Genomic DNA, 57,671 nt, shown 5'->3' with positions numbered 1-57,671 from the left:
CTGGTTGACCTGCTGAACGAGGCCGAAGAGCGCGCCGCCGCCCTGCTGGAGAGCCGCAACAGCGACCTCTCTGCCGAAGAGAAGGCCAACGTGGTCAACGCCATCGCCATGGGCGCGGTCAAGTATGCGGATCTCTCCAAGAACCGTACTACCGACTACATCTTCGACTGGGATCTGATGCTGTCGTTTGAAGGCAACACTGCCCCTTACCTGCAGTACGCCTACACCCGTATCCAGTCCATCTTCCGCAAGGCCAACATCGATGCCGAGACGCTGACCGGCAACGTGACCCTGAACGAAGAGGCCGAAGAGGTGCTGGCCCAGAAGCTGATCCAGTTCTCCGACGCGGTCAACGGCGTGGCCGACAAAGGCATGCCGCACCTGCTCTGTACCTACCTGTACGAGTTGTCCGGCAACTTCATGACCTTCTACGAAGCCTGTCCGATCAACAAGGATGGCGTGGACGAAGCGACCCGTCAGAGCCGTCTGCTGCTGTGCGCCGCCACCGCCAAGGTGCTGAAACTGGGCCTCGGCGTACTGGGCATCCATACCCTGGAGCGCATGTAATAGATGGCAACCCGGGATTATGTCGGCAGCCGCCCGCGACGTCGGGCGGGTGGCCGCAATACCAAGAAAGCGGCCCCTCGCCGCTTTCCTGTTATTCCAGTGCTGCTGGTCGTGGCACTGCTGGCAGGCTTTGGTGGCTTCCTTTACATGATCAATGGCAAGGGCAACGATGCCCCCACCATTGAGGAGCAGGTAAAGGCCAACAAGCCAAAAGCGCAGAATAACGGGCTGCCTCAGGAGAAGTGGAGCTACATCGAACGGCTTGAGAACAAGCAGGTCGATATCATAGAGCCGCCGACCCAGCCGGGTGTGCTGCCGCCACCACCGGCAGATACCATGACCCTGCAACCGGAAAAACTGCCACAGCCGGTGCCGACCGACATTCCCCAACCGGGAACGCCCATCGGCCAGCCCAAGCCCTATCAGCCCAATCCGGCGACCACCCCTTCCACCTCGGGTGCACCGGTTGCCAGCGCGCAAGAGCAGGTGATCGACCGCAAGGCAGAACGGGAACGGATGGAGCGAGAGATCCGTGCCGAGCTGGAACGGGAGCGCGCCGAAGCGGCCAAGGCCAAAGCGGCGACCCCGCCAGCCCAGACCGCAGCCGCCGACAGCGGTCGCTACATGATGCAGTGCGCCGCCCTGCGCTCGCAGGATTCCGCAGAGTCGCTCAAGGCGCGTATCGCCTTCACCGCCGGCCTCTCTTCCAGCCTGCAGGTGATCAATGGCGCCAACGGCACCGTCTACAAGGTGATGGTGGGCCCCTTCAACGGCAAGGCGGCCGCCGACGCGGCCAACAGCAAGCTGCAGAGCTCCGGCATCAGCGGCTGCATTCCCAAGAAAGGGTAATCCGCTTACCGATGACGCAGGGCCGGGTGGCAACACCCGGCCCTGTTCTTTTGGTGTCACTCGCACCCACGCTCTTTACTACCCCGTTTATCCCGACCAAAGGCAGGGTTGAAAAGCCCGTTTGCCATCCCCATCTTTCTTGCCATGCACAGTCAGGCCGTCATTCGGCTCAAGCGAGGTAAGTAAAGTGACTACCATAGTTTCAGTTCGCCGCAACGGTCAGGTCGTCATCGGTGGCGATGGCCAGGTCTCTCTTGGCAACACCGTCATGAAGGGCAACGCCCGCAAGGTTCATCGTCTCTATAACGGCAAGGTGCTGGCCGGTTTCGCTGGCGGTACCGCCGACGCCTTCACCCTGCTCGAGCGTTTCGAAGCAAAACTGCAGGCCCATCAGGGTAATCTGGAGCGCGCCGCCGTGGCGCTGGCCAAAGATTGGCGCACCGATCGCGCCCTGCGCCGCCTTGAAGCGCTGCTGGCCGTGGCCGACGAACACAAATCCTTCATCATCACCGGCAACGGTGACGTGGTACAGCCGGAGCACGATCTCATCGCCATCGGCAGCGGTGGCAACTTCGCCCAGTCTGCCGCCATCGCGCTGCTGGAAAACACCGAGCTGGATGCCAGGACCATTGTCGAGAAGTCCCTCAAGATTGCGGGCGACATCTGCGTCTTCACCAACGGCAACCACACCATCGAAGTGCTGGACTACGCCGCCAAATAAGGCCGCCAGCCAAACCCAATTTCCCAAGGGGTGGCACTGCCCGCCCCGGATACAGGAACACCATCATGTCCGAGATGACCCCGAGAGAAATCGTCCACGAGCTGGATCGTCACATCATTGGTCAGGCCGATGCCAAGCGCGCCGTTGCCGTTGCCCTGCGCAACCGCTGGCGCCGGATGCAACTCAACGAAGAGATGCGCCATGAAGTGACCCCGAAAAACATCCTGATGATCGGCCCGACCGGTGTCGGCAAGACCGAGATTGCCCGTCGTCTGGCCAAGCTGGCCAACGCCCCCTTCATCAAGGTGGAAGCGACCAAGTTCACCGAAGTGGGCTATGTCGGCAAGGAAGTGGACAGTATCATCCGCGATCTGACCGATGCCGCCATCAAGCTGGTGCGCGAAACCGAGATGGAGAAGATGAAATATCGCGCCGAGGAAGCCGCCGAAGAGCGCATCCTCGACGCCCTGCTGCCTAACCCGCGCAACACCTGGGGTGAGGAAGAGAAAGCCGACAACTCCAACACCCGCCAGATCTTCCGCAAGAAACTGCGGGAAGGTCAGCTGGATGACAAGGAGATCGAGCTGGAACTCTCAGCCTCCCCGATGGGCGTCGAAATCATGACCCCGCCGGGCATGGAAGAGATGGCCAACCAGCTGCAGGGACTGTTCCAGAACCTGGGCCAGAACCAGAAGAAGAAGCGCAAGATCAAGGTCAAAGAGGCCATGAAGGCGCTGATCGAAGAGGAAGCGGCCCGTCTGGTCAATCCGGAAGAGCTGAAGCAGAAAGCGATCGCAGCGGTCGAGAACAACGGCATCGTCTTCCTCGACGAGATCGACAAGATCTGCAAGCGCGGCGAGAGCTCGGGCCCCGATGTCTCCCGTGAAGGGGTACAGCGCGACCTGCTGCCGCTGGTCGAGGGCTGCACCGTCAACACCAAGCACGGCATGGTCAAGACCGACCATATCCTGTTTGTCGCCTCCGGCGCCTTCCAGATCGCCAAGCCGTCCGACCTCATCCCCGAGCTGCAGGGCCGTCTGCCGATCCGGGTCGAGCTGACCGCACTGACCACCGATGACTTCGAGCGCATCCTGACCGAACCGAACGCCTCCCTGACCGATCAGTACAAGGCGCTGATGGCCACCGAAGGGGTCAACATCGAGTTCACCAAGGATGGCATCCGCCGTCTGGCCGAAGCGGCCTGGCAGGTCAACGAGCGTACCGAGAACATCGGTGCCCGTCGTCTGCACACCGTGATGGAGCGCCTGATGGAAGACATCTCCTACGACGCCTCCGAGAAGTCCGGCGAGACCTTTGTCATCGACACCGACTACGTCAACGCCCACCTCGGTGCGCTTGTCGAGGATGAAGATCTGAGCCGCTTTATTCTGTAAGCGCGATCGATGGACCTGAAAACGCCTCCCTTGTGGAGGCGTTTTTATTTCTCCACCGCCCATTTCATTCCGTCTCCGTCGCCCGGACTCTGGCCCTTATCTGCGGCAACCAATTCAATCAAAAGACGTTTTAAAACCATCTCTTTCGAACGCCCGCCGTTTTTCATCCCTGCTGAAATCTGCTCAAAAAAAGATCTATCAACTTCTGTGTGATTGATTTATACATACGTATAAATCAGATCGAAATCTGCGCAACAGGAACCCGACAGATGAATCCTACCCGGCAAAAACTGCTCGATACCGGCCTCGCCATCGCCACCGAGAAGGGGCTGCGCGGCCTGACGGTGCGCGAGCTGGCGGCTGCGGCCGAGGTGAACCTTGGCTCTTTCGTCTACCACTTCGGTAACCGCGACGCCTTTATCGACGAGCTGGTGGAGCTCTGGTACGCCCCCCTCTATGACGAGCTCAAATCGGTGGCAGCCAAAGGTTCCTACCCCTCTGCCATCGCCATGTTCGAGGCGACCATGGAGGCGCTGATCGGGCTGGTGGCGCGCCAGCGCGGCTTTATCAACCACCTGTTTGGCGATGCGCTGGCAGGCGAAGGGGCGGCCCAGCGTTTTCTGCTCAGCCTGCCGCGCCGCCACCCCCTGCTGTTGATCGAACAGGTACGGATGGCACAGGCGGAAGGTTCGTTGGTCGCGGGTCACCCGCTCCAGCTGATGATCTTCATCATGGGGTCGGTCGGCCTGCCGCTGGTGATCGCCGGCAGCGGTCGCCAACTCGGCTGGCTGCCCGAACAGGCCGCCCCCTTTCTCAGCCAGATAGACAACCCCGAGGCCGCCAGACAACGGCTGGTATGGGCCCTGCGCGGCCTGCGCCCCACCGATATGAAAGAAGGAAAAGCGGCATGAAACAACGCATTGCAATCCTGGCCCTGCTGCTAACCGTTATCGGTGGCTACCTCTGGTGGCAGGGGCGACCCGCCGACGGCTCCATCCTCTACGGCAACGTCGATATTCGCGACGTCAATCTGGCCTTTCGGGTCGGCGGCCGCGTCGAACAGGTGCTGGTCGATGAGGGGGATAGGGTAAAAGCCGGTCAACTGCTGGCCCGCCTCGATCCGGTTCCCCTCACCCATAGCCGCGACAGCGCCCGCGCCAATCTGGCTGCGCTCACGGCCGCCAACACCTTGATCCACAAAGGCTATCGCAGCGAAGAGACCGACCGCGCCCGGGCCGCACTGGCCGCCGCCGAAGCCGCTGCGCTGGAGGCCGACCAGCAGTGGCGCCGCCAGAGCGCATTGGCAGCCACCGGCGCCATCTCCCGCGGTCAGCTCGATACCGCCCGCTCCCAGCGGGATCAGACCCGGGCGCAGGTACGCTCCGCCCGCGAACAGCTCGCCCAGCTCGAAACCGGCTACCGCCCGGAGGAAATCGCCCAGTCCGATGCCCAGCTGGAAGGGGCCAAAGCGGCGCTCGCCAGTGCCGAACTGGCACTGGCGGATGCCAGCCTGACCGCCCCCAGCGACAGCATCATCATCAGCCGCGCCATCGAGAATGGCAGCATGGTGCAGAGCGGAGCGACCGCCTTCAACCTCTCCCTGACCACGCCAGTCTGGGTGCGCGCCTATGTGGAGGAGCCCTGGCTCGGCCACTTCCCGAGCGGCGCCAAAGTGACCCTCACCACCGACTCGCGGCCGGATCAGCCCTATCACGGGGTGGTGGGATTTGTCTCGCCGACCGCCGAGTTCACCCCGAAATCGGTGGAGACGCCTGACTTGCGCACTCACCTCGTCTACCGGCTGCGTATCGTGGTGCAGGACCCCGACCCGGCCCTGCGCCAAGGGATGCCGGTCACCGTCAGGCTGGCGCTATGAGCTGCGCCATCTCCCTTGAGGGACTCACCAAACGCTTTGGCGAGCGGGTCGCCCTCAACGCCATCTCGGCCACCATTCCGGCTGGCGGCATCACCGGGCTGGTCGGCCCCGACGGCGCCGGCAAGAGCACTTTGCTACGCCTGCTGGCCGGTCTGCTGATCCCGGAAGCGGGCACCATCCGGGTGCTGGGGCTGGATCCGGTAAGCGAGGGGGATCTGCTGCGCCAGCGCCTCGGCTACATGCCCCAGCAGTTCGGCCTCTACGAGGATCTCAGCGTGCTGGAGAACCTCACCCTCTACGCTGACTTGCGCGGCGTACTGGAGCCGGAGCGCACGCCCACCTTCGCGCGGCTGCTCGCCTTCACCGATCTTGCCCGCTTCACCGCACGACCGGCGGGCAAGCTCTCTGGCGGGATGAAGCAGAAACTCGGGCTGGCCTGCGCCCTGCTCGGCACCCCGGATGTGCTGCTGCTCGACGAACCGGGGGTCGGGGTCGATCCCATCTCCCGCCGCGCCCTCTGGCAGATGGTGCGCGAGCTGGCCAAGGGGGGGATGACGGTGCTCTGGAGTACCGCCTATCTCGATGAGGCGGAACTGTGCGACCACGTGCTGCTGATGGCAGATGGCGAGGTGCGTACCAGCGGCACGCCAGCCGATCTGATGGGGGCCGTGGCCAGCCGCTGCTGGCTGCTGGAGGCAGGGCAACTGGATGGCCGCGAGCGGCGCGCCCTGCTGCGCCGGGCGCTGGCTCACCCGGCAGTGATGGATGGCGCTGTGGCGGGGGAGCGGGTTCGCCTGCTGCTGTACCCGGGCATGATGCCCCCGCCGCTGGCGGAGCTGCAATTGACCAACGGCGCCTTTCAACCGGCCCAGCCTAGGCTGGAGGATGCCTTTATCGACCTGCTCGGCGGCGGCCCCGGCGGAGAGTCGAGTCTGGCGGCCGGGATGCGCGAAGCAGAACTGCCACAGGGGGTCTCCCCCGAGGCGGTGATCGAGGCGCGCCACCTCACCAAACGCTTCGGCGATTTTGCCGCCACCGATGATGTCAGCTTTGCGGTGCGCCGCGGCGAGATCTTCGGCCTGCTCGGCCCCAACGGGGCGGGCAAGTCCACCACCTTCAAGATGGAGTGCGGCCTGCTGCGCCCGAGCGAGGGGCAGGCGCTGGTGACCGGCATCGATCTGGCCCACAGCCCCTCGGCGGCGCGCCAGCGCCTCGGCTACATGGCGCAGAAGTTCTCCCTCTACAAGCAGCTCACCGTGGCCCAGAACCTCTCCTTCTTCGCCGGTATCTACGGCCTGTTCGGCCGCCACCAGCAGACGCGGATCGACGCCATGGTGACTGCCTTTGCCCTCACCCCCTGGCTCGATCAGAAGGCGGAATCCCTGCCGCTCGGCCTGCGCCAGCGTCTTTCACTCGCCTGCGCCCTGCTGCACGAACCGCCGCTGCTGTTTCTCGACGAGCCCACCTCCGGGGTCGATCCGGTAACCCGTCGCGAGTTCTGGTCGCACATCAACGCGCTGGCCGACCACGGCGTCACCGTGCTGGTCACCACCCACTTTATGGATGAGGCGGAGTATTGCGACCGCATTGCTCTCATCTATCGCGGCAAGCTGCTGGCCCTCGGCACCCCGGACGATCTCAAGGGGCTGGCGGCCAAAGAGGCGGCGACCTCTTTGCCAACCGGTTCCTTGCCGACCTGTTCTTTGCCAACAATGGAAGAGGCCTTTATCACCCTGGTCGAGCGGGCCAGCGAGGAGGACGCATGAGCATCAACCGTCGGCGACTGCTGGCCCTCTGCCGCAAGGAGACGCTGCAAATCGTCCGTGACCCGAGCAGCATCCTCATCGCCTTCATCATGCCGGTGGTGCTGCTGGTGGTGATGGGTTACGCCATCAATCTGGATGTGGACCATCTGCGCCTCGGCATCTGGCGCACCGACAGTGGCGCCCCGGCGGTGCGGCTGGAGCAGGCCCTGCGCGGCTCTACCGCACTGGAGATCCACAGCGGGCCGAGCAAGGCGTCCCTGCTCGCCAGTCTGGCCCGTGGCGAGATCCGCGGCCTGCTGGTGATCGATGACGGCTTCTCCCGCGCGCTGGCCGGTCAGGGCAATGGCACGCCGCAGGCGCTGCTGCTGACCGACGGCTCAGAGCCCAACACCGCCAACTTCGTCACCAACTATGTGCAGGGGATCTGGCAGGGATGGCTCGCTGGCGAGGGGGTCGCCATGCCGGTGTCGATAGAGAGCCGCGCCTGGTTCAATCCGGCGCTGGTGAGCCGCAACTTTCTGGTGCCGGGCTCCATTGCGGTGGTGATGACCATCATAGGCGCCCTGCTCACCTCGCTGGTGGTGGCGCGGGAGTGGGAGCGCGGCACCATGGAGGCGCTGCTCGCCACCCCGGTCACCAAGGGGGAGCTGCTGCTCTCCAAACTGTTGCCCTACTATGGCCTCGGCATCATCGGCATGCTGCTCTGCCTGCTCTTCTCGGTGGCGGTGATGGCGGTGCCGTGGCGCGGCTCCCTGCTGCTGCTCTTTCTGGTCACCAGCGTCTTTCTCGGCAGCGCCCTTGGACTCGGGCTGTTCCTCTCCACCGTGATGCGCAGCCAGTTCAATGCCGCGCAGGCGGCGCTGATCGCCGCCTTTCTGCCAGCCGTGATGCTGTCGGGTTTCGTGTTCGAGATCGCCAGCATGCCGCCGCTACTGCGGGCCATCACCCACCTCATTCCGGCCCGTTACTTCGCAAGCTCCTTGCAGACCCTCTATCAGGCGGGTAGCGTCTTCTCGATCCTGCTGGTCAACGGTTTCTGTCTGCTGCTGCTGGCCGGTTTCTGGCTGGCCCTGACCGCCCGCAAGACGCGGCGCACTCTGGAGTAACCCATGCTGATCCGACTCTGGTGGCTGATCCGAAAAGAGCTGCAGGCCCTGATGGGCAATACCCAGGGGCGCTTTCTGCTCATCATGCCGGTGCTGCTGCAAACCGCCCTATTCCCGTTCGCCGCCACTCTGGAGGTGACCGGCAACACGCTGGCCATCTACAACCAGGATGGCGGAGCCCAGAGCCGCGAGCTGCTGGAGCGCCTCACCCATATGCCCGCCTTCACCACCATCATCCCGGTGCAAGGCGAGGCGGGCATGACCGAGGCCATCACCGGGCAGCAGGCACTGCTCGGGCTGATTATTCCGGGCGATTTCTCGCGCCGGCTGGCGCGGGGCGAACCGGCCAAGGTGCAGCTGATTATCGATGGCCGCCGCTCCAACGGTGGTCAGGTGGCGGCGGGCTACATCAGTCAGGTGATCGCCCGCTGGCAAAGTGAGGGCAAGGGGCAACCCGAACTGGCGGTACGCAACCTCTACAACCCCAACGTCGAATTCCACTGGCATATCCTGCCGGCGCTGGTGGCCATCATCACCACCACCGGCTGTCTGATTGTCACCGCCCTCTCGGTCGCGCGGGAGCGGGAAGAGGGCACCTTCGATCAGCTGCTGGTCTCCCCCCTCACCGCAGGCTGGATCATGGCGGGCAAGGCGGTGCCCGGCATCATGGTGGCGGTGGGGCAAGGGTGCATAGTCGCGCTGGCCGCCCGTTTTGTCTTTCACCTCCCCTTTGCCGGCAGCCTCAGCCTGCTGATGGCGGGCATGGTCTGCTACGGGCTGGCACTGGCCGGGATCGGGCTCTTCATCTCGTCGTTCTGCTCGACCCAGCAGCAGGCCTTTCTCGGAGTCTTCTCCTTCACCGTACCGGCGGTGATCCTCTCGGGTTACATCTCGCCGGTGGAGAACATGCCGCAGGTGTTCCAGTGGCTGGCAGCCATCGACCCCCTCACCCACTTCATCGTGCTGCTCAAGGGGGTCTTCCTCAAGGGGTTTGACTGGTCGGCCGCCTGGCCCCTGCTCTGGCCGCTGCTCGCCATCGCCGGCGTCACCCTGTCGCTGGCGCTCGCCATGTTCCGCCGCCATATCGCCTGACGCGCAGCCTTGCTCGGCTGATGCCCATTGATGCCGGTCTCGCCAGTGCGAGGCCGGCCTTTTTCCGCCAGAAGTTTTCACTCCCCGGCTTTTGCTAAAGCGGGCTTGCTCTCCACCATCCCTCACCCCGAGCCAGCGCAGAAATCATCAACTGGTATACCTATTTTTGTATATCTTTGAATTTTATCGAATTACCCCTGACGAGATATATAAATAGACACTTGATTTGCATCAATTGCCCGCCCCGACTGACTGGGTAGCCTAGCCCCAGAATGATGTTTTATTACTCCAAACTAGAGGCAATCATGAGCAAAGTCAGACTGGTCGTTGTGGGCAACGGCATGGTGGGGCACCGCTTCATCGAAGAGTTGATCGAGCGGGCCGAGCCGGGCCGCTACGAGATCACCGTCTTCGGTGCAGAACCCCGCCCCGCCTACGATCGCGTCCATCTCTCCTCCTACTTCTCCCATCACACCAGCGAAGATCTCTCCCTCGTCAAACCCGGCTTCTACGACAAGCACGGCATCCGCCTGCTGCTCGGCGAAGCGGTGAAAAAAATCGACAGGGCCAACCGTGAAGTGCACTCCAACAAGGGCACAGTGGTCGGGTACGACAAGCTGGTGCTGGCCACCGGCTCCTACCCCTGGGTGCCGCCCATTGCGGGCAGCCAGCACCACGAGTGCTTCGTCTATCGCACCATCGAGGATCTGAAAGCCATCCGCAGCGCCGCCAAGAGCGGCAAGAGCGGGGTGGTGATCGGGGGCGGTCTGCTTGGCCTTGAAGCGGCAGGTGCCCTCAAGGCACTGGGTCTCGAGACCCACGTGGTTGAATTTGCCCCTGTGCTGATGGCCGAGCAGCTCGACGGTCAGGGCGGCCAGCTGCTGCGCCGCAAGATTGAATCCATGGGCGTGCAGGTACACACCAGCAAGAGCACCAGCGAGATCCTGATGCATGGCGGCGAGCAGGCGAAACACCGCCTCGCCTTTGCCGATGGCAGCCAGCTGGAAGTGGATGTGGTGGTCTTCTCCACCGGCATTCGCCCGCAAGATACGTTGGGCCGCTACGGTGATCTCGCCATCGCCGAGCGCGGCGGCATCGTCATCGACGATCACTGCCTCACCTCCGACCCCGACATCTACGCCATCGGCGAGTGCGCCGCCTGGCAGGGCCGCTTCTTCGGGCTGGTTGCGCCGGGCTACAAGATGGCCCAGATCACCGTCGACCACCTGCTCGGCGACGACAGCCGCTTCGAGGGGGCGGACATGAGCGCCAAGCTCAAGCTGCTCGGCGTCTCCGTCGGCTCCATCGGCGATGCCCATGGTCGCACCCCGGGCAGCCACAGCTATGTGTTTCAGGACGATCAGGCCGGCGTCTATAAGAAGATCGTGGTGAGCGAAGACAACAGCCGATTGCTCGGCGCCGTGCTGGTGGGTGATGTGGAAGATTACGGCAACCTGCTGCAGATGATGCTCAACGCCCTGCCGCTACCGAGCCACCCGGATACCCTGATCCTGCCCGCCTACGCCGGCGCCAAGCCGACCCTGGGAGTGGATGCCCTGCCGGAAAGCGCCCAGATCTGCTCCTGCTTCGACGTCTCCAAAGGCGACATCGCTCAGGCGGTGGCCGAAGGTCACACCACCCTTGCCGCCATCAAGCAGCACACCAAGGCCGGTACCGGCTGCGGCGGCTGCGTGCCGCTCATCAGTCAGGTGCTCAACGCCGAGCTGGTGAAGCAGGGGATCGAGGTCAACAACCACCTCTGCGCCCACTTCCCCCACTCCCGTCAGGAGCTGTTCCATCTGGTCAAGGTGGAGGGGATCAAGAGCTTCGACGAGCTGCTGGCCAAACACGGTCAGGGCTATGGCTGCGAAGTGTGCAAACCGACCGTCGGCTCCATCCTCGCCTCCTGCTGGAACGAGCATGTGCTGAGCCCGCGCAACATCCCGTTGCAGGACACCAACGATATCTTCCTCGGCAACATGCAGAAGGACGGCAGCTACTCCGTCATCCCGCGCATGGCCGGTGGCGAAGTGACTCCGGAGGGGCTGCTGGCGGTGGCCGAAGTGGCCCGCGACTACAAGCTCTACACCAAGATCACCGGCGCCCAGCGCATCGGCCTGTTCGGGGCCCAGAAGGATGATCTGCCTGCCATTTGGCGCAAGCTGCTGGCGGCGGGTTTCGAGACCGGTCAGGCCTACGCCAAGGCACTGCGCATGGCCAAAACCTGCGTCGGCAGCACCTGGTGCCGCTTCGGCGTGCAGGACAGCGTTGGCCTCGGGGTCTTCCTCGAGAACCGCTACAAGGGGATTCGCACCCCGCACAAGATGAAGTTCGGCGTCTCCGGCTGCACCCGCGAATGTGCGGAAGCCCAGGGCAAGGATGTCGGCATCATCGCCACCGATGCGGGTTGGAACCTCTATGTGGGCGGCAACGGCGGCATGAAGCCGCGCCACGCCGATCTGCTGGCGTCTGACCTCGACCGCGAGACCCTCATCAAGCTGATCGACCGCTTTATGATGTTCTACGTCACCAGCGCCGACAAACTGCAGCGCACCTCGGTCTGGCTCGGCAATCTGGAAGGGGGCGTCGACTACCTGCGCGAGGTGATCGTCGACGACAAGCTGGGACTGGCCGAGACGCTCGAGCGCGATATCCAGACCCTCATCGACAGCTACGAGTGCGAATGGTCGCGCACCCTCAATGAAGAGGAGGCGCTCAAGCGCTTCAGCCACTTCATCAACAGCGACAAACGCGATCCGGACGTCCAGTTTGTCGCCGAGCGTGACCAGCACCGACCGGCGACCCCGGCCGAGCGCATCCCCGTCTACCAGATCGAGGTGGAGACCAAATGATGAAACTTGCCTGCCAACTCAACGACATCCTGCCGGGAACCGGTGTCTGCGCACTCATTGAAGGTCGCCAGATCGCCCTGTTCCGCCCGAGCGCGGCCGCCGAGGTGTTCGCCATCGACAACCGGGATCCCTTCTTCGCCGCCAACGTGCTGTCGCGGGGCCTGATCTGCGAACACGACGGCGAGCTCTGGGTGGCCAGCCCGCTCAAGAAGCAGCGCTTTCGCCTGAGCGATGGCCACTGTTTCGACAACCCCGCTATGTCGGTGCAGAGCTACCCCGTTGAAGTGCGCGATCAGCAGGTCTGGGTCGCCGTCTAACGCCGATTTCACTCTCTTTCGGGCTGCCAGAGGGCAGCCCTTTCAAGGACTCACAAGATGTACACGGAAACCATTAACAAGTGCGCCGCCAACGCAGCCCGCATCAACCGCTTCGAGCGCAGCGACAAGCTCGGCTTCTGGCTCAGCTCCGCCATGGCGGGGGCCTATGTGGGCCTCGGCATCATCCTGATCTTCACCCTCGGCAATCTGGTGGATCCCGCCATCCGACCGCTGGTGATGGGAGCCACCTTCGGCATCGCCCTGACGCTGGTCATCATCGCTGGCTCCGAGCTGTTTACCGGCCACACCATGTTCCTCACCTTCGGGGTGAAGAGCGGCAAGATCACCATGGCCGACCTGCTGCGCATCCTGCCGCAGACCTGGGCCGGCAACCTGATTGGCTCCATCGTGGTGGCGCTCATCTACTCCTACGGCGGCAGCCTGCTACCGGATGCAGGCAGTCTGGCCCACAAGGTGGCGCTGGCCAAAACCCAGGCTCCGGCCCTGACCCTGTTTATGAAGGGGATCCTCTGCAACTGGCTGGTCTGCCTCGCCATCTGGATGGCGCTGCGCACCGAAGGGGCGGCCCGCTTCATCGCCATCTGGTGGTGCCTGCTGGCCTTTATCGCCTCCGGCTACGAGCACTCCATCGCCAACATGACCCTGTTCGCCCTCTCCTGGTTTGGCGCCCACTCCGAGGCCTACACCCTGGGCGGCATCGGCCACAACCTGCTGTGGGTGACCCTGGGCAACACCGTCTCCGGCGTCCTCTTTATGGGCCTCGGCTACTGGTATGCCACCCCGAAAGCTGAGCGCCCGGTCGCGGTGAGCGAAACCACCAGCACCGCCAACCAGACCCGAACCGCCTGATCCGGAGGCCCCATGGACTACTTGCCCATCTTTTGCCGACTCGACAACAAACCCGTGCTGCTGGTCGGCGGCGGCGAGGTAGCGGAGCGCAAGGCGCGCCTGCTGCTGGATGCCGGTGCCCACCTCACAGTGGTCGCGCCCGAGCTCGACCCCGAGCTGGCGGAACTGGCTGCCAACGGCAGCATCGAGTGGCTGGCCGGTGAATTTGTGCCGGAACAACTGGCGGGCAAGTGGTTGGTAGTGGCAGCAACCGATCGGCGCGAGGTGAATGCACTGGTTTACCAAAGCGCCAATCAGGCGCGGATCTTTGCCAACGTGGTGGATGACCCGAAGCGCTCCAGCTTCATCATGCCGTCGATCATCGACCGCTCGCCGCTGATGGTGGCCATCTCCTCCGGCGGCAAGGCGCCTGTGCTGGCCCGCTTGCTGCGGGAAAAACTGGAAGCCCTGCTGCCGCAACATCTGGGGGCCGTGGCGACCTTTGCCGGCAGCCTGCGGGAGCGGGTCAAGGCCCGCTTCGCCACCATGGGGGAGCGGCGCCGCTTCTGGGAGCGGCTGCTCGGAGCCGACCGGCTCGGTCAGGCGCTGGCGCGGGGCGATAGTGCCTCTGCCCACCAGCTGGCCGACAGCCTGTTTGCCGACGAAAGCCAGAGCGCTGGCGAGGTGGTTCTGGTGGGTGCCGGCCCCGGCGATCCGGGTCTGCTCACCCTGCACGCCCTGCGCCAGATGCAGCAAGCCGACGTGGTGGTCTATGACCGATTGGTCTCCGACGAGGTGATGGCGCTGGTGCGCCGCGATGCCAAGCGCATCTTCGTCGGCAAGCAGGCGGGCAACCACTGCGTGCCGCAGGAGGGGATCAACCAGCTCCTGCTGGAGGAGGCGAAGAAGGGGCAGCGGGTGGTACGGCTGAAGGGGGGCGACCCCTTCATCTTCGGCCGCGGCGGCGAGGAGCTGGAGACGCTCGTTGGTACTGGCATCGGCTTTCAGGTGGTGCCGGGGATCACTGCGGCCAGCGGCTGCGCCGCCTACGCCGGCATTCCGCTGACCCATCGCGACCACGCCCAGAGCGTGCGCTTCGTCACCGCCCACGGCAAGGGGGGCGCCCGGGATCTCGACTGGCCGCTGCTGGCCAAGGATAAGCAGACGCTGGTGTTCTATATGGGGCTCTCCTCCTGCGCCACCATCCGCGAGCAACTGCTGGCCCACGGCAAGGCGAGCAGCACCCCGGTGGCGCTGATCGAGCGCGGCACCCAGCCCTGCCAGCGGGTCATTCGCGGCACCCTCGATGAGCTGCCCACGCTGGCGGTGGGGGTCGAGAGCCCGGCCCTGATCATGGTGGGATCCGTGGTGACCCTTGCCGACCGGCTCGCCTGGTTTGGCGAGGCACCGCAGGTTCAGCAAGCCCTCGCCTGAGGGATCCTCGGCAACTCACCATGAGGCCACCAGCAGGTGGCCTCACTTTTACCTCTCTCTTCTCCCATCACGGTCATAACCTGTTGTTTTAAGTCTGGTATCCTATGGGCATTGAGCCCTTGGCTACCATCTCAGGAATTCATCCCATGTCTCTTCCCATCAAGAACAGCGCCCGGCAGCGCGCGGATGACAGATCCCGCATTCTCACCCTGCTGCTGCGCGATGATGCCCTCACCGACAGCCTGCTCGATCCGCAGGTGGTGCAGGATGCAGAGCAGCGCGATCAGACCAGCGAACTCACCACACTGGTCAACGGGCTGCCTGCCGCCGACGTCGCCGATGCGCTGGAGTCGCTGCCGCCCGATGAACGTCATGCCCTATGGGCACTGGTGGAGGAGGAGAAGCGCGGCCAGATTCTGGTCGAAGCGTCGGAGACGGTGTGGGACAGCCTCATCAGCGGGATGAGCGACAAGGAGCTGCTGCACGCCCTGCGCACCCTGGATATCGACGACCAGATCTATCTGGGCCAGTACCTGCCACGCAACCTGATGGGGCGGCTCCTCACCTATATGGCCCCCGCCGACCGGGATCGGGTGCGGGAGGTGATCCGCTACGGCAAGCACACCGTCGGCGCCATGATGGACTTCGAGATCATCACCATCCGCCCCGAGGTGAGTCTGGCCACGGTGCAGCGCTATCTGCGCCTGCGCGGCAAGATCCCCGCCAACACCGACAAGCTGTTCGTCATCGATCGGCGCAACCACCTGCTGGGGGAGCTGGCCCTCACCACAGTGCTGCTGCACAAACCCGCTACCCTGGTGAGCGACGTGATGGAGCGGGATCCGGTCACCTTCGATCCGGAAGATAACGACGAAGCGGCCGCCCGCACCTTCGAGCGGGATGACCTGCTCTCCGCCGCCGTGGTGGATGGCAAGGGCAAGCTGATGGGCCGCCTCACCGTCGAAGAGGTGGTGGATCTGGTCTATGAGGAGAGTGACACCGACCTGCGCCGGATGGGGGGTATCAGCGAGGATGAAGACGTGTTCGCCCCGGTCTCCAAGGCGGTCAAGACCCGCTGGGCCTGGCTTGCCATCAACCTCTGCACCGCCTTTGTCGCCTCGCGGGTGATCGGCCTGTTCGAGCACACCATCTCCCAACTGGTGGCGCTGGCGGCCCTGATGCCCATCGTCGCCGGGATCGGCGGCAACACCGGCAACCAGACCATCACCATGATAGTGCGGGCGCTGGCGCTGCAGCACATTCAGGCAGGCAACCTCTCCTTCCTGCTGCTGCGGGAACTTGGCGTCGCCTTTATCAACGGGCTGGTGTGGGGCGGCACCATGGGCATCGCCACCTATCTGCTCTATCAGGATGCGGCGCTCGGCGCCGTGATGACCCTGGCCATGATGCTCAACCTGCTGGTGGCCGCCCTGATGGGGGTCATTATCCCCATGACCATGACCCGCCTCGGCCGCGACCCGGCAGTGGGGGCCAGCGTGATGATCACCGCCATCACCGACACCGGAGGCTTCTTTATCTTCCTCGGGCTGGCGACCCTGTTCCTGCTGTAAACCGTGCGTTGAAAACAACAAGGGAGCCACTGGCTCCCTTGTTGTTTCAGGCGCGTTTGCCAACCCCTGCCGTTAGCTGCTTATCGCTTGTCAGCGGTGATCAGCAAGCCATTGGTGTCGGGGAAGCCGATGACCAGCGCCTCTTTTTTGGCATCCGTGGTATAGGTGGTGACATAAGCGACGCGGTTATCCATCGCCCGGGCCAGAGCAGCATTCCAGAGGTTTTCGATCGGCGTGGCGGCAGCGGATTGCTTGAAGTTGCACTTGCCAAACCCGGTCATGGTCAGCTTGCTCAACCCTGCAGCGGCACTCCCCTCGCCCACCAGCGTACAACCTGCCGCCGGGAACTCGATCGCTACCGTCAGCTTGCCGCCGTTGTTGGTGGTATCCACCTTGCCCACCATGTCGCTGCTGAAGCCATCGCTGTCCGTGGCACTCCAGCTGGCCGTGGTCACCGCTGTGGTGGTCAGGGCCGTCACCGCCACATGACCGCTGAAACCGGAATAGATGGGGGAATTGTCGGAGAACTTGGTGCCGGTCCGAGTGAAATCAAAAACCCAGCGCTTGATCTCCTTGCCCTGCAGATCGATGACCGGCTGATCCTGGAAGGTGATGAGGTTGTGGTCGTTGGTCACCGAGCTGAGCGCCGTGCTGGTGCCGAGCCGTTCGCTGTTGCGGATCAACTGCACCGGGTAGATCCCGTCTTTGTCGGCTTTCTGGTCAGCCTGACCCAGCCACTGGCTGTTGGTCTCGACCTTGCCTACCTGATGATCCACCCAGACACCCCAGTGCTGCACGGTTTCACCCTTCGGGTAGACCAGCGCCAGACCATCCAGATCCTTGATCATGCGCGGCGTCGCCTTGTCGCCGTCGCGGCTCATCAGATTCGCTTGGTAAAGACCCGCCTCCGGCAGAGCCAGCGGCACCCGCTTGGCAATGCTGTTGGCAGCTTTTTCGCTGTCACAGGCAGACAGGGCCGCAGCGCAGGCGATGGCCAGCAGCGCTTTGTTGTGCATTTTCATGAAGTTTTATTCCTTGCTGTCGCTTTGTAATTTTTAGATGCAATCAATCGCCGCTGAATTTAAGGGAAAGGTCATCTATCAGTCGAATGGAGATCTGTAACCAACCATTACAGCCTCGCAGGAACGGCAGGCCGCGCAGCTTGCCCCGACCGCACTGCGGTGACTACAGGGCGACTAACGGCGAAAAAGCAGCGAGGGTAGCGACCAGAAAAAACAGATGAAAATCAGAGTCATAACTCTATTAACAGGAGGGTAATTAGCCCGAATTGCCAGCCTGCTCACAATAGGATTCTTTTGCTGTCGATAGAATGCACCACGCTGGCATACCCATAACAAGAGAATCCAACAATGAAAACCACCCTCAAACTGAGCGCGGTGGCAGTTATCTTTTTGCTGTCCGGCTGTGATGACAACAACTCTCAGGCCCCCGGTGATCTCACCCTGCGGCTGATCGAAACCTCTGATATCCACTCCAACCTGCTGAGCTACGACTACTACCAGAACAAGCCGGATGCCTCGCTGGGCTTTGCCCGCACCGCAGTGCTGATCCGCAAGGCCCGCGAAGAGAACGCCAACAACTTGCTGATCGACAACGGCGACCTGATCCAGGGCACCCCGCTGGCCGACTATATCCACGACCAGCAGGTCAAACAGCAGTGGCTGAGCAAGCAGACCCACCCCGCCATCAAGGCGCTCAACACCATGAGCTATGATGTCGGCAACCTGGGCAACCACGAATTCAACTTCGGTCTCGACTTCCTCTCCGAGACCCTGAAAGGGGCCAACTACCCCTACATCAACGCCAACGTCTTCCAAGCCGATGCCTTCAGCCGTGATGGCAAGGGCACCATCGACTGGAGCAAGCAGAAGTTCAAACCCTATGTGGTGCTGGATCGTCAGGTGAAGGATGCCAACGGCAATACCCAGACCATCAAGGTCGGGGTGCTGGGCCTGACCCCGCCCCAGATCACCCAGTGGGACAAGCGCAATCTGGAAGGCAAGGTGGTGGTGGCCGATATGGTCGAGACCGCCGAGCACTATGTACCCGAAATCCGCGCCAAGGGCGCTGACATCGTCGTGGTCGTGGCCCACACCGGCATCATAGGTGACCCGCGCGAACCCATGATGGAGAACGCCGCCCTGCCGCTGGCCAAGGTGAAAGGGGTCGATGCCCTGCTGCTGGGCCACGCCCACCGCACCTTCCCGGGCGACTACCCCAACATGACCGACGTGGACAACGAGAAAGGCACCCTAGCGGGCGTACCGACCGTGATGCCGGGCGTCTGGGGTAACCACCTCGGCATCATCGACCTGCACATGACCTGGAAAGAGGGTCGCTGGGAAGTGGCCTCCAGCCAATCCCAGCTGCGCAAGATAGACAGTAGCGCCAGCAGCACCGAAGATCAGGCGGTGGTCGATCAGGTCATTGCCGAGCACGAGCAGGCCAACCAGTGGCTGGACGAGCCCCTCAGCAAGATCACCAAGCCGATCCACAGCTTCTTCGCGCTGGTGCAGGATGACCCCTCCATCCAGATCGTCAACGACGCCCAGCTGTGGCACGCCAAGAAACTGCAACAGGATGGTCAGCTCAAGGAGAAATGGCCCATCCTCTCCGCTGCCGCGCCATTCCGTGGCGGTCGCAACGGCCCGACCGACTTCACCTATGTACCGGCTGGCGATATCTCCCTGCGCAACGTGGCCGACCTCTATGTCTACCCCAACACTCTGCAGGTGGTCGCCATCAATGGCGCGACCGTACAGGAGTGGCTGGAGAAGAGTGCCGTCCAGTTCAACAAGATCGATGCCGCCAGCACCGCTACCCAGTGGCTGGTGAACGAGAAGTACCGTACCTACAACTTCGACGTGATCGACGGGGTGAACTATCAGGTCGATGTGACCAAACCTGCCCGTTACGATGTGGATGGCAACAAGGTGAGCGACAGCTATCGCATCACCAACCTCACCTATCAGGGCAAGGCGATCGACCCGGCCCAGATGTTCTACGTGGTGACCAACAACTACCGCGCCAGCGGTGGTGGCAACTTCCCGGGCATCAACGCCAAGGTGATCGTCCATGAAGATCAGTTCGAAACCCGCGAAGTGCTCTCCGAATACCTCAAGGATCTGGCAGAGAAGAATCCGGCCGGTTTCGAGCCCCCGGCAGACAACAACTGGCAGCTGGCACCCCTGCCCGCCAATCTGGATCTGCGCATCTACAGCTCGCCACGCAGCGAGGCGCAAGCCCTGACCGGTGGCAAGCTGAACTATGTGGAGACCCTGCCACCCACCGATGCCAAACACCCCGGCTTTGGCGTCTACAAGCTGGTGCTGGCTCCCTGAGCCTCAGGGTTCATCCGGCAATAACCTCTGCAACCCCCTCCTGATACGAGGGGGTTTTTGATGGTGCAGGCAGAGGGATCAGCTCTTGTACGCCAGCCGCTACCTGCGGCAACTCGCGCAACCCATTTATCCCTTCACGCCATCATCCCCCTCTATCACACCATCCAGATTCCGGCTGGTCTGCCCCATCCCGCCCATAAAAAAACAGGCCCACCGAAGTGGGCCTGCTGTTATTTGCGTGGGTGGGAGTATCGCGATAGAGGGCGCTACTCCCGCTCCTTCACATAGGGGGTGCCGAGCGCCTTCGGCGCCACCGCACGGCCGATAAAACCGGCCAGCAGGAACACGGTCAGAATGTAGGGCAGTGCCTCGATGGCCTGCACCGGAATGGCGAAGCCACCTATGCTGACCCCTTGCAGGCGGATGGCGACCGCATCGAGGAAGCCGAACAGCAGACAGGCGGCCATGGCATTCCAGGGACGCCACTTGCCGAACACCAGCGCCGCCAGTGCCATAAAGCCCTTGCCCGCACTCATGTTGGGGATGAACTGGGCCGTCTGGGCCACCGCCAGATAGGTGCCACCGATACCGGCCAGCAGGCCGCCGATGAGGAGCGCGGTGTAGCGCATCCGCACCACAGAGATACCGGCGGTATCGACCGCTGCGGGCGCCTCACCCACCGCCCGCAGACGCAGACCGAAGCGGGTACGGAACATCACCCACCAGGCCAGCGGTACGCAGGCAAACGCCACGTACTCCAGCAGGGAGTGGCCGCTCAACAGCTCGCTGTAGAGCTGGCCAATCACCGGCACATCCCACAACTCCTTGGCATAGGGCAGATCGATGGGGGCGAAACGGGCATCACCGGAGAGCGCCGGAGTCTGGCCCCCCTGATCGAACCAGTAACGGCCCAGGGTAACGGTCAGACCGGCCGCCAGAATGTTGATGGCCATGCCGCTCACCACCTGATCACCGCGATGGGTGATGGTGGCAAAGCCGTGCATCAGGGCAAACAGGATGGAGACACCCACCCCGGCACCCAGACCTACCCAGGCAGAACCGGAGACCGCCGCCGCCGCACCACTGGCGAACGCCGCCGCCAGCAGTTTGCCTTCCAGCGCGATGTTGACCACCCCGGAGCGCTCGCAGAACATGCCCGCCATGGCGGCCAGAATCAACGGCGGCGCAGTACGAATGGTCGCATCCAGCATCAGGATCAGAATTTCAAACATGATCAGACTCCTTTAGCTTGCGCGGCTGAGCGGTTGGCAAACGCCAGATAGAGCTGCTCGATGCGCGGACGCATCATGTGCTCAAGGGCGCCACAGAACAGGATCACCAGACCCTGCAACACCACCACGATGTTGCGGTCGACACCGAACTCGAAGCTGAGCTCGGCGCCCCCCTGATAGAGGAAACCGAACAGCAGGCTGGCGATGATGACGCCGACCGGATGGTTGCGCCCCATCAGCGCCACCGCGATACCGGTGAAGCCGAACCCTTCCACGAAGTTGAGCTTGATCTGGTGCAGCTCACCCTGCAGCACGTTGAGGGCAAAGAAGCCCGACAGCATGCCGGAGATCACCATCGCCAGGATCACCACCTTGGGATAGGAGATACCGGCATAGGCGGAGGCACTTTGGCTGGCGCCGACCGAGCGGATCTCGTAACCCCAGCGAGTGTGCCAGATAAAGACCCACACCAGCGCCGCACAGATCAGCGCCCAGAAGAAGCTGATATTGAGCGGGCTGTTGGGGATCTCCATCCCGAACAGGTTCGCCAGCCCGCTCATCTTGGGCAGCCAGCTTGCTTCGGCAAACACCTTGCTCTCGGTCGCCATCGAGCCGGGCGGCTTGAACACCTCCACCAGCAGATAGGCCATCAGGGAGGCGGCGATGAAGTTGAACATGATGGTGGTGATAACGATATGGCTGCCGCGCTTGGCTTGCAGCCAGGCCGGAATAAAGGCCCAGGCCGCACCGAACAGACCACCGGCAATGATGGAGAGCGGCAACAGCAGGGCAAACGGCAGCACATCGCCGAGCATCAGACAGACCAGACCCACGCCGAGCCCGCCGATATAGGCCTGACCCTCACCACCGATGTTGAACAGACCGGCATGGAAGGCGACCGCCACCGACAGACCGGTAAAGATAAAGCCGGTTGCGTAGTAGAGGGTGAAGCCGACCCCTTCACCGGTACCGAACGCGCCGTACCACATGATCTTGGCGGCATCGACCGGGTTGATGTCGAGGTAATAGAACAGAATGGCCGACACCAGGAAGGCCAGCAGGATGTTAACCGCAGACAAGACGCCTACGGAGACCCAGGCTGGAATACGTACTTGGCTCATCAGTGGGCCTCCTTGGCTACGCCAGACACGCCAGCAACTTCGTCCGGCACTATGTTTGCCATCATCAGACCAATGGTGCGCTCATCCGCCTTGGCACCATCCAGCTCGCCGACGATGCGACCGTCGGCAATGACCAGAATCCGGTCAGCGAGGCTCATGATCTCGTCCAGCTCCACCGAGACCAGCAGCACCGCCTTGCCCTTGTCGCGCATGGCGATGATCTGCTGGTGGATATATTCGATGGCGCCGATGTCGACCCCGCGGGTCGGCTGGCCGATCAACAGCACATCCGGGTCCTGCTCAACTTCACGGGCGATCACCAGCTTCTGCTGGTTGCCACCGGAGAAGTTGGCGGTCTTGTGATCGGGATGGGGCGGGCGCACGTCCCACTTCTCCATCTTGGCCTGACAATCCTGCTGGATCGCCTCCTTGTTCTGCAGCCAACCCTTGTTGTATTGCGGGCGGCGGTGATAACCGAGGATAAAGGCCTCTTTCGCCTCGAAGCGGTTGATCAGACCCATCTTGTGGCGATCTTCCGGCACATGGCCGAGGCCGTAGTTGCGCACCAGCTCGGGATCGGCCGGGTGCTCCGCGCTCACCTTGTGCACGCCACTGCGGCTGCTGATGGTGAAGCCGCCCTTGCTCGGCTTGAGAATGCCGCCAAGCAGGCTGAGCAGTTCTGACTGACCGTTGCCGGAGACCCCGGCGATGCCGACCACTTCACCGGCCCGCACCTCGAAGCTGACCGATTTGACCCGCTCCACCTTGCTGGCGTCGAAATAGCTGAGCCCTTCGATCTTCAGCTTGGCTTCACCGGGCTGGGTTGGCCCCTTGTCGACTTTGAGGCGCACCTTGCGGCCCACCATCAGTTCGGCCAGCTGCTCCTTATCGGTATCCTTGGTGGCGACGTGGGCCACCATCTCGCCACGGCGCATGATGGAGACCTGATCGGTAATGGCCAGGATCTCCCGCAGCTTGTGGGTGATGAGGATGATGGTTGCCCCCTGATCCCGCAGCTTTTTCAGCACCTCGAACAGGTGATCCGCCTCTTGCGGGGTCAGTACCCCGGTCGGCTCGTCGAGGATCAGGATGCGGGCGCCGCGATAGAGCGCCTTGAGAATTTCGACCCGCTGTTGCAAGCCAACCGGCAGATCTTCGACCTTTTCGTGCAACGGCACGTCGAGGCCATAATCCCGCGCCAGTTCGCCCAGCAGCTTTTCGGCTGACGCCACGCTCTGCTGAAGGTGCCAGCCATTCTCAGCGCCGAGGATGACGTTTTCCAATACGGTGAAGTTATTGACCAGCATGAAGTGCTGGTGAACCATGCCCACCCCTGCGGCAATCGCATCTTGTGAGCCATGGGGTTTGAAAGGATTCCCGTCGATCAGCATCTCGCCTTTGTCAGCATGGTAGAAACCATAAATGATGCTCATCAGGGTGGACTTGCCGGCGCCATTTTCGCCGACAATGCCGTGGATACTGCCTTTGCGAACCTTAAGGTCGATCAGCTTGTTGGCGTACACTTCGCCGAACCGCTTATCGATACCTCTTAATTCGATGGCATAGCGATCTGTCTGGTCCATGATGCAGCCCTGCGTTTCATGAAATAAGACTAAAAACCGGCCCGTGCGGGCCGGTGGTGCGTTGAGAGTCGTAGCAACTATCTAATTAGTATTTGCAGGTGTTATCGCTCATGTAGTCATGAACCTTGACCTTGCCAGCGATGATTTCAGCCTTGATGGCATCTACCTTGGCTTTCATTTCCGGGGTGATCAGCTTCTCGTTGTCCTTGTCGAGAGCCCAATCCACACCACCTTCGGCCAGACCCAGGTTCTTGATTCCCGGCTTCCACTCGCCTTTGGCAGCGTCATCCCAGGTCTGGTAAGCGGCCAGACCCACAGACTTGACCATGGAGGTCAGCATGGTGCCCGGTTGCAGGTGGTTCTGGTTGGAGTCCACACCAATGGCGAACTTGCCGCTGTCCTTGGCTGCCTGATAGACACCGATACCGGTACCGCCAGCTGCGGCGTAAACCACGTCAGCGCCCTTGGCGAACTGGGACTTGGCCAGCTCGGCACCTTTCGCCGGGTCAGCAAACGCGGCCGGGGTAGAGCCCGCCATGTTCTGGAACACTTCGATCTTCGGGTTGACGAACTTGGCACCCTGCTCGTAACCGCACTGGAATTTGCGGATCAGCGGGATATCCATGCCACCCACGAAGCCGACCTTGCCGCTCTTGGAAGCGATGGCAGCCAGTGCGCCCACCAGGAAGGAACCTTCATGCTCCTTGAAGATGACGGACTGGACGTTCGGCTTGTCGACCACCATGTCGATGATGGTGAACTGGGTTTTCGGAAATTCGGTCGCAACCTTCTCTACCGCAGAACCCATGTTGAAACCGACCGCCACGATCGGGCCGTTGCCACGGCTGGCCAGACGACGCAGACCCTGCTCGCGCTGGGCTTCGTTCTGGGGTTCAAACTCTTTGACCTTGACGCCCTTGTCCTTGTTGTAGAGCTCGACGCCGTTACGGAACACGGCTTCGTTGAATGATTTGTCATACTTGCCCGCGGTGTCATAAATGACGGCTGGCTCGGAAGCAGCCTGAGCAGAGAGAGCAGCGAGAGTGAGGGAGGCCACGGTGGCCAGCTTGAGCACTTTAGTCACGATCGTATCCTTGATTGTTATTAAGTGAGGGAACTTGCTTGCCTGTCAGAGCAGGCTATCTAGCACGCAGGCTTACTCTAAGTCAGCCCCGATGCGGGTCAAGCAAATGATAAGGGAAAAACGTTTGCGTTAACGGTTTGAATTCTAAGCAAATAACCTTATAAGCAGTTGTTTTTTAGCTACTTTTCAGTTTTTTATGCTAACAACCAAAAGACCCAAACGACATTTCTCTTATTGTTCAGCAAGTTACTGTAAACCGTTTTCCCCTCTTATTCATCCAGCCCCCCGGCAAGCCCGTGATCCGGCTCGCAAAATCCCCACAAACCGCACGAGCAAGGATTGGCTACAGCTGGAAACCTCCCCGTCCGCCTCTCTCTGCGCCAGCCAAAAATGGCCGCACCGGCGCCCCCGCAACCCCCCATCTCGCCGCTCCCCCCGAGTTTGGATTTGGTCTGGCAGGGGGATGGCCGTATAATCCCCGCCTGTATAAATAAACAGGAGTGGTGATGGACGTTTCAACCCTGCTCGACGGGCTCAACGACAAGCAAAGAGATGCCGTTGCGGCGCCCCGCAGCAACCTGCTGGTGCTGGCCGGTGCCGGTTCGGGCAAGACCCGGGTGCTGGTGCACCGTATCGCCTGGCTGATGCAGGTGGAACGCTGTTCACCCTTCTCCATCATCGCGGTCACCTTTACCAACAAGGCGGCGGCCGAGATGCGCGGCCGGGTCGAGAAGGTGATCGGCGACGGCGTGCGCGGCATGTGGATCGGCACCTTCCACGGTATCGCCCACCGCCTGCTGCGAGCCCACCATCTGGATGCAGGCTTGCCGCAGGATTTCCAGATCCTCGACTCCGACGACCAGTACCGCCTCATTCGCCGGGTGCTCAAGGCGCTCAACCTCGACGAGAAGCACTGGGCCCCGCGCGCCGTGATGGGCTACATCAACGGCAAGAAGGATGAGGGGCTGCGTCCCGGCGACATCGACCTCTATGGCGACCCCGTCACCCGCACCTATCAGCAGATCTACAAGACCTATCAGGAGACCTGCGATCGCTCCGGTCTGGTGGACTTCGCCGAGCTGCTGCTGCGTGCCCACGAGCTGTGGCTCAACAAGCCGCACATCCTCGAGCACTACCGCGACCGCTTCCAGAACATCCTGGTGGACGAATTTCAGGATACCAACGGCATCCAGTACGCCTGGCTGCGGATGCTGGCGGGCAACAGCGGCAAGGTGATGATCGTCGGTGACGATGACCAGTCCATCTACGGCTGGCGCGGTGCCAAGATCGAGAACATCCAGCGCTTCCTGACCGACTATCAGGGCGCCGAGACCATCCGCCTTGAACAGAACTACCGCTCCACCGCCAATATCCTGAAAGCCGCCAACAGCGTCATCGCCAATAACGCCGAGCGCCTTGGCAAGGAGCTGTGGACCGAAGGGGCCGAGGGCGACCCGATTTCGCTATATGCCGCCTTCAACGAGGTGGACGAAGCGCGCTTCGTGGTCGGCCGCCTCAAGGATTGGAAGGAAAAGGGCGGCCTGTTGGCCGACTGCGCCATTCTCTATCGCTCCAACGCCCAGTCACGGGTGCTGGAAGAGGCGCTGATGCAGGACGCCATGCCCTACCGCATCTACGGCGGCCTGCGCTTCTTCGAGCGCCAGGAAATCAAAGACGCCATGGCCTACCTGCGGCTTATCAACAACCGTGGCGACGACGCCAGCTTCGAGCGGGTGGTCAACACCCCGACCCGTGGCATCGGCGATCGCACCCTCGAGATCCTGCGCGGCAACGCCCGCGATCAGGGGCTCAACCTGTGGCAATCGGCCAAGGCGCTGCTCAACGACAAGGTGCTGACCGGTCGCGCCGGCAACGCGGTGCGCGGCTTTGTCGATCTGATCGACGCGCTGGAGGAGCAGGTCTCCCTGCTGCCGCTGCACCAGCAGGCGGATATCGCCATCCAGAACTCCGGCCTCAAGGCGATGTATCTGGCGGAAAAGGGCGAGAAATCCCAGGCACGGGTAGAGAACCTGGATGAACTGGTCACCGCCTGCCGCCAGTACCAGCGCCCGGACGAGCTGGAAGATATGAGCGATCTCTCCGCCTTCCTCGCCCACGCGGCGCTGGAATCCGGCGAGAATCAGGCGGATGAATATGCCGACGCGGTGCAGCTGATGACATTGCACAGTGCCAAGGGACTGGAGTTCCCGCTGGTTCTGCTGGTCGGTGTCGAGGAAGGGATGTTCCCCAGCCAGCAATCCACCGAGGAGTCGGGCCGGTTGGAAGAGGAGCGGCGCCTCTGTTACGTCGGCATGACCCGCGCCATGGAGAAGCTCTACATCTGTTATGCGGAGAGCCGCCGTATCTACGGCCGCGAGATGTTCCACAAACCGAGCCGCTTTATCCGCGAGATGCCCGCCGAGTGTCTGGAAGAGATCCGGCTGCGCACTCAGGTCAGCCGCCCCACCCAGTACGGCCGCTTTAGCCAGAACGAGGTGCAGCAGAGCTTCGACGCCAGCGGTATCAAGCTCGGCCAGCGGGTGCTCCATCCAAAATTCGGCGAAGGGGTAGTACTCAACTTCGAAGGGGTCGGCCAGCAGAGCCGGGTGCAGATCCAGTTCGACGACGTCGGCGCCAAGTGGCTGGTAACGGCGTATGCCAGACTGGAAGCGCTGTAGCTTTTCTCGCTTTTTAACTGCACCAACCCGGCTTAGGGCGGGTTGGTTATATATGCTATATCGCGACGACTTTAAATACGCGATCGTCCGAATACGCTTCGCTATTCGAACCTACGGAGTTTTTAAATTTCCATTTCCACGGAGTAGATAATGAATAGTGAATTACGTTTTGAACGCTGGCTTAAAGTATCAATTGGATTGATCAGGTTTGAGCCTTTTTTAATGAGCCTTGTGCAAAATCTTGGCGAAATGGATGCAAACCTATGCAAGATAGATTTTGAGTTGGTTCAAAAATACAAGAATGGTGGTGATGCCAATAACGATTATGACTTGATACAACGTCATCTTACACATTCTTATTTATGGATTTTGGGGGCGTATGAGGTTGTGCGAACGCTAACTCAGCTCCTTAAAGAACAAAAAAGTGATGACCCAGTAGTAGTATTGCATCGATTCCAGGCTGCAAGAACCCGATTCGCGCGTTTGCGAATACCACTGGCAAAACTGGAACCAGCTAGAGACTACAAGAAAACAGACTTCCAGATAGCGTATCCAGGCTTTGATTATGACGTCGGTATAGCTTGGCAAGTTAATGAAGATATGGTGATTTCTCGACAAGAACTTTCTGATTTATTTTTAGACACGTTGGAATTCATGCGTACCTTAAAGATAAATAGGTCTGTAGGTTCGATTAGCGAAGCGTAATCGGACGATCGCGTAATCGGACATTCACATTGACATAACCCTTGAGAGGTTTACTCCAATCCCTTCAACGCCCCATCCACCGACCCGCACCAATCCGTCGGATAGACGCCATTCGCCACGTAACGATGGAAGGTGGAATACGGCCAATCTGCCACCCGCGTGACATGACCATGCTTGAGCGGGTTGATATGGACGTAATCCATATGGCGGCGGTAATCCTGCTCATCCCGGATCAGATGTTCCCAATAATGGCGTTGCCAGATGCCCCGCTCCCCGTGACGTAACCGCGTCTGGCTGCGCCGCTCGTTCACCGGCAAGGCGCGGGAAAAGTGGCTTTTGATCAGCCGCCAACGCAGGGGGAAATCGGTATCCCCCTCCGGCAAAGAGAGAATGCAGTGGAGATGGTCGGGCAACACCACCCATGCATGAATGGCGAAGGGGTGAGCCTGTTGCACCTTGGCAACGCTTTGACGCAGCAGATCGATCTGCTCCACCAGCAACCGGTTGTTGCGTCGTTCCAGCAGGTTGACGGTGAAGAACCAGGTTCCTCCGGGCCACCATGCCCGCCGCCAATTGGCCATCCTTTTCCCCTCGTTGAGACCTAAAAGCCAAGCATAGTCTTGCCTCACGTCGATCTGCTTGCGGGCTGTGATGGTGCGGATGTTCGATTACGCGATCGTCCGATTACGCTTCGCTAATCGAACCTACATGGACAGGAAATCTGGAACACCCACTTTCGGGCAAAGGCGTAACTGGTGGAGCTACGCCTTGTTTTTGGTGAAAGCCTCTGGTCACTTGACCAACTTGCTCTCCATCACCCCTTGCTTGCCTTCCTCTTCGCTGACCTGACTCAGCTTGGAGCGGGCCATCAGCAGGCCCATCTTGACCTCCTGCCAGACGTAGTAGTTTTTACCCGCCTCGGTGCTGAGGGTCAGGGTGGCGTCGTTCTCCGACTTGGAGGTGATGGTGTGGCTGCCCGGTGTCACCTGCTTGAGGATGTAGGTGTGGGCCACGGTATCGCCGACCGCCATACCATCCACCAGCAGCGGCATTTTGACGGCCGCCCCGAAGGTCTCGTTGCGATAGATATAGAGGTTGGCCGCATCCTTGGGCGCCACAAACTGCTTGGCCTGAGCGTCTGCGGTGGCATCGGCCATGGGTACGGAAGCACAACCGGAAAGCAGCGCCGCCGACAGCAGGGCGGCACTCATCATCATTTGCCTGAACATAGTCGTTATTTTTTAGTGAGTTAACGGGATTTAAAGGTTCGCATGAGCCTGCTCTGGCTGACAATCGCTCAAATCGGTCGGGGTGTGACCCGGTTCAATTTTCCAGCATTTGGTGGGATGAAGGGGGGGAGATCAGAAACCCGGCCGCCAGATGGTCTCGGCGGTCGGGTGAATTGTAAAGAGTAGGGTGACAGGGAAAGGGATCAGCCTAGTCTAATCAACTCGATGGGGGCGTAACGCTCTCCGGAGTTTGCCAGCAGCACGCACTTCTCATGCTCAGCCTGATAGGGGGTCATATTGTCGGTGTGGGCCTCTTTCAGAAAATCGACTGCGCCAGTGGCGGCAATCATGACGCGCTGACCCAGGTTCAGCACATTGCGGTTACGGTCATAGATCTTCATCTCATTCTCCTTTTCTTGTGTCCTGGCGAATGCGCGGGCGCCTGTCCAGGACAACGGCATTCAGCCTACGCCCCTGAAAAAAGGTGATTTATGTCACAGATCAAAAAAGGGGCGATAAGGGACTCACAGGTTCAAAAAGCGAGCATGTCCCCTTGGCCAGCGGTTGTCGCGCGAAGTAGCGCTGCCCTGCCCTTTTCGTCGTGGCGGGCTCGAACCCGGCAGCGGTTGGGGTATATTGGTGGTCGATTAGCCAGTCTCATTCACCGTGGCCGCGCAAGCGGGCTGCTGTTTCAACAAGATGGAGAGTGCTCATGAATCGCGACATTACCGCCCAGTTCATCAAGATGCTGACCAACCTCGACCACTGTCTGGCCAAGGCCGAAGCCCACGCCGCGGCGAAGCAGTTCAACGTGGAGAACTTCTTCGGCGAGCGGCTGATCGTCGATATGCTGCCGCTGTCCAAGCAGGTGCTGATCTGCTGCGATTCGGCCCGCGCCGTGGTCGCCACCGCCAGCCACAGCGAGCTGCCGGCCATGGGCGATGATCCCAAAACCATGGCGGATCTGCGCGCCCATATCGGCAAGACCATCACCTATCTGCTGGGCAAGCTGGACGCGGACTACAGCCAGTATGCCAGCGGCCGTTACGTGCCCCACTGGGCGGGCGGCAAGGGGATGGATGGCCATACCTGCGTCCATGAGTACGGCATTCCCAACTTCTACTTCCACCTCACCATGGCCTATGCCCTGCTGCGCCGCGCCGGGGTCGATCTCGGCAAGCGCGACTATCTGGGCGGGCTCAACCTGCAATAAGCGCCGCTCGCCACAGGCGGCAAACAGATAGCAAAAGCCTGCCACGCGGCAGGCTTTTTTATATCGGGTGGTGCAGATCTGGTGCGCAGAAGAGCTGCGCCCTAGAAGGGGCCGTTGCGCTCGCGCAGCTTGTCGGGCAGGCCGTCGTGATCCCCTAGCTCGCGCTCGGGCACATCATCCCAGTGCAGCTTGCCGAGGGTGATATTACGCTCGGGATGCACGGCGTAGTGGATGCGGTTGTCCTCCCGATCGGTATCGCCGATGCAAAGCAGCCGGACACTCTCTTCGGTGTTGTTGATAAAGGAGTGGGCCAGCCCGTCACCGGCCTTGAAACCCACCGAGTCCCCCGGCTGCAGCCGATAGAGCACGCCGTCGAGCCAGACATCCGGCGTCCCTTCCAGCACGTGAACGAACTCATCTTCGGTCTTTTCGGCATGGGGCCAACTGGTACGGTGGCCGGGTTCGACGATCTCGTGGTGAATGCCGATGCGGCTAAAGCCGAAGTGTTTGCCGAGGGCGCAGCCGCGAGAAAGGGGCTCCTGACTGCCGGAGTAGTAGCGCGGCGTCTGCTCTTGCAGCTCGCGCCAGTGTTTGATGCAGGGGTGGCGATTCATAGCGGTTCCTTTTCTATGAGGATGCGGTCACGGGAGGGGCCATCCTAACTGCCAGAATGCGGGGGAGAAAAGCAGAAATCGGTCGGCCCGTTGCACAGCGGATGGTGTGGCGGCGGACTCGGCAACGGGTCGATTCCCCATTCGGCAAGGGCTGAACGGCCATGCCAGCGGCATGTGGTGCGGACAAAAATAGAGACAAAAAGAGGGAGCCGCTGGCTCCCTCTCTCGATCTGTCTGCCCCCGTTTTCTGAGGCTGATTTCCGCTCTTATTTCCCAAGATTGTCCGCCAGCTGTTTGGCGCGGCTGGCCGCCCACTGGTCGATCATCTTCTCCATCTCCTCGGCGGTGATGGGCTCATCCTTATGGGTGGTATCCGTGCTCTCACGGGCATCCATCACCCGCACCAGCAGCTTGCCGCTCCGGGAGTCGAGCAGCTGTGCCATGCTGCCCACCTTGAGCAGATAGGGCTCCTTGCCGATCACTTCGCGGGTGACGTTGATGGCGATCTTGGCCGGCAGCAGGTCACGCAGCTTGGGATCGGGGCGGGTCAGATCGAAGTTGGTGACGGCGGCCTGGATCCGCATGACTTTCGGGCCGGGGGCGGTGGCGATCTTGACGCCCTGCTTGATCAGCTCGCTCTGGAACTTGTCGTGGTAGTAGCGGCCAATCTGGTTCTGTTCATTGGCGGTCAGCAGATACCACTGACCATTCTCCTGCCGGATAAACTGCAGCGGATCGAGCAGCACCTCATTGTATTGGCGCAGGTCAACGCCCGGCTCCTTGTAGACGCGCTGATTGGGGTTGCTCTCGCTCTGCTGGAAGGCTGTCAGCGGGATCGCCTGCAAGCTGTGGGATACCTGATTCTTGACGGCACAGCCACCCAGCAGGGCCGCAGCCACGGCAACCATCACGACCTTTTTCATATTTGCTCCTGCATTTTACTGTTTGTTTTTGCTGTGGATTTCGCACCACATGGCTGGAGAACCCGTGCCGGATGCCGCCAATGTCACAGAGAAATAACCTATTCATCACCTTCCCACAAGGGACAGATCAGGATTGTTCAGCTCACATCCAAGTTGTCACAATTGAGGCACTTTTGTACAGGGTCAGCCAGGGTACGAACGGCAATCTGGCGAGGGTTCGGTTGTTTAATCCGGCTAAATGGGGCTGCGGAAAGCGCTCAGTTTTTTCAAACGATGCGAGCCCGCGAGCGGCGTGAGTTGAACGGGGGAATGCCCTGGAACGGGCGATGACCGATCATCAGCCATCTTGCGCAAACTTGCCTGCCGCCGAAGAAGCGGCAGGCTCATTCATCAGTTATCGAGATCCCAAGGGCACTGCTTGACCAGTCCCTCTTTGCCGCTGGCGACGATCGCCTGCTGCACCATCCGTTTGTAGCGATTCTTGATATGGGCGGGCAACGCGGGCACCAGCAGCCGCTCGTCAAACTCCGGCAGCGGGCGATCCGGCAGCACCGCCTGCTCCTGCGGGCTGAGGGGTGGCCGGGAGGCAATATTGCTGGCCGAGATGGTGGGCGTGCCCACCAGCATCTGGCGTTGCAGCGGCGCGCTCAGCAGAAAATCCACCAGCAGGTAGGCGGCCTTGAGCCGTGCGGGATCATCCCCGACATGGCGGGCGATGGAGATCGCATCGAGGGCATAGATGGCCCCCTCCTGCACCATGGCGATTCGCCACTGCTGCTCGTTCTGCTTGTTGCACTCCACCAGCTCCAGCCCCCAGGTGGTGGCAAAGGTCTGCTGGCGCAGATCCTCACAGCGGTTGGCCTGATTGAACCAAAAGCCGCGACTGGCTTGCAGCCGCTGCGAGAGCTGCTGCTCCACCTCTTGCTGCAAGGTCTTGTCGGCCAGCATCTCGCCGCTGGCAAACAGGGCGGGCGACTTGCCAAGGGAGAGCAGCACCGAAAAGAGCAGCGGCTCGAACTGGTCGCAGAACTCGGCAAACTGGCCCGGCGGCGAGCTGTTGGCGAGCACCTGCCAACTGGTGGGCGCTTGCGGCACCTGCTTGCTGTCATAGGCGAGGCTGAACATGGCGTAGGAGAAGGGCACCGAGTAGTTGCGCTCCCCCTGCTTGTCATACTCGGTGTTCTTGAGGGCGGGTTTCACCTCGGCGTAGTGCTGCAGGCGACGGAAATCGATGGGGAGCAGCAGCTTGAACAGCGGCTGGTGATGGGCCTTGTAGAAGTAGCTGGTCGGCAGCACCACATCGGCGCTGCGGGTGCGCAGGGCGCGGTAGACGCTGTCGAAATCGGTCAGCAGCGGCTCGATCCGGCTGACCGTCGCCTCCACCCCATGGGCTTTAGCGTAGTCGGCAAACTGTTGTTCATAACCCGCTGGCAGATAGCCCCACTCCAGCAATTTGAGCTGAACCGGGGCCGCCAGCGCCGGGGTCATCCCCAACAACCAGCAAAGAGGCAGTAGACGCATGGCCGGGTACTCCTGACAGGTAAACCTTGTTGGAGTATAGGCCCATGCGCCCACTCGTCAGGCCACCAGCTCGGCTCCCATGCTCGCCAGAATGGAGAGGCTGACCACCGCAAACAGCACGCCGGTCACCAGATTGAGCGGTCGCTGCCCCCGCAGCAGCAGGCGCTGGGCACGATCGGTGGAGAGGCTCCACGCCAGCAGCCCGAACCAGCAGAGGGAGATGATGAAGAGCTCGCCCACCAGCAGGCTGCGGGTCATTCCATCCACCTCTGGCGTCACCATGGCGGCCAGCAGACCGATAAAGAACACCAGCGCCTTGGGGTTGAGCAGGTTGGTGGCAAGGCCAGTGCGCACGCCCCTGCCCCAGCCGCGCAGCTCGTTGGCGGCACTGGCCATCAGGGTGCTGCTCTGCTGGCGAGCCGCCATCAGGGCGCCCCAACCCAACCAGCCCAGATAGAGGGCGCCGCAGCACTTGATCACCATAAACAGCAGCGGATGGCTGGCAATCAGCATGCTGATCCCGGTCAGGCTCAGGGTGGCGTGCACCATGATCGCCAGCGAGATGCCCAGCGCCGCGCCAAGAGCGGTCGGCCGGTGCAGGCTGGTGCGCAGGATCAGGGCGAAATCGGGGCCGGGGCTGGCCAGTGCAATCAGGTGCATCAGGCCGAGGGTAACGAACAGACTGGTCAGCATAACAACTCTCGCTTTAACGACGGAGAGTCAGCATGGCGGATCAGCGGGGGGCGCGGCTTGTAAAAGATTGCATCTGGGCACGAAATTCGGCGGGTGTCAGACCGAATGCCTGGCGAAAACCGTGGTGGAAGTGACTCTGATCGAAGAAGCCGACCGCCAGCGCCACCTCGCTCACCGCCATGCCGCTCGCCAGCAGCCGCTTGCCCTGCTCCAGCCGCAGCCGTTTCAGCCAGGCGTAGGGGGTCATGCCGCTGCGCTTCTTGAACTGGCGCAGGAAGGCGAAACGGTCGAGCCCGAGCAGCCCCGCCAGCTCTTCCAGCGAGTGGGGCTCGTCGAGGGCGGCCATCAGGTAGTCGCGCAGGAATCGCAACTGGGGATCCGCCAACTGGTGTACCTCGGGGGCCAGATGCAGCAGTTCCCCCAGCAGGGCGAGCAGCTGGCTCTCGATCAGCAAGCCATCGGCCTTGGGGTTGTCGAGATAGCCGTGTAGCTGGGCAAAGCCCTGATAGAGGTCGGGTCGGCTCTGCAATCCCTTGTCGAAGAAGGGTTCCGGCTGCTCCGGCAGCCAGAGCGTCAGCTGCTGCGGATCGATGGCGAAGACCCGCACCTCGTACCCTTCCGGCAGCAGGCTGAGGCCGTCGTGCACCTCGTCCGGGTTAACGGTAGAGAGCACCCCGCGCACCAGATGGTGACTGTTCCCCTTGTGGATAAACTTCTGGCCACCCCGCTGCACCAGCCCGATATGGTAGTCGAGATGGACATGGCGACCGTAGCTGAACGCCCTGTGGTGGGAGTGTGATAGCTCGACCCCCGGCAGGTGCGGGGATTGCCAGTAGCGGATAAGGGAATCGGTGGTATTCATGGGTTATAGATACACCAGAAGCGGGCCTTGGACTTGTAGATTATTGCACGCAACCCCCTCTCAACGCCCCCACAGCCGCGGGGTTGGCTCCACCAGTGAGGCGAGCGGCACCCGCTCCACCATCTGACGCATCTGTTGCACCAGCTCGGGATTGCCATCTCCCAACGACTTGTTCAGCACGATATGCACCTGCAGCGGGGTGACCGGCAGGTAGATGAGGCGGGTCGCCGCAGGGAGCTTGGCACGAAAATGGTTGGCGGAAATATCGTTGGAGAAGAGCGCGGCATCGATGCGCCCACGCAGCAACTTCTGCATGTTGCCATGCTCCCAGCTGAGCTGGGAGAGGGTGTCGATGTGGATCTGCGGATGCTGCAACAGCGGCGGCACGATCGCCTGACTCGACCAGCCGATGGTGGTGCCGAAGAGATCTTCCTGCCGTTCGACCGAGTGAAGTCGCGATGGCACCAGTACCACCAGCACTGGCCGCAGCAGCAACAGGTGGGGGTCGATATAGCGAAAGTGACGAGCACGCTCGGGACTGTAACTCAGCAGCGGGGTCAGATCGCACTCGCCGCTCTCGAGGTTGCTGAGCAGCCGTGCCACATTGAGCCCCTGCCACTCGATGGTACGCCCGATCGCGGGTTCGATATGACGGCGAAAGTAGTCGATCACCGGCCCGGAGACCTCGCCCTGCTGATCGATGGTGACCAGCGGTGCCAGCTGAAAGACGCATCCCCGCAGTGGTGCGTTGATCGCCACGGCCTGGCTGATGGTCATAAGAGGGAGAAGAAGTGCCGATAGCAGTAATACCAAACGCGTGCCCGAACGAGAGATGCCCATAGGTGCCGACCCGATGCCCTGATAGCCATCAGCATGGCACAAGGCAAATGAGCGGGCTATCCGCTCCCGCCGCGCTTCGACCTCTTGCGCCTCCTGCTTTCATGACCATCGACCACCCATTTTATTGCGGTGAAAATCAATACTTCCGCGGCTTTGATGGATTTTGGTCTCTTGAGATATAGTGCGACCCCATTCATTAAACCGGCGGATGAGCACCCCGCCGGACAGGTAGATTCATGAGACTGTTTTTGCTGTTGTTGTCGTTGTTTGCTGCGACTGTAAGTTCTGATGAAAAGCCGCGCCTGCCCTATTACGACTGGGGTCGCTGCCCGTTTGAAGGTTGCACCTATAAGACATGGACCACCAAGCAAGAGGTGATCGTCAGAGCCGAGCCATCCCTGACGGCCAAAGCGCTGTTCTGGCTACCCCGCGGCCAGCAGGTGGAAGGGCTAACCGGGGTTGTCATTACCGAACAACCGGGGATCGTCGAAATACTCAGATCGGTCAAGCTGGGCTATAGCAAGGAGGGAAAAGGGCCACTGTTGAATATGAAAGCAGGGGAAACGCTTTATATCCTCGGCGGACTGGGCGAAGGCAATAGCCTGTTCTGGTACAAGGGCAAAACCTACATCCTCGATTATGACTATGCGCGCAAAGAGATCAGATACGGCCGGTCACCGCAAAACCAGTGGTGGGTAAAAATTCGGGACAAGCAGGGGCGTGAGGGTTGGGTTGCCGAAGCCAAAAACTTTGCCCATATGGACCGTTTCGAATAGTGACAACCAGCCCACCGAGATCGGGGAGCTGGCCGTGGATGACTCACTGCTTGGGTTGCAGCTTCATCTCTTGCAGATATTCCAGCACCTGGGCTTTGTAGTCCGCCTGATAGGAGAACTTGGTGCTGTCGCACGCCGCGATCAGGTTCACAGCGGTGCAGAACAGGGTGGCCACCAGCAGCCCCTTGCCAACCCACTGCGGATAACGACGGCTCCAGCGCACCAGCAACAGCAGGATCGGGAACAGGGCGTAGGGGAAGATCAGCATCAGGTGCCAATAGTTGAAGATGATGGGCGAGAGCGCCGCACTCACCAGCACCGCCAGCACCGCTGCCAGCGCATAGAGACCGAGCCAGCTTTCACCATCCACTGGAGCGCGGTCGCTACGCAACAGACGCGGCTTGAGTTCCTGCCACAGCTGCCAGTTGGCCTTGGCCGCCAGCAATACGGTCGCCGAGCCGACCCCGTAGATCACCACCCGCCACAGCCAGACTGCCGCCATCTGCAGGTATTCGTGCCCCGCCAACCAGATGAACTGGGTATCGTTGACCAGCTTGCTGGCAAACAGCCAAGAGCCGTAACGCAGCCAGTAGAGCACTGATTTCAACACCGGATAGACATGCACCAGCCCCCAGCCGATATAGCGCTGACGCGCCTCGGGATCGACGTTTTGGGTGATGTGGCTGTTGCTCATCACTTCCATCGCGTAGGGGATCAGGGAGGCACCGATCAGCAGGATCGCCACCACCACCCCGCTCCAGCTCACCTTGAGAATGCGGCGCCAAAACAGATAGGTGGACATCACCGCCAGCAGCGGCCAGGAGTAGTGCAGTTGCATCGCCATACCGATGGCCAGCAGGTGAACGATCATGTGCCAAAAGGAGGCCCGCTCGCGCATATGCCAGGCAGACCAGCAGTGCATGGCCGAGAAGAGGAACAGATAAGAGGGGTTGTAGAGCAGACTCTCGTACTGGAACCAGGGGTTGAGCCAGCAGAGCACCAGAAACAGCAGACGTACCCTGTCATCAAACACCTGACGGATCACTGCATCAAACAGCAGAAACCCGACCAACCGCATCGCCAGCAGCAACACCATGGGGGCATAGGGAGAATCCCACAGTAGCAGCGGCCCGCCAATCAGCCAGGCCGACAAGCTCCCCGGCACATTGCCCACCGCACTCGCCGCATTGCCATAGCTGAGCCAGACCCCCTCATAAGCCCCAAGGTAACCCTTGTAAAGCATCTGGGTCTGGTCGCCGGTTAGGAGTTGGTGATCGGAAAACAGCCAGGAAAGCAGCAGCCCGGCAAATATACAGGCCGCGAATAATGCGTTATGGTAGCGCCCACTAAGACCAATCATTGATCCACACCTATTGAAAAAATTGCTAACGACTTTAACAGTTACCACCTGATTTTGCTCGTTTACGATTCACTTTTTTAGTAGATTTACCAGTCAGTTATGAGACCCGCGGAGCAGTTATGACCCCACCAGTTAAAAAGTTTTTATTCATTGTTGAAGACTTGTATGGTGGTGGTGCGGAAAAGGTTTTGCTCAATACCGCATCATTGCTAAAAGATGCCGGTGCAGATGTAACCTTGTTTACCTTGCGGGAAAAAATAGACCATACGCTACCTGACAACATTCACCCGATTAATCTTGGCATTGTCACAAAGCTGACTAAAACCATATCCAATGTTGCGGTTGAAAAAATACAAGCGTCGCTGATCCTGAAAAGAATCAAAGAGATTTCACCTGACGTCATCATCTCATGCTCATGTGATAAAATTACCAGGCACCTGCCTGATACACTGAATATCTATTACTGGATCCACGGTAATGTCACCGGTTTTGCCAAAGACAATGCCAAAGGATATGAAAAATTCAAGCGCTTCTATAATGGCAAGAAACTGATCTGCGTATCTCGTGGTATCGCGGACGACATTTTGCAAAATGTAAAAGCTACACCCAAATCGTGTCAGGTTATCTACAATCCGTTTGATATCGAGAAAACTCATGCGTTGGCCAATGAGCCTTTCAGCAAGCCATTCGACAAGTATTTTATCCATGTTGGCACCTTCGAAGAACGAAAACGCCACGATCGTCTCTTGCAGGCATATCAGCTAAGTGGCGTTGATACGCCACTCGTCCTGATGGGCAAAGGGGAGCGACGCCCTCACATTGAAGCCATGATCGAGGAGATGAACCTTGCCAACAAGGTGATAATTATCGATTTTCAGAAGAATCCCTATCCCTATATCAAAGCGGCCCAAGCACTTATCCTGACATCAGATGCTGAAGGATTGCCAACAGTGCTTATTGAAGCACTTATCTGCCATACCCCGGTGATCAGCGTGGATTGTCCGTCTGGACCGGCAGAGATTCTTACTGGCAGTCTATTTGAATATCTATGCCCAATAAATAACGGTCAAGCACTTTCAACCGCAATATCATCTATTGATAAAATGCCACCTTTCATAAGCAATACTTTATACGAGTCATTCTCTAGCAGCCAAACCATTAAAAAATTCCTTGCTTTATAATTGAAAGGCGAATCATATGATTCGCCTTGTATTACTCCAACTCCTGACGAGCACGATAAAGTGCAGAACTAATTACTTGATGCATGTCATAGTATTTATACTCAGCAAGTCGGCCTCCAAAAATCACGTCAGACTCATTTTTTGCCAACTTTCTATATTTATTATAGCGTTCCATATTTGCGTCATTATTCACAGGATAATACCTTTCCTTACCAAGCACCCATGAATCTGGGTATTCCTTTGTTAACACCGAGAATGGTGATGAACAATAGCGAGAGAAGTGACGATGCTCAATAATTCTAGTATAGGGGATGGATGCGTCAGAATAGTTTATAACTGCATTACCCTGTACATTCTCACTCTCAAAAACTTCATGTTCAAATCTAAGAGAGCGATATTCTAGTGCGCCAAAACAGTATGAGAAGTACTCATCTATAGCCCCCGTGAACACGATCTTTTTCGCCAACTTACGATATTTTTCCTGATTATCAAAAAAATCCACCCCTAATTTCACATCGACACCATCAATCAATGACTTTATTAATGTGTTATAACCACCAAATGGAATCCCTTGGTACTTATCACTGAAATAATTGTTATCATATGTAAATCTAACAGGAATACGCTTGATTATAAACGCCGGTAATTCAGTTGCTTTCTTTCCCCACTGTTTCTCTGTATAACCTTTAATAAGCTTTTCGTATATGTCTCGCCCGACTAATGAGAGGGCTTGCTCCTCCAAATTTGAAGGGTGAGTTACATTATTATATTCAGCCCTCTGTTTTTCTATCATAGCCATAGCCTCTTCCGGATTTTTTACACCCCATAGACCATGAAATGTATTCATATTAAACGGTAAATTATATTGTTCATCCTTATATCTTACCAATGGACTATTTATATATGGTTCCATATCAACGTGAGCACAAACAAAGTCCCATATTTCTTTATCGTTGGTATGAAATATATGGGCGCCATACATATGTACAATCACACCATGTTGTTGCTCGCAGTAAACGTTGCCACCAATATGCTCTCGCTTATCAATTATCAAGCAACGTTTCCCATTATCCTTCATCTGGTTTGCGAATGTCGCACCATACAATCCGCACCCTACGATAAGATAATCATATTCTGTCATATTGATTCCTTAATAAACTTGCTAAATAATTTTTTAACTCGGCTCTTTGACTCTAGATTTATCACCCCAGATTCATAAATGCGCAAATTTAGCTCTTGTGCAGCATATAAGATCCAAACATTAAAAAGCCTCTCTGATATAAAACCAAATACTCTGCGCTGATAACTATCATAGGAACTAATATCAATAGATAGCTCTAACTCAAATAGCACAGAAAAAATCCACTCCCAACATTCTCTAAATAATTGTTGGGGCATGACAAACATATTGCAAGTATGGATACTTCTTTGGCATGAAAAGTCATCAAAATACTTTAAATATTTTGGATACTTATCCTTTATAATACTTCTAGTAATCTCATAATCAGCATGAACATGATTTATTTTATAATCCTGTTCAATATGAGCATGAAACTTAATTCTCTTGGGTATTACTATGTCATAACATTTAAATAACTTATCAAGTTCACATGCAGTTACACAAGAATTAACCCCCCAACGCCCTATAAACTTTTCCTCATTTCTAGCACCCAATTTAAAATGACGCCGATAATGAACTAATCCTACATGAGTTGAGTTATCATTTCTCAACATCCAATATATTGCAGACAGCTCACAAAAGTTTCCATTTTTCAATGAAATATTATCATTACCGATATCATCTCTTACCAAACAGAAATGCGGCTCCCTTAATGCGGCTCCTACCTCTATAGGCACATAAATATTTGTATCACTTGGATAACTATATGGCTTATGTGTTGCAACATATATTTTTATTGTCATAAAAACAAAGACCTTTACATTTTGAAAGCCATTTTAAAAAAGATTATTAATAAGTGTTTTTCTACTGATACAAAGAGAACTCCACATTATAAACATAGCTCTAAACTTATCAATATTAATATAATTAACACTCTGAATCATATTTGTTTCAACATATAACACTTTCGAATTATGGCAATTTGGTAGCCACTCTTTGTTTTCAGGCATGCCAAAGTTATCGTTATATATTCCCAAGATAGGCTTACCTAGCCCTGCACTAATGTGAACAGTAGCAGTATCTACGGAAACCATACCAACACTCGCTCTTACCTGGGCAAACAAAGCCCCAAGTGATGGCGGCTGGTTATAGATAAAAACTCTTTCTTTAGACGCAACAGACATCATTGACATAATGCGGTCAATTTCTTCCAGCTGATTAGGTGGATATAATAGACAGATATTGAAATCCGATTCAGCCAGCATTATATCTATCAGATTCAATACATTCTCTTTATTGAATACTCTTGAGCTCCCACTTCCATATGGATTAAAGCATATAGTCGGAACCTTAGGCCAATGTTCCCTGACCTTCATTTCATCTTCAGTGAAATATGGGATTATATATTTACTGTCAAACTCACCAACCCCCATAGATTTCAGCGCTTCAGAAAACTTTATCGAAAAATGAACATTTTCTGTTTTTTTACCCAGTTTAATATCAACACATTGCAAATCATCATCGATCCCAATAACATGCTTCGGGTTTGTTTTTTTTATAAAATACATGTCTTTCATCTTCATACTTTTTGAAAAATGTACAAGATAATCGACATTTCCTAGCGAAGAGGCCAAACTCGCTAGTTGATTATATGATGGTCTTTTGGGTATACAAAAAACCTCATCAAATTTAAAATATTTTCTGAATAAGTGAGCTATATCGGGTGATGTGATAGCGATTACCTTCTGCATTGGGTATTTTTTTTTGATCTCTCTAGCAACCCACGATGAAACTATCGCATCACCCAGCTTTGCGTCCCAACGGACGAATACTGTGGCTCCTCGTTGTTCATATAATGAGTTTGTAACAGGGCGGTCAAAAATCATAATTCCTATTTTACGACGAATGATATCGCGCCATGATTGCAATTTCTTAATCATTTTCTTCCCTCCAGAGGCGATACCTTTATTGTGGTAATTAAAGCCGAAAATAAAAACATGAAGAATATCATCCCGGAGTTATGACTTATAAATGCTTGACTCAAGCTATAATCAACAAGAGTTAATGATGAAACCGCCAACATACTACTAACCAACAAGTTATCTCTATTTTTACTCGCAACCCAAAGTGGATAAAAGTACAGCAGAGCTAACATCAAGAAGCCAATAATACCGCGTTTAGCCATTTCATCTAAAAATTGATTATGTGCATGTGAGTTAAAATTATAAATAAACTCGGATATAGAACCATTATTATATTGGTTTAATTGTGATAAGCGAATACCGTTATTTCCCCAACCAAAAATTGGTTTTTCCAGAAAAGAGTTATATGCACTTTTCCACAACTGTAATCGAATGCCTAGAGATGTATCCGGGTTCACACCATCAAAATAATGAACAACATCTGCTTTCGCATTATATATCCTGTCCATTACGCCACTTTGCGGAAGCATAGCCAAGAAAAACAATAAGGCACATACTGTACTTGCATATAGACCATCTTTGAGGGATAGCTGTTTTCTAAAATAAAAAACTATTGTAAACAATACGATTGGAAGTAAAACCCAGCCACCTCTGGTCCCGGAGAGAAAACTGCCTATACCCCCCATTAAAAATGAAAGAAGCATAAAGGCAGCAATGCTTTTCTTCCCTAAATGGCGGAACCAAAAAAAAGCACACAGACATAACAATGCCAATGTCATGCTGATGTTTCCTGACTGAATTGGCATGCTTTCATCAAAAGCTCGTGGCATTCCTAAATAAACTTTCTCATATATCGCAATTAGACCTGAACTAATTGCTCCTATAGAAAGCCCCGCAATAAACACGTTAATATTTACAGGAAATAAACTCAATAAAGGCAATGTCATTGCAGCCATTAATAGGCGACTTGGTCGGTCTAACTCTTTGAGAGCACCACCATCAATCCAGATTGACACGGCTTGGATGATAAAAAAAGAGATGAATATATATGATAATATTTTCACCTCAGAACTCATTGCCAAATAATACCTTTTACGCCAAAAGACAAAAGCACTTGCCAAAACTAAAATGCTGGGCCCATATCCATAACCACTGGGAACAGTTAAAACTATTGCACCAAATAAAAAAGCTGCAAATTGCACAATAATATTTAGTCGTAGGCAATTTTTATCTAAATTCACAAGTTATTTCCTGAACACATAATTCCCGCGAATTTTGCGCCACAATCCGAACACATCGGTTCGGGGGAAGATAGCAATCCGGCGGATCTGGTAGGGGTCCTGGTGCATCGCTTTGGGACCGCTATTGGTAGCGACGGCAAAACGATACCCGGCAGCGATAGCCTGTTCCTTGGCACTCTCGTTCACATCTCCGTAAGGATAGGCGAACGAGAGCAGCGGATGGCCAAGCAAGGCCTCCAGTTGGCGTTTATTCTCCTGAATTTCACGGGCTTGCTGTTCGGGTGTGAGCTTGCTCAAGCGGGGGTGAGTCAGAGTATGACCACCAATTTCCACATGACCGCTGGCGGCCAACGCCTTGACCTGCTCGCCACTCATCAATGAAACCTGGGTATCCGGATTGGTCGGATGCTCCACATCCCAGCGGTTATAACCTTCGCCGGTGACTACGTACACCACGGCTTTATAACCATATTTTTCCAGCAGCGGCAGCATGCGGGTCAGGTTGTCCTGATAGCCGTCATCGGCGGTGATCATCAGGTACTTCTTGCCGTATTGCAGACGGTGGATAAAGCCTTTGTCCGCCAAATCGCGGAAAGTCAGGGTTTCGTAGCCGAGCCACTTCATCAGTCGCAGATGCTTCTCGAACATGGTGATCGGCATCCAGGTGCCATGCACCCCTTTCTCGCTATCCTGTTCGATAAAACGGTGGTACATGATGACGGGCATCTCGCGGCGCAGGGTTTCGACTACGGCATCCTGATAGATGGTTTCGAGGCCAGATACTACCCCCTGCAAGCCATACTCATCCTGAATGCGTTGGCGAATGGCTTCCGGCACCACCTTGCTTGTGAGGGCCGATTCGATTTCGCCCTTCAGCGCGGCAAAATCGATGGCCAGATCCTTGGGGCCGATATCGCCAAAATTACTCGCCAGAGCATCATCCAGATTCTGTTCGGTCACCAGGCCAATGGCCCTGGCTTCACCAATGGCAAAGGCGGGCCGACCGCAGAGCAGTGCTTCCATCGCCACCCGACCGGCACCTATCACCAAATCGCTGCCAGCCAGCAGAGCGGGGACATCATCGACATAGCCAACAAACTCGGCGCGTCCTTCGAAACGGGCAAAGCGCTCCGGTACCTTGGTACCGCTGACAATCCGCACCTTGCAGGCATCCAGATCGAGTACCTCGTCGAGCAGACGGTAACAGAGCTCCCCTTTGGGGCCGCTCAGGCGCCCGATGATGGCAATCACCGGCTTGGGATTGTCCGGCGCTGGCACAGGTTGGAATTTGTCAGTTTCGATACCGTTGCGCAGCACCTGCACGATCGCGGGATCGACCCCCAGATTGTCGACTATCTGATGGGCAATATCTTCACAAACGGCAACCGCCCGATAGCCGAGAGCATGGAAGGCTTTGCGCGAAGCGTGCACCGGCTGGCGACCATGCACCGTTGTGATCATCGGGGTGCCAGTCAGTTTGCAAGCGACATAGCTGCTCCAGCCGGAGGCGCGGGAGTGAGCATGCACCAACTGAATATGGTGCTTTTTGATGAGATAGATGAGGTAAAAGACGTGCCAGAAGCGGCGCAGAATGCTGCGCTTGTTGAATCTCAGCTTGAAGACGGGGCCAAGAGTCGGCTTGGTCAGGGTATCTGACACATAAAAGACGTTATGACCACGCCGGGTCAGTTCGTTACCGACCGTGGTAGCATAGACCTCAGCTCCCGTTACCTCGAGCTGGGAGAGTGCCATCAATATATTCATCGCGCGGTTACCCGGTAGAGAAGAGAGGAACGGCAAGCAGCCACAGAGACCAGAAACCGGAAGCAGGCGAGTGCCCACTTCCGGTTTTGCGCTCAAACTGCCGCGTTGTGCTCACCCGTTAGCGGTTGAGCCAGGCCATGTAATCCGCTACCCCTTCGGCAACGGTTTTGAACTCGGCGTCATAACCCACGCTGCGCAGCTTGGTCATGTCAGCCTGGGTAAAGCTCTGGTAGCGACCCTTGAGGTGATCCGGGAAGGGGATGTATTCGATAGAACCCTTCTGATGATGCTTGATCACCGCTTCGGCCACGTTCTGGAATGGCTCGGCACGGCCGGTACCGCAGTTGAAGATGCCGGAATGCTGCGGGTTCTGCCAGAACCAGAGGTTTACCTTGCAGACGTCGTCAATATAGATGAAGTCACGCATCTGACCACCGTTCGGGAAGCCATCGCAACCTTCGAACAGCTTGGGATTCTCGCCCTTCTTCACCTGGGTATTGAGGTGGAAGGCGACGGAAGCCATGGAGCCTTTGTGCTGCTCGCGCGGGCCGTAGACGTTGAAGTACTTGAGGCCAACGACCTGAGAGTTGATCTCCGGTATCCAGCGGCGCACGTACTGGTCAAACAACTGCTTGGAGTAGCCGTAGACGTTGAGCGGCTGTTCGAACTTGGGATCTTCGATGAAGTTGTCGTTGCGGCCACCGTAGGTCGCGGCAGAAGAGGCGTAAATGAACGGAATTTCACGCTCGATGCAGTAGTGGAACAGATCCTTGGAGTACTCGTAGTTGACCTCCATGATGAACTTGCCGTTCCATTCGGTGGTGGCAGAGCAGGCACCTTCGTGGAAGATCACCTCGATGCCGTTATCCCACTCTTCAAACTCGTCACCGGAGACGACGCGAGCCTGAAACTCGTCTTTGTCCATGTAGTCAGCGATGGTCAGATCGACCAGGTTGACGAACTTGGTGCCGTCGGTCAGGTCATCAATGACCACGATATCGGTCCGTCCTTGAGCGTTCAGCTGCTTGACCAGATTGCTGCCGATAAAGCCAGCACCGCCAGTTACTACGATCATGGAGTTTGCCTCTCGTACGTTGATGGCTACATGTGACTGCTTGTTAAAGCTGTGTATAGTGAGCCAATTTGAAATTGCCGAAAAGTTTATCACGGGCCGTCCGGGGATTCGACCTTGTTCAAAACTGCCCCGAGCGGAACCTGTTGGAGGAATGAGTGATGAAAACCAGAGACAGGATCATTCACAGCGCGACCGAGCTGTTCAACGATCAGGGTGAACGCAACATCACCACCAACCATATTGCGGCGCACATGGGCATCAGCCCGGGCAACCTCTACTACCACTTCCGCAATAAAGAAGACATCATCCACTCCATCTTCGACCAGTATGCCCGTCACCTGAGCGAGAGCTTCATCCCGACCCGCAACCGTGAAATCACCCTGCAGGATCTGATGGGCTATCTCGATGCCATCTTCTATCTGATGTGGCAGTTCCGCTTCTTCTACGCCAATCTGCCGGACATCCTGAGCCGTGACGAACCGCTGCAACAGAAGTACCTCAAGGCCCAAGAGCAGATGCGCTCCTCCGTGGTCGCCCTGCTCAGAAGCCTGCGCGAAGGGGGCATTATCGATGTCAGCGATGAAGACCTGCCGGATCTGGGCCAGACCATCAAGATGGTGGTGACCTGCTGGATCCCGTTCCAGATTGCCCAGGCCCCCAACACCCGCATCACCAAACCGCTGCTCTATCAAGGCGTGTTGAAGGTGCTATTCCTGCTGCGCCCCTATGTGCAGCCCCAGGTAGCCGGACAGATCCAGCAGCTGGAGCAGCACTACCGCCAGCTGGCCCAACCAGCTGGGTGAGATCTGTTTCACATTTGTTGAATATCAGCACAATCATTTGAATTTACCGCAACAGATTGCAGTAAAATGTCGCCCTCTGTTGATACGCAGCTGAAATAGCCACTAAGGATCGAGGATGTCTAACGGATTCTATCGTCACCTGACCGAGCAACTGAACCAGGTGCAAGCTGAAGGGTTGTACAAGCAGGAGCGCATCATCACCTCCGCCCAGCAGGCCAGCATCGCCGTCGGCGGTGAGCAGGTACTGAACTTCTGTGCCAACAACTATCTGGGACTGGCCAACCACCCGGATCTGATCGCTGCCGCCCATCAGGGACTCGACAGCCACGGCTTCGGCATGGCCTCGGTGCGCTTCATCTGTGGCACCCAGGATCAGCACAAAGCGCTGGAGCAGAAGATGTCTGCCTTCCTCGGCACCGAAGATACCATCCTCTACTCCTCCTGTTTCGATGCCAACGGCGGTCTTTTTGAGACCCTGTTCGGCGCCGAAGATGCCATCATCTCCGATGCCCTCAACCACGCCTCCATCATCGACGGCGTGCGGCTGTGCAAGGCCAAGCGTTATCGCTACGCCAACAACGACATGGCCGAACTGGAAGCCCAGCTCAAACAGGCTGACGCCGATGGCGCCCGCTTCAAGCTGATCGCCACCGACGGTGTCTTCTCCATGGATGGGGTCATCGCTGACCTCAAATCCATCTGCGATCTGGCGGACAAATACGATGCGCTGGTGATGGTGGATGACTCCCACGCCGTCGGCTTTATCGGCGAAAATGGTCGTGGCACCCACGAATATTGCGGCGTGATGGATCGGGTCGACATCATCACCGGCACCCTGGGCAAGGCGCTCGGCGGCGCATCCGGCGGCTATACCTCCGGCAAGAAAGAGGTGATCGACTGGCTGCGTCAGCGCTCCCGCCCTTACCTCTTCTCCAACTCGCTGGCCCCCTCCATCGTTGCCGCCACCATCAAGGTGATCGACATGCTGGCCGAAGGTCACGACCTGCGCGCACGTCTGAAAGAGAACAGCCGTTACTTCCGCGAGCGGATGAGCGCCGCCGGCTTCACTCTGGCAGGCGCCGACCACGCCATCATTCCGGTGATGCTGGGGGATGCCAAACTCGCCTCCGAAATGGCGAGCCGCATGCTGGCAGCCGGCATCTATGTGGTGGGCTTCTCCTTCCCGGTCGTGCCCAAGGGTCAGGCGCGCATTCGCACCCAGATGTCTGCCGCCCATACCCGCGAGCAGCTGGACAAGGCGATCGACGCCTTTATCCGCATCGGCCGTGAACTCGGCGTTATCTGATTTGAATCAAGGGGCTGCAGCCCCTTTTTTCTGCATTCATATTGAAGGAACAGCCATGAAAGCACTCTCCAAACTGCACAAAGAGGTCGGCATCTGGATGACGGATGTGCCGGCTCCCGAGCTCGGCCACAACGACCTGCTGATCAAGATCCGCAAAACCGCCATCTGCGGCACCGATATCCACATCTACAACTGGGACGAGTGGTCCCAGAAGACCATTCCGGTACCCATGGTGGTCGGCCACGAATATGTCGGGGAAGTGGTCGCCATCGGTCAGGAGGTGCGCGGCTTCGCCATCGGCGATCGGGTCTCCGGCGAAGGGCACATCACCTGCGGTCACTGCCGCAACTGCCGCGCCGGGCGCACTCATCTGTGCCGCAACACCATTGGTGTTGGCGTCAACCGCCCGGGTGCCTTTGCCGAGTATCTGGTGATCCCCGCATTCAACGCCTTCAAGCTGCCGGACAACATCCCGGACGAGCTGGCCGCCATCTTCGACCCGTTCGGCAATGCGGTGCACACCGCCCTCTCCTTCGATCTGGTGGGTGAAGATGTGCTCATCACCGGGGCAGGCCCCATCGGCATCATGGCTGCCGCCGTCTGCCGCCATGTGGGTGCGCGCCACGTGGTGATCACCGATGTCAACGAATACCGGCTGGAGCTGGCCCGCAAGATGGGCGCCACCCGCGCGGTCAACGTGGCCAAGGAGAAGCTGGCCGACGTGATGAGCGAGCTGGGCATGACCGAAGGCTTCGACGTGGGGCTGGAGATGTCCGGCGTCCCGAGCGCCTTCCAGGAGATGCTCGACAAGATGAACCACGGCGGCAAGATCGCCATGCTTGGCATCCCCCCCTCCACCATGGCCATCGACTGGAACAAGGTGATCTTCAAGGGGCTGTTTATCAAAGGGATCTATGGCCGCGAGATGTTCGAGACCTGGTACAAGATGGCCAGCCTGATCCAGTCCGGGCTGGATCTCTCCCCCATCATCACCCACAGATTCCATATCGACGAATTCCAGCAGGGGTTCGATGCGATGCGCTCCGGCCACTCCGGCAAGGTGATCCTGAGCTGGGATAAATAGGCCGTTTCACCCCTTGGTTAACCGAAACCCGGCGAATGCCGGGTTTCTTTTTATCTCCACCACCCGAATTGCCGTGATATCGACCAAAACTTTGTACGCAGAGTGTTTAACACTTCACACACAAGCGTTTAAATGGCTGTAACTATTCGGTTATAATCCCGTCGTTTACATGGATAATAAAAGACTGCTGGGAGTATATGAGCGTGTTGAAAAAACTGAGCTATTTGCTGGCTGTCGGGATGACGGCCGCCAGCTTGTCTGGGGCAGTGCTTGCTGCCGATGAGATGTCACCGGAAGCCATTGCCGAGCGGATCAAACCAATCGGTCAGGTCTATACCGCCAAGGATCTGGAAGGTATTGCCGGCGCGAGTGCTGCTCCGGCGGCGGCCGCCTCTTCCGGTCCCCGCGATGGCGAAACGGTATACAAGGGCGCCTGCTTTGCCTGTCACGACACCGGTGCCGCCGGTGCCCCCAAACGGGGTGACAAGGCCGCCTGGGATCCTCGCATCGCCCAGGGCATTGATACTCTCAAGAAACATGCCATCGAAGGCTTTACCGGCAAGTCCGGCATGATGCCTCCACGCGGCACCTGTGCGAACTGTAGTGATGAAGAGATTGAAAACGCCATCCACTACATGATCGACAAGCTGTAAGTATTTGAAAGGGCCGCAATTGCGGCCCTTTCAATCTATCGGCTTCCGACTACTCTTGTAAGGTAGACATATCGGGAGTTGCACATGTCGGCCCAATCCATCGAACCCCACTACTCAACTCCTCTGTTGGCGTTGGTCTCTGCCATTATGGACTTCCCGGCGCCACAAACCGCCACGTCTGACGATTACGATGCCCTAATCCAGCAGATTGACCAACTCTGCCCGCTGCAACATTTCGGCATGCTGGGCCTCTCCGATACCGGTCTGAACTGGCTTTACGCCTACAAGGTCAGCGACATCTTCAAGCAACAGCTGGGCCGGGAGCAGTCCCGCATCACCGATCAACTCACCCAGCTGGATGAGGCCGAAGGGTGGTGCGTCTTCCCCATCGAGCATGGCCAGATACAGTGGTTGCTGGCGCGTGGGACCCCAGCCGACCTGCCGACCCTGCGCCTGCTGCTGGAGTGTCTGGCCAAACGGCTGACCGAAACCCAGGCGGGATCCCATCTCACCGAGCTCCCTTCGCCGCTGATTCGCAAAGACCCGAACTGGAAAAAGAAAATCGAGAGCATCAGCCGCATCATGCGGCTCGCCAATACCCTGCCGGCTCAGGCGCTCTTCTCCCAGCTGGAAGCGGTACTGCGCCAGATGCTCACCATCGAGGACATGCTGCTGGTCAGGCTAACCAGTCAGAAGCTGGAAAAGATCTACCCTGCCCATCCCCATCAGGGAGACGAGTTCATCAGCGGCTTGTGCCACAGCACCAGCAATATCGAGGTGAGCAGGGAGTCACGCTACTGGCACAGCATGCCGCTACGGCTGCAACAACAGTACTTCGCTCACTTCATCATCAGCACGGCTCAACCGCTGGAGACCGACGACAAGCTGTTTCTCGACTTCCTGCGTGGCCAGCTCACCCTGCTGCTGGAGCTGAGACGGATCCGCCAGCAGCTCAACGACATCAATACCGAAGACTCCATCAACCAGCGGCTGCAACAGCTGCGTCAGACCAACCTCAGGCTGCAAAAGCAACTCAAGCAGCATCAGGAGCTGGAACGGCGGCTGCAATTCGATGCGCTTCACGACCCGCTGACCCAGCTGCCCAACCGCGCGCTGTTGATGAACCACCTCAACCACGCCATGACCCACTACAACCGCTACAAATCGCCGGGATTTGCGGTGATTTTTATCGATGTGGATCACTTCAAGCAGATCAATGACACCTTGGGCCACAGCGCTGGCGATCAGCTGCTCAAGGAGGTCAGTCGCCGCCTGCAAACCTGCATCCGGCAAAACGATCTGGTGGCCAGACTGGGGGGCGACGAGTTTGTCATCTATCTGGACAGCAGCAAGAGCGACGATGACATCAGCCCGGTGCTCAACCGCATTATCAGCCGCCTCTCCTACCCGTTCCGGCTACTCGGCAACGAGTTGAGCATTACCGTCAGCCTTGGGGTATCGAGCGTCTCCGAGCAAACCTCAGATATCAGCCAGCTGCTCCATCAGGCCGATCTGGCCATGTATCAGGCCAAGCGCAATGGTCGCAGTCGCATCGTCAGCTACTCGGATGATTGCATCAACCAGAATTGGAATTCGCCGGAAGAGATGCTGGCCAGAGCCCTGCGGGAGGGGCGTATCGTCCCCTACTTCCAGCCTGTGATCCGGCTGCAGGATAGCCGCCTGACCGGACTGGAGGTGATGGCGCGCTGGCTGACCGAGGAGGGGATTCTGAAGGATGCGTTCGACTTTATTCCGCTGGCAGAGCAGTGCGGTCTGATTCTGGAGCTGGATTACCAGATCCTGCGCCACACCTGTCAGCAACTGAAGAACTGGCTGCCAATCTCCGGGCAGGGCAAGTTCAAGATCGCCATCAATCTGTCGGGCAAGCATCTGGTCAACCATGACCACATCATGCGGCTGATGGGAATTATCGAAGAGGAAGGGGTCGCCCCCGGCTATCTGATTTTTGAATTCAACGAGCGGGAGCTGTCGCGACAAGATTCCGATGCACTGGCGTCGCTGCACGAGCTGCGCGCCAAGGGTATCCAGATCAGCCTCGATGATTTCGGTACCGGCTTCTCCTCCCTCAACGCCCTGTTCCACTTCCCGGTGGACTACATCAAGGTGGATGACAGCTTTACTCAGCGCATGTTGCAGTCCCCCAAAGACCTCGCACTAATCCGCGCCATGCGGGATATCTGTCAGGATCTCGATTACACCCTGGTAGTCGAGGGGATCGAGAACCAGCAGCAATTGCAGAAGCTGATTGATATCGGCTGCCGGATGGGGCAAGGGCGCTATATCTCACCGCCCATGCCGGGAGCAGACATAGTACCGCTACTGACCCCGGCCAATCCTTAGGGTTAATCCTTCTTGAACAACGCCCGCAGGTTGGCAACACCGACCTGCCCCTTCTGCTGGCGCTCCTCGGCAGTCACCTTCTTCTGGTTTTCCCACTCCAGATCATCCTGCGGTAGCTCCAGCAGGAAGCGGCTCGGCTCTGGCCGTACCGACTCGCCAAACTGACGCCGCTCCTTGCAGAGGGTAAAGGTCAGCTCGGTCTGGGCCCGGGTGATCCCCACATAGGCGAGACGCCGCTCCTCCTCCACGTTGTCCTCGTCGATGCTGGTCTGGTGGGGCAGCAAGCCCTCCTCCATCCCCACCATATAGACATAGGGGAACTCCAACCCCTTTGAGGCATGCAGCGTCATCAACTGCACCTGATCCGCATCATCCTCTCCTTCGTTGCGCTCCATCATGTCGCGCAGGGTGAGGCGAGTGACCACCTGAGCCAGCGTCATCGACTCCTCCAGCTCATCCCCTTCCAGCATCTCGGTGATCCAGCGATAGAGGGTGGAGACGTTCTGCATCCGCATCTCGGCCGCTTTCGGGCTGGGGGAGGTCTCGTAGAGCCACTCTTCGTAGTGGATCTCCTTGATCATGTCCCGCACCGCCTCCACCGGATTGCCACGCAGCGCCTGATCGCCAAGGCGTACCAGCCAGTTGGTGAAGGCCTGTAATGCAGTGAGGCCACGGCCGGATAGGTGCTGCTCCAGCCCCAGCTCGAAGCTGGCGGCAAACAGACTCTTGCCGCGCTGGTTGGCATACTGACCCAGTTTTTCGAGGGTGGTGGGGCCAATCTCGCGGCGCGGCAGGTTGACCACCCGCAGGAAGGCAGTGTCCTCATCCGGATTCACCAGCAGCTTGAGGTAGGCCATGATGTCCTTGATCTCGGTGCGGGAGAAAAACGAGGTACCGCCGGAGATGCGGTAAGGAATCCGGTTGGTCATCAGCGCCTTCTCGAAGATGCGCGACTGATGGTTGCCCCGATAGAGGATGGCGTAATCCTTGAACCGGGTGCGGTTCATAAACTTGTGGCCCATCATCTCGGCAGCGATCCGCTCCGCTTCGTGCTCCTCGTTCTTGGCGAACAGCACCTTGAGCTTCACCCCCTCATCAAGCTCGGAGAAGAGCGCCTTGTCATAGACGTGCGGGTTGTTGGCGATCAGGATGTTGGCGCACTTGAGGATCCGCCGCTTGGAGCGGTAGTTCTGCTCCAGCTTGATCAGCTTGAGGCTGGGGAAATCCTCGCTCAGCAGCACCAGATTCTGCGGCTTGGCACCACGCCAGGAGTAGATGGACTGGTCATCATCCCCTACCACGGTAAAACGTGCCCGCTCGCCGACGATCTGCTTCACCAGCTCGTATTGGCTGGTGTTGGTGTCTTGGTACTCATCGACCAGCAGATAGCGGATCTTGTTCTGCCAGCGCTCACGCACCTCCTGATTGCTCTTGAGCAACAGGGTCGGCATCACGATGAGGTCATCAAAATCCAGCGCGTTGTAGGCCACCATCTGGCGGTGATAACGCTCGTAGAGCTGGGCCATCAACACCTCGTCCGGCCCGCGGGCGATACGCATGGCGCGGGCGGGCAGGATAAGATCGTTCTTCCAGTTGGAGATTTGGCTTATAAGGGCCGAGAGCTTGTCCTTGTCGTTGTCGAGCTCGTCTTCAGTCAACTCTTTCAGCAGCGCCAGCTGGTCGGTGTCATCGAACAGGGAGAAGTTAGCCTTGAGATTCAGACTCTTGTGCTCACGACGAATGATATCGAGACCCAGGGTATGGAAGGTGGAGACCATCAGCCCCCGCGCCTCCTTACGCCCCAAAGTCTGGCCGACCCGCTCTTTCATCTCCCGCGCCGCCTTGTTGGTAAAGGTGACCGCAGCGATGTTGCGCGCACTGTAGCCGCACTGCTGCACCAGATAGGCAATCTTGTTGGTGATGACGCGGGTCTTGCCCGATCCGGCACCCGCCAGCACCAGGCAAGGGCCGGAAACATACTTGACCGCTTCGTTCTGATTGGGGTTGAGCTTCATGGGCCGGATCTCTTGGCTTATGATGAGGGGCGGCATTGTACCAGAAATCACCCGATGAGCCGTACCTGCTGCACAGCTGGTGACCGCCCATCGGGCTTATCGCGCCTTGTGTTCGGGCGCTATTTTCAGGATCATGGCCGACCTTTCGAGATGATGACTTTTTCCAGATGGTGAGGGGAGCATGAATCAGCAACAGCACGACCAACTGCGCAGCCAGTTTCCGGCCTTGGCGCAGGAGGTAAACAGCCACCCTCTGGTCTATCTGGACAACGCCGCCACCACCCAGAAACCACAAGCGGTACTGGATGTCATCGCTCACTACTATGGGGTCGACAACGCCAACGTGCACCGTGCCGCCCACGCCCTGAGTGGCCGCGCTACCCGCGCCTTCGAAGCTGCCCGCGAGACGGTCGTCCGTTTTATCAATGCGCCCCGCAGCCTCGAAGTTATCTGGACCCGTGGCACCACGGAGGCGATCAATCTGGTGGCCCAGAGCTGGGGAATGAGCGAGCTCAAGGCAGGGGACGAAATTATCCTCAGTACGCTGGAACACCACGCCAATATCGTCCCGTGGCAGCTGGTTGCCCAGCGTACCGGCGCGGTGATCCGGGTCATCCCGCTCAATGAGCGGGGCGATCTCGATCTGGCCGCCTATCACGCCATGCTGGGGCCACGCATCCGGCTGGTAAGTGTGGCCCACGTATCCAATGCCCTTGGCACCGTCAATCCAGTCAAAGAGATAGTGACGGCCGCCAAAACGGTTGGCGCCGTGACGTTGATCGATGGCGCCCAGGCGGTGGCTCATCTCGAGGTAGATGTGCAAGCCATCGGTTGCGACTTCTACGCCTTCTCCGGCCACAAGCTCTATGGCCCGACAGGCATCGGTGTGTTGTGGGGCCGCACCGAGCTATTGGAGCGGATGCCGCCCTGGCAAGCAGGTGGCGAAATGATCGATCGGGTCAGTTTCAGCGGCACCACCTTCAATACCCTGCCCTTCAAATTCGAGGCGGGCACCCCCCATATCGCTGGCGCTATCGGCCTCGCCGCCGCCATCGACTTTGTGATGGCGCAAGATCGGCAATGGCTCGCCAGTCATGAGCAGGCACTGACCGACTATCTGGTCTCTGGCCTGCAACAGGTGACGGGGCTGCGTCTGGTCGGTGAACCGGGCCAACGCGCCGGTGCAGTCTCTTTCTTGCTCGACGACATCCACCCGCAAGATGCCGCTACCCTGCTCGATATGCAGGGGATCGCCCTGCGAGTCGGCCATCACTGCGCTATGCCGTTGATGGAATCGCTCGGGATCAGCGGCACCATACGTGCCTCGCTGGCCTGCTACAACAATCGGGACGATGTCGACGCCCTGCTGGCCGCCCTGCACAAACTCAGCGACTTCTTCTAAGGCAGATAACCGAATGAGTGACCTCGCAAGCTATACCCAGATTGGCCTTGAGCCCAACGCCGACACCATCCGCCAGCAGTTTGCCGCAGCCCACGGCTGGGAGAACCAGTACCGGCTCATCATCCAGCTCGGCAAGCTGTTACCCGTGCTACCCGGCAAATGGCAGCAGGAGGCATTCCGTCTCAAGGGGTGTGAAAGCCAGGCTTGGCTGAAGGGAGAACAAAGCGAGGATGGCTGCTGGCACTTTGCCTGTGATTCTGATGCTCGCATCGTGCGTGGCCTCATCGTCATCGTGCTGGCGGCACTCAACCACCAAGCGTCTGCGGCGATCCAGGCTTTTGATATGGAAGGGTATTTCAGCGAACTGGGACTTGAAAAACACTTGAGCCCGTCACGAGGTAACGGGCTCAGAGCGATCGTACTGGCGATCCGGGAACAAGCGGTCTAACCCGCCTTGTTCAGTGGTCGATTAGGCTTCGCCAATCGACCTTGCATCTTCATTCCCTGCCTTTTCCTCGGCTCGGGCGCCCCGCTCGGCAATCTTCTTCAATACCCGGGACGCGGCAACCAGCCCAAAGGTTGCCGTCACCGGCGTCACGGCGCCAAAACCGGAAGCGCAATCCATCTTCATGGTGCCATCGCTGGCCGCCTTGGCCTGACAGGTACCGCCATTGCCATCCGGATAACTCAACTGCTCGGTTGAGAAGACACACTCCACTCCGAATTTGCGCGCCGGATTCTTGCTGAAGTTGTGCAACCGGCGCAGGTCGGAGCGAACCTTCGCAGCGAGCGGATCCTGAATGGTCTTGGCCAAATCGGCCACGGTGATTTGGGTCGGATCCATCTGCCCGCCAGCACCACCCGCGACGATCACCGGGATCTTGTTGCGCTTGCAGAAGGCAATCAGCGCCACCTTGGCCTTGACCGAGTCGATGGCGTCCACCACATAGTCAAACTCCCGCTTGATATACTCGGCCAGGTTATCGGCGGTGACGAAATCATCCACCTCGATCACCTCGCAATCCGGGTTGATGGCGCGAATACGCTCGGCCATCACCTCGGTTTTGAGGCGACCAACCGTGCCCTGCATGGCGTGGATCTGGCGATTGGTGTTGGTGATGCAGATATCGTCCATGTCGATCAGGGTGATCTGGTTGATACCAGCGCGGGCCAGCGCCTCTGCCGCCCAGGAGCCCACGCCACCGATACCCACCACACAGACCTTGGCCTGGCTAAAGGAACGCAGTGCGCTCTGACCATAAAGACGGGCAATGCCCCCGAATCGCTGTAGATATTCTGCTTTCATACCACCACCTTGCTTGAGGGCGGCCATTATAGCGACAACCACCGCCAGCTGCGATGGCAGTTGCGGAGAAAATTGAGGAGTGAAAACAGACTAAACAGCAAAAGAAGAGGTAATAAAAGGTCAATAATCAGACGATTTTCTGATTTTCAGGCAATAAAAAACCCCGATCATTGAGCGGGGTTTCTTGTATTGGGTGCCTGGCAGTGTCCTACTCTCGCATGGCGAATGCCACACTACCATCGGCGCTA

The 57,671-nt window shown here is 58.3% G+C and carries 50 protein-coding genes (1 of these 50 running past the window's edge); 27 read left to right on the top strand and 23 right to left on the bottom strand.

Translation table 11 applies throughout. The annotated features are described in order from the left end of the window. The 14 genes from argS to mgtE form a co-directional block, all read left to right on the top strand. On the top strand, window positions 1-567 hold the end of the coding sequence (gene argS / locus OKC43_RS15780; protein ID WP_005355547.1) for an arginine--tRNA ligase. The gene continues 1,179 nt to the left of window position 1, outside the view; only the last 567 of its 1,746 coding nucleotides appear in the window; its start codon lies off the left edge, out of view; its stop codon occupies window positions 565-567. Between the two features lie 3 nt (window positions 568-570). After that, window positions 571-1,416 carry an SPOR domain-containing protein gene (locus OKC43_RS15775; protein ID WP_005340771.1) on the top strand — a complete coding sequence of 282 codons (846 nt, stop codon included), beginning with the start codon at window positions 571-573 and terminating at the stop codon, window positions 1,414-1,416. Between the two features lie 187 nt (window positions 1,417-1,603). After that, window positions 1,604-2,137, top strand: coding sequence for an ATP-dependent protease subunit HslV (gene hslV, locus OKC43_RS15770; protein WP_005342555.1), 534 nt, complete (start codon window positions 1,604-1,606; stop codon window positions 2,135-2,137). A gap of 65 nt (window positions 2,138-2,202) precedes the next feature. Beyond that, entirely contained in the window at window positions 2,203-3,531 is a 1,329-nt protein-coding gene (gene hslU, locus OKC43_RS15765; RefSeq protein ID WP_005340773.1) for an HslU--HslV peptidase ATPase subunit, read from the top strand. Window positions 3,532-3,800: 269 nt separating this feature from the next. Then, window positions 3,801-4,442 carry a TetR/AcrR family transcriptional regulator gene (locus OKC43_RS15760; RefSeq protein ID WP_236272188.1) on the top strand — a complete coding sequence of 214 codons (642 nt, stop codon included), beginning with the start codon at window positions 3,801-3,803 and terminating at the stop codon, window positions 4,440-4,442. Further along, window positions 4,439-5,407 carry a secretion protein HlyD gene (gene hlyD, locus OKC43_RS15755; RefSeq protein WP_236272187.1) on the top strand — a complete coding sequence of 323 codons (969 nt, stop codon included), beginning with the start codon at window positions 4,439-4,441 and terminating at the stop codon, window positions 5,405-5,407. The genes OKC43_RS15760 and hlyD overlap by 4 nt, the downstream gene beginning before the upstream one ends. Beyond that, on the top strand, window positions 5,404-7,173 hold the full coding sequence (locus tag OKC43_RS15750) for an ATP-binding cassette domain-containing protein (protein WP_236272186.1): 1,770 nt from the start codon (window positions 5,404-5,406) through the stop codon (window positions 7,171-7,173). The genes hlyD and OKC43_RS15750 overlap by 4 nt, the downstream gene beginning before the upstream one ends. Next, window positions 7,170-8,279 (top strand): ABC transporter permease, encoded by a 1,110-nt coding sequence (locus tag OKC43_RS15745; protein ID WP_236272185.1) that lies wholly within the window; start codon window positions 7,170-7,172, stop codon window positions 8,277-8,279. Before OKC43_RS15750 ends, OKC43_RS15745 begins: the two co-directional genes overlap by 4 nt. A gap of 3 nt (window positions 8,280-8,282) precedes the next feature. Beyond that, the gene (locus OKC43_RS15740) at window positions 8,283-9,371 is read left to right on the top strand and encodes an ABC transporter permease (protein WP_005355575.1); all 1,089 of its coding nucleotides are present in this window, start codon (window positions 8,283-8,285) and stop codon (window positions 9,369-9,371) included. Window positions 9,372-9,676: 305 nt separating this feature from the next. Further along, entirely contained in the window at window positions 9,677-12,223 is a 2,547-nt protein-coding gene (gene nirB / locus OKC43_RS15735; RefSeq protein WP_236272184.1) for a nitrite reductase large subunit NirB, read from the top strand. Then, complete coding sequence (gene nirD, locus OKC43_RS15730) at window positions 12,223-12,540, top strand: nitrite reductase small subunit NirD (RefSeq protein WP_041202829.1); 318 nt, start codon at window positions 12,223-12,225, stop codon at window positions 12,538-12,540. Before nirB ends, nirD begins: the two co-directional genes overlap by 1 nt. 57 nt (window positions 12,541-12,597) lie before the next feature. Beyond that, entirely contained in the window at window positions 12,598-13,410 is an 813-nt protein-coding gene (gene nirC, locus OKC43_RS15725; RefSeq protein WP_199427791.1) for a nitrite transporter NirC, read from the top strand. Between the two features lie 12 nt (window positions 13,411-13,422). Beyond that, a complete protein-coding gene (gene cysG / locus OKC43_RS15720; RefSeq protein WP_236272183.1) occupies window positions 13,423-14,823 on the top strand; it encodes a siroheme synthase CysG in 1,401 nt (466 codons plus the stop codon). 146 nt (window positions 14,824-14,969) lie between these two features. Next, on the top strand, window positions 14,970-16,394 hold the full coding sequence (gene mgtE / locus OKC43_RS15715) for a magnesium transporter (RefSeq protein ID WP_043821442.1): 1,425 nt from the start codon (window positions 14,970-14,972) through the stop codon (window positions 16,392-16,394). 80 nt (window positions 16,395-16,474) lie between these two features. Here the strand turns inward: mgtE and OKC43_RS15710 are convergent, their stop codons facing one another. Next, on the bottom strand, window positions 16,475-17,416 hold the full coding sequence (locus OKC43_RS15710; RefSeq protein WP_236272182.1) for a hypothetical protein: 942 nt from the start codon (window positions 17,414-17,416) through the stop codon (window positions 16,475-16,477). A 348-nt stretch (window positions 17,417-17,764) separates the two neighbouring features. On the opposite strand from OKC43_RS15710, the gene OKC43_RS15705 reads away from it, so the two are divergent. Next, window positions 17,765-19,756 (top strand): bifunctional 2',3'-cyclic-nucleotide 2'-phosphodiesterase/3'-nucleotidase, encoded by a 1,992-nt coding sequence (locus OKC43_RS15705; protein ID WP_236272181.1) that lies wholly within the window; start codon window positions 17,765-17,767, stop codon window positions 19,754-19,756. A 266-nt stretch (window positions 19,757-20,022) separates the two neighbouring features. Here the strand turns inward: OKC43_RS15705 and OKC43_RS15700 are convergent, their stop codons facing one another. The 4 genes from OKC43_RS15700 to OKC43_RS15685 form a co-directional block, all read right to left on the bottom strand. Next, window positions 20,023-20,988 carry an ABC transporter permease gene (locus OKC43_RS15700; protein ID WP_005340795.1) on the bottom strand — a complete coding sequence of 322 codons (966 nt, stop codon included), beginning with the start codon at window positions 20,986-20,988 and terminating at the stop codon, window positions 20,023-20,025. 2 nt (window positions 20,989-20,990) lie between these two features. Then, the gene (locus OKC43_RS15695; RefSeq protein ID WP_005357011.1) at window positions 20,991-22,109 is read right to left on the bottom strand and encodes an ABC transporter permease; all 1,119 of its coding nucleotides are present in this window, start codon (window positions 22,107-22,109) and stop codon (window positions 20,991-20,993) included. Beyond that, entirely contained in the window at window positions 22,109-23,692 is a 1,584-nt protein-coding gene (locus tag OKC43_RS15690) for an ABC transporter ATP-binding protein (protein ID WP_139746971.1), read from the bottom strand. Before OKC43_RS15690 ends, OKC43_RS15695 begins: the two co-directional genes overlap by 1 nt. Before the next feature lie 85 nt (window positions 23,693-23,777). Continuing rightward, window positions 23,778-24,776 carry a BMP family lipoprotein gene (locus tag OKC43_RS15685; RefSeq protein WP_005340803.1) on the bottom strand — a complete coding sequence of 333 codons (999 nt, stop codon included), beginning with the start codon at window positions 24,774-24,776 and terminating at the stop codon, window positions 23,778-23,780. Window positions 24,777-25,282: 506 nt separating this feature from the next. Here OKC43_RS15685 and uvrD point away from each other — a divergent pair. Together uvrD and OKC43_RS15675 are read left to right on the top strand one after the other, a co-directional pair. Continuing rightward, on the top strand, window positions 25,283-27,454 hold the full coding sequence (gene uvrD, locus OKC43_RS15680; protein ID WP_236272180.1) for a DNA helicase II: 2,172 nt from the start codon (window positions 25,283-25,285) through the stop codon (window positions 27,452-27,454). Window positions 27,455-27,604: 150 nt separating this feature from the next. After that, complete coding sequence (locus tag OKC43_RS15675) at window positions 27,605-28,159, top strand: hypothetical protein (RefSeq protein ID WP_042039882.1); 555 nt, start codon at window positions 27,605-27,607, stop codon at window positions 28,157-28,159. Between the two features lie 50 nt (window positions 28,160-28,209). Here OKC43_RS15675 and OKC43_RS15670 read toward each other — a convergent pair whose 3' ends face one another. From OKC43_RS15670 to ydfZ, 3 genes are all read right to left on the bottom strand, one after another. Then, entirely contained in the window at window positions 28,210-28,740 is a 531-nt protein-coding gene (locus tag OKC43_RS15670; RefSeq protein ID WP_236272179.1) for an REP-associated tyrosine transposase, read from the bottom strand. Between the two features lie 210 nt (window positions 28,741-28,950). Then, on the bottom strand, window positions 28,951-29,388 hold the full coding sequence (locus OKC43_RS15665; protein ID WP_236272178.1) for a DUF2846 domain-containing protein: 438 nt from the start codon (window positions 29,386-29,388) through the stop codon (window positions 28,951-28,953). Between the two features lie 203 nt (window positions 29,389-29,591). Continuing rightward, entirely contained in the window at window positions 29,592-29,789 is a 198-nt protein-coding gene (gene ydfZ, locus OKC43_RS15660; protein WP_005342516.1) for a putative selenium delivery protein YdfZ, read from the bottom strand. A 311-nt stretch (window positions 29,790-30,100) separates the two neighbouring features. On the opposite strand from ydfZ, the gene OKC43_RS15655 reads away from it, so the two are divergent. Then, the gene (locus OKC43_RS15655) at window positions 30,101-30,601 is read left to right on the top strand and encodes a DUF1993 domain-containing protein (protein WP_236272177.1); all 501 of its coding nucleotides are present in this window, start codon (window positions 30,101-30,103) and stop codon (window positions 30,599-30,601) included. 101 nt (window positions 30,602-30,702) lie between these two features. Here the strand turns inward: OKC43_RS15655 and OKC43_RS15650 are convergent, their stop codons facing one another. The 6 genes from OKC43_RS15650 to OKC43_RS15625 all read right to left on the bottom strand — a co-directional run bounded on the left by OKC43_RS15650 (window position 30,703) and on the right by OKC43_RS15625 (window position 35,991). Next, complete coding sequence (locus OKC43_RS15650) at window positions 30,703-31,215, bottom strand: cupin domain-containing protein (RefSeq protein WP_236272176.1); 513 nt, start codon at window positions 31,213-31,215, stop codon at window positions 30,703-30,705. 266 nt (window positions 31,216-31,481) lie between these two features. After that, the gene (locus tag OKC43_RS15645; RefSeq protein WP_005340820.1) at window positions 31,482-32,138 is read right to left on the bottom strand and encodes a DUF3313 domain-containing protein; all 657 of its coding nucleotides are present in this window, start codon (window positions 32,136-32,138) and stop codon (window positions 31,482-31,484) included. A gap of 390 nt (window positions 32,139-32,528) precedes the next feature. Then, entirely contained in the window at window positions 32,529-33,659 is a 1,131-nt protein-coding gene (locus OKC43_RS15640; RefSeq protein ID WP_236272175.1) for an ABC transporter substrate-binding protein, read from the bottom strand. 57 nt (window positions 33,660-33,716) lie between these two features. Next, window positions 33,717-34,352 (bottom strand): LysE family translocator, encoded by a 636-nt coding sequence (locus tag OKC43_RS15635; protein ID WP_236272174.1) that lies wholly within the window; start codon window positions 34,350-34,352, stop codon window positions 33,717-33,719. A 40-nt stretch (window positions 34,353-34,392) separates the two neighbouring features. Further along, window positions 34,393-35,214: a helix-turn-helix transcriptional regulator gene (locus OKC43_RS15630; protein ID WP_139477412.1), complete on the bottom strand. Its 822-nt coding sequence runs from the start codon at window positions 35,212-35,214 to the stop codon at window positions 34,393-34,395. A 60-nt stretch (window positions 35,215-35,274) separates the two neighbouring features. Further along, window positions 35,275-35,991 (bottom strand): substrate-binding periplasmic protein, encoded by a 717-nt coding sequence (locus OKC43_RS15625; RefSeq protein WP_236272173.1) that lies wholly within the window; start codon window positions 35,989-35,991, stop codon window positions 35,275-35,277. A gap of 299 nt (window positions 35,992-36,290) precedes the next feature. On the opposite strand from OKC43_RS15625, the gene OKC43_RS15620 reads away from it, so the two are divergent. Further along, window positions 36,291-36,830 (top strand): hypothetical protein, encoded by a 540-nt coding sequence (locus OKC43_RS15620; protein WP_236272172.1) that lies wholly within the window; start codon window positions 36,291-36,293, stop codon window positions 36,828-36,830. A gap of 43 nt (window positions 36,831-36,873) precedes the next feature. Here the strand turns inward: OKC43_RS15620 and OKC43_RS15615 are convergent, their stop codons facing one another. Further along, window positions 36,874-38,073, bottom strand: a complete 1,200-nt coding sequence (locus OKC43_RS15615) for a 3-deoxy-D-manno-octulosonic acid transferase (RefSeq protein ID WP_236272171.1) — start codon at window positions 38,071-38,073, stop codon at window positions 36,874-36,876. Window positions 38,074-38,309: 236 nt separating this feature from the next. On the opposite strand from OKC43_RS15615, the gene OKC43_RS15610 reads away from it, so the two are divergent. Continuing rightward, window positions 38,310-39,371, top strand: coding sequence for a glycosyltransferase (locus tag OKC43_RS15610; RefSeq protein WP_236272170.1), 1,062 nt, complete (start codon window positions 38,310-38,312; stop codon window positions 39,369-39,371). A gap of 31 nt (window positions 39,372-39,402) precedes the next feature. On the opposite strand, the gene glf is transcribed toward OKC43_RS15610, so the two are convergent. From glf to rfaD, 6 genes are all read right to left on the bottom strand, one after another. Next, on the bottom strand, window positions 39,403-40,512 hold the full coding sequence (gene glf / locus OKC43_RS15605; protein ID WP_236272169.1) for a UDP-galactopyranose mutase: 1,110 nt from the start codon (window positions 40,510-40,512) through the stop codon (window positions 39,403-39,405). After that, on the bottom strand, window positions 40,509-41,294 hold the full coding sequence (locus OKC43_RS15600) for a DUF4422 domain-containing protein (protein WP_236272168.1): 786 nt from the start codon (window positions 41,292-41,294) through the stop codon (window positions 40,509-40,511). The genes glf and OKC43_RS15600 overlap by 4 nt, the downstream gene beginning before the upstream one ends. 33 nt (window positions 41,295-41,327) lie before the next feature. Next, the gene (locus OKC43_RS15595; RefSeq protein ID WP_236272167.1) at window positions 41,328-42,431 is read right to left on the bottom strand and encodes a glycosyltransferase family 9 protein; all 1,104 of its coding nucleotides are present in this window, start codon (window positions 42,429-42,431) and stop codon (window positions 41,328-41,330) included. Next, window positions 42,428-43,654 (bottom strand): O-antigen ligase family protein, encoded by a 1,227-nt coding sequence (locus OKC43_RS15590; protein ID WP_236269080.1) that lies wholly within the window; start codon window positions 43,652-43,654, stop codon window positions 42,428-42,430. The genes OKC43_RS15595 and OKC43_RS15590 overlap by 4 nt, the downstream gene beginning before the upstream one ends. A gap of 3 nt (window positions 43,655-43,657) precedes the next feature. Then, the gene (locus tag OKC43_RS15585; protein ID WP_236272166.1) at window positions 43,658-45,418 is read right to left on the bottom strand and encodes a polysaccharide deacetylase family protein; all 1,761 of its coding nucleotides are present in this window, start codon (window positions 45,416-45,418) and stop codon (window positions 43,658-43,660) included. Window positions 45,419-45,536: 118 nt separating this feature from the next. Further along, window positions 45,537-46,493 (bottom strand): ADP-glyceromanno-heptose 6-epimerase, encoded by a 957-nt coding sequence (rfaD, locus tag OKC43_RS15580; protein WP_236272165.1) that lies wholly within the window; start codon window positions 46,491-46,493, stop codon window positions 45,537-45,539. Between the two features lie 158 nt (window positions 46,494-46,651). Here rfaD and OKC43_RS15575 point away from each other — a divergent pair, with 158 nt between their 5' ends. The 5 genes from OKC43_RS15575 (at window position 46,652) to OKC43_RS15555 (ending at window position 52,700) form a co-directional block, all read left to right on the top strand. Beyond that, complete coding sequence (locus OKC43_RS15575; RefSeq protein WP_164535773.1) at window positions 46,652-47,296, top strand: TetR/AcrR family transcriptional regulator; 645 nt, start codon at window positions 46,652-46,654, stop codon at window positions 47,294-47,296. A 115-nt stretch (window positions 47,297-47,411) separates the two neighbouring features. Beyond that, window positions 47,412-48,602, top strand: coding sequence for a glycine C-acetyltransferase (locus OKC43_RS15570; RefSeq protein WP_005342487.1), 1,191 nt, complete (start codon window positions 47,412-47,414; stop codon window positions 48,600-48,602). A 55-nt stretch (window positions 48,603-48,657) separates the two neighbouring features. Next, window positions 48,658-49,686 (top strand): L-threonine 3-dehydrogenase, encoded by a 1,029-nt coding sequence (tdh, locus tag OKC43_RS15565; protein WP_005340852.1) that lies wholly within the window; start codon window positions 48,658-48,660, stop codon window positions 49,684-49,686. A gap of 197 nt (window positions 49,687-49,883) precedes the next feature. Further along, window positions 49,884-50,339, top strand: coding sequence for a c-type cytochrome (locus OKC43_RS15560; protein ID WP_019444987.1), 456 nt, complete (start codon window positions 49,884-49,886; stop codon window positions 50,337-50,339). An 84-nt stretch (window positions 50,340-50,423) separates the two neighbouring features. Beyond that, window positions 50,424-52,700, top strand: coding sequence for a putative bifunctional diguanylate cyclase/phosphodiesterase (locus OKC43_RS15555; RefSeq protein WP_100652217.1), 2,277 nt, complete (start codon window positions 50,424-50,426; stop codon window positions 52,698-52,700). Between the two features lie 2 nt (window positions 52,701-52,702). On the opposite strand, the gene rep is transcribed toward OKC43_RS15555, so the two are convergent. Continuing rightward, window positions 52,703-54,715 carry a DNA helicase Rep gene (gene rep / locus OKC43_RS15550; RefSeq protein WP_019444985.1) on the bottom strand — a complete coding sequence of 671 codons (2,013 nt, stop codon included), beginning with the start codon at window positions 54,713-54,715 and terminating at the stop codon, window positions 52,703-52,705. 181 nt (window positions 54,716-54,896) lie between these two features. On the opposite strand from rep, the gene OKC43_RS15545 reads away from it, so the two are divergent. Beyond that, window positions 54,897-56,117: a cysteine desulfurase gene (locus tag OKC43_RS15545; protein ID WP_236272164.1), complete on the top strand. Its 1,221-nt coding sequence runs from the start codon at window positions 54,897-54,899 to the stop codon at window positions 56,115-56,117. Between the two features lie 13 nt (window positions 56,118-56,130). Further along, the gene (locus OKC43_RS15540) at window positions 56,131-56,565 is read left to right on the top strand and encodes a SufE family protein (protein ID WP_236272163.1); all 435 of its coding nucleotides are present in this window, start codon (window positions 56,131-56,133) and stop codon (window positions 56,563-56,565) included. Between the two features lie 21 nt (window positions 56,566-56,586). Here OKC43_RS15540 and tcdA read toward each other — a convergent pair whose 3' ends face one another. Further along, window positions 56,587-57,423 (bottom strand): tRNA cyclic N6-threonylcarbamoyladenosine(37) synthase TcdA, encoded by an 837-nt coding sequence (gene tcdA / locus OKC43_RS15535; protein ID WP_236272162.1) that lies wholly within the window; start codon window positions 57,421-57,423, stop codon window positions 56,587-56,589. Window positions 57,424-57,671: the final 248 nt, after the last annotated feature.

The sequence above is a fragment of the Aeromonas sp. Y289-2 genome, from assembly GCF_027705925.1.
Taxonomy (GTDB): domain Bacteria; phylum Pseudomonadota; class Gammaproteobacteria; order Enterobacterales; family Aeromonadaceae; genus Aeromonas; species Aeromonas veronii.
This window is presented reverse-complemented; position numbering and strand designations above follow the sequence as displayed.

Coding starts and splice junctions, on each gene's coding strand:
- OKC43_RS15700 (WP_005340795.1), bottom strand. CDS start 20,988: ATGTTTGAAATTCTGATCCTGATGCTGGATGCGACCATTCGTACTGCG.
- tdh (WP_005340852.1), top strand. CDS start 48,658: ATGAAAGCACTCTCCAAACTGCACAAAGAGGTCGGCATCTGGATGACG.
- cysG (WP_236272183.1), top strand. CDS start 13,423: ATGGACTACTTGCCCATCTTTTGCCGACTCGACAACAAACCCGTGCTG.
- OKC43_RS15650 (WP_236272176.1), bottom strand. CDS start 31,215: ATGAATCGCCACCCCTGCATCAAACACTGGCGCGAGCTGCAAGAGCAG.
- OKC43_RS15745 (WP_236272185.1), top strand. CDS start 7,170: ATGAGCATCAACCGTCGGCGACTGCTGGCCCTCTGCCGCAAGGAGACG.
- OKC43_RS15540 (WP_236272163.1), top strand. CDS start 56,131: ATGAGTGACCTCGCAAGCTATACCCAGATTGGCCTTGAGCCCAACGCC.
- OKC43_RS15775 (WP_005340771.1), top strand. CDS start 571: ATGGCAACCCGGGATTATGTCGGCAGCCGCCCGCGACGTCGGGCGGGT.
- OKC43_RS15640 (WP_236272175.1), bottom strand. CDS start 33,659: ATGCGTCTACTGCCTCTTTGCTGGTTGTTGGGGATGACCCCGGCGCTG.
- OKC43_RS15750 (WP_236272186.1), top strand. CDS start 5,404: ATGAGCTGCGCCATCTCCCTTGAGGGACTCACCAAACGCTTTGGCGAG.
- OKC43_RS15585 (WP_236272166.1), bottom strand. CDS start 45,418: ATGAATATATTGATGGCACTCTCCCAGCTCGAGGTAACGGGAGCTGAG.
- OKC43_RS15635 (WP_236272174.1), bottom strand. CDS start 34,352: ATGCTGACCAGTCTGTTCGTTACCCTCGGCCTGATGCACCTGATTGCA.
- OKC43_RS15620 (WP_236272172.1), top strand. CDS start 36,291: ATGAGACTGTTTTTGCTGTTGTTGTCGTTGTTTGCTGCGACTGTAAGT.
- OKC43_RS15665 (WP_236272178.1), bottom strand. CDS start 29,388: ATGTTCAGGCAAATGATGATGAGTGCCGCCCTGCTGTCGGCGGCGCTG.
- rfaD (WP_236272165.1), bottom strand. CDS start 46,493: ATGATCGTAGTAACTGGCGGTGCTGGCTTTATCGGCAGCAATCTGGTC.
- ydfZ (WP_005342516.1), bottom strand. CDS start 29,789: ATGAAGATCTATGACCGTAACCGCAATGTGCTGAACCTGGGTCAGCGC.
- OKC43_RS15575 (WP_164535773.1), top strand. CDS start 46,652: ATGAAAACCAGAGACAGGATCATTCACAGCGCGACCGAGCTGTTCAAC.
- nirC (WP_199427791.1), top strand. CDS start 12,598: ATGTACACGGAAACCATTAACAAGTGCGCCGCCAACGCAGCCCGCATC.
- uvrD (WP_236272180.1), top strand. CDS start 25,283: ATGGACGTTTCAACCCTGCTCGACGGGCTCAACGACAAGCAAAGAGAT.
- OKC43_RS15690 (WP_139746971.1), bottom strand. CDS start 23,692: ATGGACCAGACAGATCGCTATGCCATCGAATTAAGAGGTATCGATAAG.
- nirD (WP_041202829.1), top strand. CDS start 12,223: ATGAAACTTGCCTGCCAACTCAACGACATCCTGCCGGGAACCGGTGTC.
- OKC43_RS15710 (WP_236272182.1), bottom strand. CDS start 17,416: ATGAAAATGCACAACAAAGCGCTGCTGGCCATCGCCTGCGCTGCGGCC.
- OKC43_RS15615 (WP_236272171.1), bottom strand. CDS start 38,073: ATGCTTTACAAGGGTTACCTTGGGGCTTATGAGGGGGTCTGGCTCAGC.
- nirB (WP_236272184.1), top strand. CDS start 9,677: ATGAGCAAAGTCAGACTGGTCGTTGTGGGCAACGGCATGGTGGGGCAC.
- OKC43_RS15630 (WP_139477412.1), bottom strand. CDS start 35,214: ATGAATACCACCGATTCCCTTATCCGCTACTGGCAATCCCCGCACCTG.
- OKC43_RS15675 (WP_042039882.1), top strand. CDS start 27,605: ATGAATAGTGAATTACGTTTTGAACGCTGGCTTAAAGTATCAATTGGA.
- glf (WP_236272169.1), bottom strand. CDS start 40,512: ATGACAGAATATGATTATCTTATCGTAGGGTGCGGATTGTATGGTGCG.
- OKC43_RS15545 (WP_236272164.1), top strand. CDS start 54,897: ATGAATCAGCAACAGCACGACCAACTGCGCAGCCAGTTTCCGGCCTTG.
- OKC43_RS15740 (WP_005355575.1), top strand. CDS start 8,283: ATGCTGATCCGACTCTGGTGGCTGATCCGAAAAGAGCTGCAGGCCCTG.
- OKC43_RS15705 (WP_236272181.1), top strand. CDS start 17,765: ATGAAAACCACCCTCAAACTGAGCGCGGTGGCAGTTATCTTTTTGCTG.
- hlyD (WP_236272187.1), top strand. CDS start 4,439: ATGAAACAACGCATTGCAATCCTGGCCCTGCTGCTAACCGTTATCGGT.
- OKC43_RS15760 (WP_236272188.1), top strand. CDS start 3,801: ATGAATCCTACCCGGCAAAAACTGCTCGATACCGGCCTCGCCATCGCC.
- OKC43_RS15645 (WP_005340820.1), bottom strand. CDS start 32,138: ATGAAAAAGGTCGTGATGGTTGCCGTGGCTGCGGCCCTGCTGGGTGGC.
- rep (WP_019444985.1), bottom strand. CDS start 54,715: ATGAAGCTCAACCCCAATCAGAACGAAGCGGTCAAGTATGTTTCCGGC.
- OKC43_RS15595 (WP_236272167.1), bottom strand. CDS start 42,431: ATGATTAAGAAATTGCAATCATGGCGCGATATCATTCGTCGTAAAATA.
- OKC43_RS15570 (WP_005342487.1), top strand. CDS start 47,412: ATGTCTAACGGATTCTATCGTCACCTGACCGAGCAACTGAACCAGGTG.
- hslU (WP_005340773.1), top strand. CDS start 2,203: ATGTCCGAGATGACCCCGAGAGAAATCGTCCACGAGCTGGATCGTCAC.
- OKC43_RS15695 (WP_005357011.1), bottom strand. CDS start 22,109: ATGAGCCAAGTACGTATTCCAGCCTGGGTCTCCGTAGGCGTCTTGTCT.
- mgtE (WP_043821442.1), top strand. CDS start 14,970: ATGTCTCTTCCCATCAAGAACAGCGCCCGGCAGCGCGCGGATGACAGA.
- tcdA (WP_236272162.1), bottom strand. CDS start 57,423: ATGAAAGCAGAATATCTACAGCGATTCGGGGGCATTGCCCGTCTTTAT.
- OKC43_RS15625 (WP_236272173.1), bottom strand. CDS start 35,991: ATGACCATCAGCCAGGCCGTGGCGATCAACGCACCACTGCGGGGATGC.
- OKC43_RS15560 (WP_019444987.1), top strand. CDS start 49,884: ATGAGCGTGTTGAAAAAACTGAGCTATTTGCTGGCTGTCGGGATGACG.
- OKC43_RS15610 (WP_236272170.1), top strand. CDS start 38,310: ATGACCCCACCAGTTAAAAAGTTTTTATTCATTGTTGAAGACTTGTAT.
- OKC43_RS15600 (WP_236272168.1), bottom strand. CDS start 41,294: ATGACAATAAAAATATATGTTGCAACACATAAGCCATATAGTTATCCA.
- OKC43_RS15670 (WP_236272179.1), bottom strand. CDS start 28,740: ATGGCCAATTGGCGGCGGGCATGGTGGCCCGGAGGAACCTGGTTCTTC.
- OKC43_RS15655 (WP_236272177.1), top strand. CDS start 30,101: ATGAATCGCGACATTACCGCCCAGTTCATCAAGATGCTGACCAACCTC.
- OKC43_RS15555 (WP_100652217.1), top strand. CDS start 50,424: ATGTCGGCCCAATCCATCGAACCCCACTACTCAACTCCTCTGTTGGCG.